39 protein-coding genes (1 of these 39 running past the window's edge) are annotated in these 57,671 nt (G+C 72.1%); 20 read left to right on the forward strand and 19 right to left on the reverse strand.

The window, feature by feature from the left end; genetic code table 11:
* Positions 1 to 1,076 (reverse strand): hypothetical protein (locus VMS22_11500; GenBank protein ID HXJ34646.1); only part of this gene is annotated, 1,076 nt, incomplete at its 3' end.
* 174 nt (positions 1,077 to 1,250) lie between these two features.
* Positions 1,251 to 2,738: a hypothetical protein gene (locus tag VMS22_11505; protein HXJ34647.1), complete on the reverse strand. Its 1,488-nt coding sequence runs from the start codon at positions 2,736 to 2,738 to the stop codon at positions 1,251 to 1,253.
* A 488-nt stretch (positions 2,739 to 3,226) separates the two neighbouring features.
* Here VMS22_11505 and VMS22_11510 point away from each other — a divergent pair, with 488 nt between their 5' ends.
* The 3 genes from VMS22_11510 (at position 3,227) to VMS22_11520 (ending at position 7,364) form a co-directional block, all read left to right on the forward strand.
* On the forward strand, positions 3,227 to 3,877 hold the full coding sequence (locus VMS22_11510) for an SUMF1/EgtB/PvdO family nonheme iron enzyme (protein ID HXJ34648.1): 651 nt from the start codon (positions 3,227 to 3,229) through the stop codon (positions 3,875 to 3,877).
* A gap of 65 nt (positions 3,878 to 3,942) precedes the next feature.
* Positions 3,943 to 5,682 (forward strand): ATP-grasp domain-containing protein, encoded by a 1,740-nt coding sequence (locus VMS22_11515; GenBank protein HXJ34649.1) that lies wholly within the window; start codon positions 3,943 to 3,945, stop codon positions 5,680 to 5,682.
* A gap of 32 nt (positions 5,683 to 5,714) precedes the next feature.
* On the forward strand, positions 5,715 to 7,364 hold the full coding sequence (locus VMS22_11520) for a hypothetical protein (GenBank protein ID HXJ34650.1): 1,650 nt from the start codon (positions 5,715 to 5,717) through the stop codon (positions 7,362 to 7,364).
* A gap of 20 nt (positions 7,365 to 7,384) precedes the next feature.
* On the opposite strand, the gene VMS22_11525 is transcribed toward VMS22_11520, so the two are convergent.
* From VMS22_11525 to VMS22_11535, 3 genes are read right to left on the reverse strand one after another with little or no spacing between them, the layout of a single operon-like run.
* Complete coding sequence (locus VMS22_11525; protein ID HXJ34651.1) at positions 7,385 to 9,196, reverse strand: NAD(P)/FAD-dependent oxidoreductase; 1,812 nt, start codon at positions 9,194 to 9,196, stop codon at positions 7,385 to 7,387.
* Positions 9,177 to 10,631, reverse strand: coding sequence for an FAD-binding oxidoreductase (locus VMS22_11530; protein ID HXJ34652.1), 1,455 nt, complete (start codon positions 10,629 to 10,631; stop codon positions 9,177 to 9,179). The genes VMS22_11525 and VMS22_11530 overlap by 20 nt, the downstream gene beginning before the upstream one ends.
* A gap of 2 nt (positions 10,632 to 10,633) precedes the next feature.
* Positions 10,634 to 11,410: an SDR family NAD(P)-dependent oxidoreductase gene (locus VMS22_11535; GenBank protein HXJ34653.1), complete on the reverse strand. Its 777-nt coding sequence runs from the start codon at positions 11,408 to 11,410 to the stop codon at positions 10,634 to 10,636.
* Positions 11,411 to 11,510: 100 nt separating this feature from the next.
* Between VMS22_11535 and VMS22_11540 the strand changes: the two genes are divergently transcribed.
* Both VMS22_11540 and VMS22_11545 read left to right on the forward strand, forming a co-directional pair.
* Positions 11,511 to 12,683, forward strand: coding sequence for an SGNH/GDSL hydrolase family protein (locus VMS22_11540; protein ID HXJ34654.1), 1,173 nt, complete (start codon positions 11,511 to 11,513; stop codon positions 12,681 to 12,683).
* On the forward strand, positions 12,680 to 13,864 hold the full coding sequence (locus VMS22_11545; GenBank protein HXJ34655.1) for an MBOAT family O-acyltransferase: 1,185 nt from the start codon (positions 12,680 to 12,682) through the stop codon (positions 13,862 to 13,864). Before VMS22_11540 ends, VMS22_11545 begins: the two co-directional genes overlap by 4 nt.
* A gap of 8 nt (positions 13,865 to 13,872) precedes the next feature.
* On the opposite strand, the gene VMS22_11550 is transcribed toward VMS22_11545, so the two are convergent.
* Positions 13,873 to 15,666 carry a hypothetical protein gene (locus tag VMS22_11550; GenBank protein HXJ34656.1) on the reverse strand — a complete coding sequence of 598 codons (1,794 nt, stop codon included), beginning with the start codon at positions 15,664 to 15,666 and terminating at the stop codon, positions 13,873 to 13,875.
* 4 nt (positions 15,667 to 15,670) lie between these two features.
* Positions 15,671 to 17,296, reverse strand: coding sequence for a glycosyltransferase family 39 protein (locus tag VMS22_11555; protein ID HXJ34657.1), 1,626 nt, complete (start codon positions 17,294 to 17,296; stop codon positions 15,671 to 15,673).
* An 83-nt stretch (positions 17,297 to 17,379) separates the two neighbouring features.
* On the opposite strand from VMS22_11555, the gene VMS22_11560 reads away from it, so the two are divergent.
* From VMS22_11560 to VMS22_11595, 8 genes are all read left to right on the forward strand, one after another.
* On the forward strand, positions 17,380 to 19,551 hold the full coding sequence (locus VMS22_11560) for a discoidin domain-containing protein (protein HXJ34658.1): 2,172 nt from the start codon (positions 17,380 to 17,382) through the stop codon (positions 19,549 to 19,551).
* 52 nt (positions 19,552 to 19,603) lie between these two features.
* Positions 19,604 to 20,326, forward strand: a complete 723-nt coding sequence (locus VMS22_11565; GenBank protein ID HXJ34659.1) for a polyprenol monophosphomannose synthase — start codon at positions 19,604 to 19,606, stop codon at positions 20,324 to 20,326.
* Positions 20,327 to 20,337: 11 nt separating this feature from the next.
* Positions 20,338 to 23,214, forward strand: coding sequence for a HEAT repeat domain-containing protein (locus VMS22_11570; GenBank protein HXJ34660.1), 2,877 nt, complete (start codon positions 20,338 to 20,340; stop codon positions 23,212 to 23,214).
* A complete protein-coding gene (locus VMS22_11575; GenBank protein ID HXJ34661.1) occupies positions 23,211 to 24,002 on the forward strand; it encodes a methyltransferase domain-containing protein in 792 nt (263 codons plus the stop codon). Before VMS22_11570 ends, VMS22_11575 begins: the two co-directional genes overlap by 4 nt.
* Complete coding sequence (locus VMS22_11580) at positions 23,999 to 26,062, forward strand: sulfatase-like hydrolase/transferase (GenBank protein HXJ34662.1); 2,064 nt, start codon at positions 23,999 to 24,001, stop codon at positions 26,060 to 26,062. Before VMS22_11575 ends, VMS22_11580 begins: the two co-directional genes overlap by 4 nt.
* Before the next feature lie 74 nt (positions 26,063 to 26,136).
* Positions 26,137 to 26,910 carry a class I SAM-dependent methyltransferase gene (locus VMS22_11585; GenBank protein ID HXJ34663.1) on the forward strand — a complete coding sequence of 258 codons (774 nt, stop codon included), beginning with the start codon at positions 26,137 to 26,139 and terminating at the stop codon, positions 26,908 to 26,910.
* Entirely contained in the window at positions 26,894 to 28,054 is a 1,161-nt protein-coding gene (locus VMS22_11590) for a DegT/DnrJ/EryC1/StrS aminotransferase family protein (GenBank protein HXJ34664.1), read from the forward strand. Before VMS22_11585 ends, VMS22_11590 begins: the two co-directional genes overlap by 17 nt.
* Complete coding sequence (locus VMS22_11595) at positions 28,051 to 29,373, forward strand: glycosyltransferase (GenBank protein HXJ34665.1); 1,323 nt, start codon at positions 28,051 to 28,053, stop codon at positions 29,371 to 29,373. Before VMS22_11590 ends, VMS22_11595 begins: the two co-directional genes overlap by 4 nt.
* 63 nt (positions 29,374 to 29,436) lie before the next feature.
* Here the strand turns inward: VMS22_11595 and VMS22_11600 are convergent, their stop codons facing one another.
* Entirely contained in the window at positions 29,437 to 31,848 is a 2,412-nt protein-coding gene (locus VMS22_11600; protein HXJ34666.1) for an MASE1 domain-containing protein, read from the reverse strand.
* A gap of 173 nt (positions 31,849 to 32,021) precedes the next feature.
* Here VMS22_11600 and VMS22_11605 point away from each other — a divergent pair, with 173 nt between their 5' ends.
* Positions 32,022 to 33,749 carry a hypothetical protein gene (locus VMS22_11605; protein ID HXJ34667.1) on the forward strand — a complete coding sequence of 576 codons (1,728 nt, stop codon included), beginning with the start codon at positions 32,022 to 32,024 and terminating at the stop codon, positions 33,747 to 33,749.
* The gene (locus tag VMS22_11610; protein ID HXJ34668.1) at positions 33,746 to 34,924 is read left to right on the forward strand and encodes an SGNH/GDSL hydrolase family protein; all 1,179 of its coding nucleotides are present in this window, start codon (positions 33,746 to 33,748) and stop codon (positions 34,922 to 34,924) included. Before VMS22_11605 ends, VMS22_11610 begins: the two co-directional genes overlap by 4 nt.
* Positions 34,925 to 36,712: 1,788 nt before the next feature.
* Here VMS22_11610 and VMS22_11615 read toward each other — a convergent pair.
* From VMS22_11615 to VMS22_11645, 7 genes are read right to left on the reverse strand one after another with little or no spacing between them, the layout of a single operon-like run.
* A complete protein-coding gene (locus VMS22_11615) occupies positions 36,713 to 38,017 on the reverse strand; it encodes an alkaline phosphatase family protein (protein HXJ34669.1) in 1,305 nt (434 codons plus the stop codon).
* A gap of 32 nt (positions 38,018 to 38,049) precedes the next feature.
* A complete protein-coding gene (locus VMS22_11620; GenBank protein HXJ34670.1) occupies positions 38,050 to 40,488 on the reverse strand; it encodes a hypothetical protein in 2,439 nt (812 codons plus the stop codon).
* A 15-nt stretch (positions 40,489 to 40,503) separates the two neighbouring features.
* Positions 40,504 to 41,586 carry an SGNH/GDSL hydrolase family protein gene (locus VMS22_11625; GenBank protein ID HXJ34671.1) on the reverse strand — a complete coding sequence of 361 codons (1,083 nt, stop codon included), beginning with the start codon at positions 41,584 to 41,586 and terminating at the stop codon, positions 40,504 to 40,506.
* Between the two features lies 1 nt (position 41,587).
* Positions 41,588 to 42,328, reverse strand: a complete 741-nt coding sequence (locus VMS22_11630; GenBank protein ID HXJ34672.1) for a class I SAM-dependent methyltransferase — start codon at positions 42,326 to 42,328, stop codon at positions 41,588 to 41,590.
* A complete protein-coding gene (locus tag VMS22_11635; GenBank protein HXJ34673.1) occupies positions 42,325 to 43,935 on the reverse strand; it encodes a glycosyltransferase family 39 protein in 1,611 nt (536 codons plus the stop codon). Before VMS22_11635 ends, VMS22_11630 begins: the two co-directional genes overlap by 4 nt.
* Entirely contained in the window at positions 43,932 to 44,540 is a 609-nt protein-coding gene (locus tag VMS22_11640) for an acyltransferase (protein HXJ34674.1), read from the reverse strand. Before VMS22_11640 ends, VMS22_11635 begins: the two co-directional genes overlap by 4 nt.
* A 57-nt stretch (positions 44,541 to 44,597) precedes the next feature.
* Positions 44,598 to 45,761 (reverse strand): di-heme oxidoredictase family protein, encoded by a 1,164-nt coding sequence (locus tag VMS22_11645; GenBank protein HXJ34675.1) that lies wholly within the window; start codon positions 45,759 to 45,761, stop codon positions 44,598 to 44,600.
* Between the two features lie 182 nt (positions 45,762 to 45,943).
* On the opposite strand from VMS22_11645, the gene VMS22_11650 reads away from it, so the two are divergent.
* Complete coding sequence (locus VMS22_11650; GenBank protein ID HXJ34676.1) at positions 45,944 to 47,377, forward strand: alpha/beta hydrolase; 1,434 nt, start codon at positions 45,944 to 45,946, stop codon at positions 47,375 to 47,377.
* A 140-nt stretch (positions 47,378 to 47,517) separates the two neighbouring features.
* Here VMS22_11650 and VMS22_11655 read toward each other — a convergent pair whose 3' ends face one another.
* Complete coding sequence (locus VMS22_11655) at positions 47,518 to 49,218, reverse strand: hypothetical protein (protein ID HXJ34677.1); 1,701 nt, start codon at positions 49,216 to 49,218, stop codon at positions 47,518 to 47,520.
* A gap of 97 nt (positions 49,219 to 49,315) precedes the next feature.
* On the opposite strand from VMS22_11655, the gene VMS22_11660 reads away from it, so the two are divergent.
* Both VMS22_11660 and VMS22_11665 read left to right on the forward strand, forming a co-directional pair.
* Positions 49,316 to 50,068 (forward strand): dolichyl-phosphate beta-glucosyltransferase, encoded by a 753-nt coding sequence (locus VMS22_11660; GenBank protein ID HXJ34678.1) that lies wholly within the window; start codon positions 49,316 to 49,318, stop codon positions 50,066 to 50,068.
* Positions 50,069 to 50,081: 13 nt separating this feature from the next.
* Positions 50,082 to 50,822 (forward strand): class I SAM-dependent methyltransferase, encoded by a 741-nt coding sequence (locus VMS22_11665; protein ID HXJ34679.1) that lies wholly within the window; start codon positions 50,082 to 50,084, stop codon positions 50,820 to 50,822.
* On the opposite strand, the gene VMS22_11670 is transcribed toward VMS22_11665, so the two are convergent.
* The 3 genes from VMS22_11670 to VMS22_11680 are packed head-to-tail and all read right to left on the reverse strand — an operon-like array spanning position 50,782 to position 55,579.
* Positions 50,782 to 53,058, reverse strand: coding sequence for a YfhO family protein (locus VMS22_11670; GenBank protein ID HXJ34680.1), 2,277 nt, complete (start codon positions 53,056 to 53,058; stop codon positions 50,782 to 50,784). The two genes, VMS22_11665 and VMS22_11670, sit on opposite strands and share 41 nt — an antisense overlap.
* Positions 53,055 to 55,319, reverse strand: a complete 2,265-nt coding sequence (locus VMS22_11675; protein ID HXJ34681.1) for a hypothetical protein — start codon at positions 55,317 to 55,319, stop codon at positions 53,055 to 53,057. Before VMS22_11675 ends, VMS22_11670 begins: the two co-directional genes overlap by 4 nt.
* Positions 55,316 to 55,579 carry a hypothetical protein gene (locus tag VMS22_11680; protein HXJ34682.1) on the reverse strand — a complete coding sequence of 88 codons (264 nt, stop codon included), beginning with the start codon at positions 55,577 to 55,579 and terminating at the stop codon, positions 55,316 to 55,318. The genes VMS22_11675 and VMS22_11680 overlap by 4 nt, the downstream gene beginning before the upstream one ends.
* Positions 55,580 to 55,620: 41 nt before the next feature.
* On the opposite strand from VMS22_11680, the gene VMS22_11685 reads away from it, so the two are divergent.
* Positions 55,621 to 57,150, forward strand: a complete 1,530-nt coding sequence (locus tag VMS22_11685; protein HXJ34683.1) for a radical SAM protein — start codon at positions 55,621 to 55,623, stop codon at positions 57,148 to 57,150.
* Positions 57,151 to 57,174: 24 nt separating this feature from the next.
* Positions 57,175 to 57,671, forward strand: partial view of a YfhO family protein gene (locus tag VMS22_11690; protein HXJ34684.1) — the 5' end (the start) only. The gene runs 1,537 nt beyond the window's last position; the window shows 497 of its 2,034 coding nt (coding positions 1–497); it begins with the start codon at positions 57,175 to 57,177; its stop codon lies off the right edge, out of view.

Consider the following 57,671-nt stretch of genomic DNA (forward strand, 5'->3'; position numbering starts at 1 on the left):
GTGGAGGACGAGGTGCTGGTCGTGGTGGTGGACTCGCACTGGCACTGGGAATTGCAGACCTGGCCCTCGGGGCACAGGAGCGCGCCCGACGGCGAGCTCGGATCACATTGCTCGCCCGAGTCGACGACGCCGTTGCCGCACTTGCCCTGGGTCGTGGTGGTCGAAGACGTCGAGGTCGAGCTCGAGGTCGAGCTGCTGGTCGTGTTGGTGGTGGAGGTGGTCGTGACGGTGGTGGTGCTGGTCGGGCTCACCTCGCACTCCGGCGCGCGCAGGAACACGCGATCGCTGTCGACGGTCTGGGCGAAGAACGCGCCCTCGAGATTCGCGCCCACCGTCAGCTCGAGCTCGCCCTTCGGGGCGCAGACGACGGCCTGCGCCTGCGCCTTGCGCGAGATGCGCACCTTGGGGCCGTCCGAGAAGATACGGACGTCGCACGGCGTGACCGAGCCGGACTCGGGGCCGACGAAGCTGCCGTTGTCAAACTTGATCATGCCCGTCACGTTGATATGCACGGGACCACGCGCGAGGAGCTGCGCGTTGCGACCGATCTTGATGTTGCAGAAGGTGTAGGAGCCGGGCTCGAGGATCACCGTGCCGGGGCCGTGCCCGCCGCCGGCGACCATCAGGTTGCCCCACTGGCTCGGCTGCGGGCTGAGCGTGCGCTGGCCACCGTGCGGGACCGTGACGGACTCGCTGCCGCAGGCGGGGAACGGCGACGGTGCGCCGCAGGCGGCGGCCAGGTCCGGAATGATCGGCGTCTGCACCGCGACGGCCGGGCCGCACGACGAGCCCGACTCCGCCGAGTTGGCGAGCAGCTCGTCACAGGTCGATTTGGGATGGAGCTGCACCGTGCCGGCGGCGATGGTCGACGCCGGCGCGCTCACCTGCTTGGTCGACTTGAAGCGATTGTTGGCGCCGAGATCGCCGGAGTTGACGACGAGCCCCTTGGCCTTGAGGGAGTCGCTCGCGAACAGCACGAAGTCGCCGAACGACGGTGCGGTTTGCGCCCAGGCCACCAGCGCCCACGCGACCACGGCCAAAGGAAGAGCCAGCCACGCATTTTTCGCTCGTCTCATGTCGGTCCCTCTCCCGGGGTGGATCCCCCAGGGCCCCCCTCGGCGGAGGCCCCCCTTCCGTAGCGCGTAACACGACATGGTGCGGATGTGGAAGGGAAAATCAGCGGGCTCGGGCAAAAAAAACCCCCGGGCCGGGTGGCCCGGGGGCTCGGTGCTACCGATCGAAGCTGCTGACTACTGAACGACCCCGAGGAGCGGGAGGGTGGTGGCACCCGGACCAGGGAGGTCCGCCGATCCGTCGATCAGCACGTTGCCGGTCGCCGGGATGCAGAACACCGACGCCAGGGTCAACGCGTGGGCCATGCTGGACAAGGACGTCGCTGGCGAGCCGTTCGCGACGATGCTCGTCGCAGCGGGCTGGCCGAACGCGCCGGCGTTCACCTGGCCGGGGCAGAAGAGACCCGACAGGGCGGTCGCCGACGAGCTGGCGGTGGTGATGCCGGCCAGGTTGACCGGGAACTGCGGCAGGCTCGGGCCCGCCGGCAGGCAGTCGTGCGATTGGAGCGTGGTCGAGTCGGCCGTGCAGGGTGCACCCGCGTTGGCCGCTGCGGAGTCGCAGAATCCGCCGACGCACATCGGGCAGGGCTCGGCCGCATTGGCCGTCACTGCCGTCGTCGACCCGAGCGGGATGTTGCCGGTGAAGCTACCCGATGCGGGCTGCGCAGCGCCGCTGGCGTTGCTCAGGAAGTCGTTGGTGACGCAGGTCGATAGCGGGCCGTTCGCGATCGGGAGCGGTGAGCCGAACTTGCATCCCGTCCGCGAGCAGGTGCGGGTCGACGCCGGCACCATGGAAGCTGGAGCGCCCGCGATGACGACGGTTGCCCCGGTGCCGAGAACCGAGAACCTCGTGGTGCTGCCCGGCGGGGTCGCGCCCGGAGGCACGGTGCCGGCGCCGCCGCCGATCGACAGGTCGCCGCAGATGAGGTTGAGGAGCGCGCCGCTGACGCTGCTGACGGTGCCGCAGTTTCCGGAGCCGGCCTGCGTGACGATCGTGAAGACCGCGTTCGGCATCATCTCGGCGCGGACGTCGTCGATGAACGCCTGCGACGTCACCTGCGTGGCGGCGCCCTGGCCGGACTGTCCGCTCGTGGTGCAAGCCTTGCCGGCGGCGTCGAGCTTCGACATGCAGCCCGTGAGCGGCGCCGAGAACTTGCCACTCACCTTGCTGAGGCAAAGCGGATCGACCGGGAGGCCGGTCTTCACGGCCTTCGACTCACAGCCGAGGATGCCCTTCACGTAGTTTGATACGCACTTCGTCTGGCCGGCGTAGCAGGCGTTGGCGCCCGTCGGAGCCGGGTTCGTGTACAGCGTGGTCTGGAGGCCCGCCACGAACGCATCGACCTTGGCGCCGATCGCGGTGCCGTCGGCCAGGGTGAGACAGGGAACCGTCGCGTTCTTCGCGTCGGCCTTCTCCATGCACGACTTGTTCAGCGGCAGGCCGGAGAACTTGTCGTTGACCTTCTGGGTACACAGCGAATCGATTGTGGTGCCGGCCTTGGCGGCCTTGGCCTGGCAACCGAGGTTGCCCTTGACCTTGTTGATGACGCACTTGACCTTGGCCACCTCACACTTCGCGGTGGGCGCGACCGCCGCATGCGCGATGCCGCTCGCCGTGACGGCGAATGCGCCGAGCACGAGCAGCGCCTTCATCTTGCTGACCATATCGATCTCCCTCCTAGCACTTGGCTCTGTTGGCCGGCGTCTTCCCATCGCGGCCTGTCCGCGTTGGCATTCATCGGCCTGTTTCGTGAGCGTCCTGCCACAGCGTGGTCGATGCCGACTTGCCAATCCATGTCCGCCGACGTGTCGCCGCCCGAAGTCGGCGGTCGCCGGTGCAAGAAGCGCTCGCACGAGACTGGGCGCGAGCCTGCCGGCGGCGGAGCATGCGATCGATCGTCTTGCCTCGAGTCCCCCCTATGGACCAGACGTTGTGCCACCCGAAGATGGCAGGATCGTCCCGAGGCATAACCGTCGCCAAAACGCGTTGTCAAGCAAATTCGGCCGCTCTTCCCGAGTGATTCTCCCTTGCGTTCCGGGCACGCGCTGCGTTAGACGGCCGGCGCGTGGCGCGACGGCTCGCTCTCTCTTGCGCCCTCCTGCTCGGGGTCGTGATCGGCTGCAAATCCAGCGCGCCGGAGTCCCGACCTGGCATGGTCTATATCCCCGCGGGAACGTTCCTGATGGGAAGCGCGACCGACGATCCCGCGGTGTATGATTGGGAGCGTTCGCACGAACAGCCCCAGCACGAGGTCTACGTCGACGCGTACTACCTCGACGCGCACGAGGTGACGAACCTCGACTTCGAACGGAAATATCCCAACAAGATCCGCAATCTCGTGTCGTCCCCGTGCGACGACTGTCCGGTTACCAACGTGCCCTGGTTGGCAGCTCAGGCGTACTGCGCCGCACAGGGAAAGCGTCTGCCGACCGAGGCCGAATGGGAGAAGGCCGCCAAGGGCGGGCTACCCAAGTGGACGCCCGAGCCGTTCGGCGACTACGTCTGGTTCGCGGGCAACACCATCAAGCAGGCGCAGCCGGTCGGGACGAAGAAGCCGAACCCGTACGGTCTCTACGACATGCTGGGCAACGTCCGCGAGTGGACGGCGGACTGGTACGGGCCCGAGTACTACCAACAGCGGGAGGGCAAGAATCCCAAAGGCCCGCCCGACGGCCAGCGTCGCGTGGAGCGAGGCGGCGCCTTCTTTCTGCCCGACCGCGGCGTGACCACGACGATCCGCTACAATCATCCGCCGCACTTCGAGCTCTACTTCCTCGGCTTCCGCTGCGCGCAGGATCCATAGCCACTCCAGCGGAGTTCGCGCTTTCGAGGCGGCGTCGGCGCGAGGTAGGCTGGCGGCGAAGCCACATGGCGGTCCGCGACAGACGACCCAAGGTCCTCGTCCTCGGGCAGGAGGATCGCGCCTTCCTCGCCGTCGTCCGTTCGCTCGGACGGCGCGGCATCGACGTGCACGTGGGCTGGTGCCCGGCCGACGCCGTCGCGCTGCGATCGCGCTACGTCGCACGCGTCCACGACCTGCCGGCGTACACCCAGGGCGACGACGCGTGGAAGGTGGCGCTCGTCGATCTCTTCCGGCGCGAAGCGTTCGACCTCGTCATCCCGACCAACGACACCACCATCATGCCGCTGCAGGCGCATCGCGCGGAGCTCGAGCCGCGTGCGCGCATCTACCTCATTTCGGACGAGGCCTACGCGATCTGCTTCGACAAGGGGCGCACGCACGATTTCGCTCAGGAGCACGGGGTGCCCGTCCCACGCCAGATGCGGCTCGCGCTGCCGGCGAGCCCCGGCACGATCCCGGCAGAGTCCTGGTATCCGCTGGTGTTGAAGCCGCTCGCGTCGTTCACTCTCGACGACCTCGAGCGCAAGCGGTTCGTCCGCCGCGTGATGCGACCCGGCGACCTCGCGCGCCAGCTCCAGCACTTCGCGGGCGCGCGCGAGGTGCTCGTGCAGGAATACTTCCCCGGGACCGGGGTCGGCGTCGAGGTGCTCGCGCACGAGGGCGAGGTGCTGCTCGCCTTCCAGCATCTGCGCGTGCACGAGCGCCCGAGCGGGGGCGCCGATTCGTATCGCGTGAGCCTGCCGTTGCGCGCGGACATGCGCGACGCGGCGGCGCGCATGGTGCGGGCGCTGCGCTACACCGGCGTCATCATGTTCGAGTTCCGGATGAACCTCGATACGGGCGCGTGGCTGCTGCTCGAGATCAACGGGCGCTTCTGGGCGTCGCTCCCGCTCTGCCTGCACGCCGGCGCGGACTTTCCGTGGTACCTCTATCGCCTGCTGGTCCATGGGGAGCGCGACGTCCCGCAGGAGTACCGGATCGGCGTGTACTGTCGGAACTGGCAGCGCGACGTCCTCTGGGCGCGGGAGAACCTGCGTGCGACCGGCGACGATCGCGTTTCGCTCGGGACGCTCGCGGGCGGGCTCGCGCACGCGCTCACCGGGCGCGAATCGAGCGACACGTTCGTGCTCGACGATCCGGCCCCGGGCGTCGAGGATCTGCGGCGGATGGCCGTGCGGGTCGGGCGCCGCATCTGGCGCAGCGGGCACACCGCCGTGTGGAGCCTGCCGCCGGTGCGCCGGCTGCTGGCGGGGAGGGCGCGCGCGGCGCTCCGCACCGCGCGCCAGCTCCTGTTCGTGTGCAAGGGCAACGTATGCCGGAGCCCGTTCGCGGAGGGCTACGCGCGCGCCGTCCTGAACCACGGCGTGGCGGTGCGCTCGGCCGGCCTCGCGCCGAAGCCGAGCCGCGGCTGCCCGGAGCTCGGCATCGAAGCGGCGCGCGCCCTCGGCGTCGATCTGCGCGAGCACCGCTCGGCGACGCTCACCGAGGCGATGGTGCGCGAAGCGGACGCGATCTTCGTGTTCGACTACGACGGCGTGCGGCGGCTCGGCGATCGCTATCCCTTCGCCCGCCCCAAGGTGTTCCCGGTCGGTCTTCTGATGACCGACGGGCCGGTCGAGATCCGCGATCCGTTCGGCGGCATCGCGGACGACTTCTCACGCACGTACGGGGCCATCCGGCGCGCGATCGACACGGTCGCGACGCCCGAGCCCGCGCGCGGCGACCTCTCGGCGCGCGCGGTTTGACGTTCGCGCCGCCGTAGGTCAAGCGAGGGCCCGTGCGCGGCCCAGGCGCGGTGGGGTGGGTGGCTCTGGTGCTCGGGGCCGGCGCGGCCGCCGCGGTCCTGCTCACGTGGCCGCTCGTGCGCGCGCCGGGCGCGACGATCCTCGACGATTCGACGCTCGACGGCTTCCAGTTCGTATGGAACTCGTGGTGGGTTCGCCGCGCCGTGCACGACGGCACGGATCCGTTCTACACCCGCCTCCTCTTCGCGCCGGATGGCATCGGGCTCTTCTGGCACACGCTCGGGCTCACGACCGGGCTGCTCTCGCTCGCCTTCGCCCGCGGCGACGATTTCACGCACGCGGTGTGGGCCCACAACGCGACCAACTTGGTCGCCGTCCCGGCCACCGTCGCGCTCGTGGCACTCCTCGTGCGCTGCTTCGTAGACCGCCCCGGGGTCGCCGCCGTCGCCGGGCTCGTCGCCGTCGCGAGCCCGTTCTACGCGCGGCAGCTCCACGGCCCGCATCTGGGCGCGCTGTGGGCGGTCGCGCTCGTGCTGCTGGCATGGCAGGCGCTGCCCGCGCGCCGCACGTGGCCGGCGGCCGTCGCCGCCGTCGCGGCGTTCGCCGTCCTGTTCGGCGCCTCGCAGGACTACGCGGCCATGGCCCTCGTCGTCTGCGGTGTCGACCTCGTCGTCCGGGCGCTGTCGCGCGGCGCCCGGCGTTGGGTCCTCGGCGAGGCGGTCGTGCTCGCCTGCGTCGTCGCGGTGATCATGCTCGCGGCGCGCGTCCTGGGCAGCGAGCTGCCCGAGCGTCCGCCCTTTCGATGGATCGTCTGGAACTCGGCGTACCTCTCCGGCTTCGTCACGCCGCCGTGGCTCGGCAGGGAGCGGCCGTGGCTCTATTTCGAGTCGTCGATCTACCTCGGGCTCGTGCCACTCGCGGGAGCTCTCCTGGCGCAGGTCGTGGCGCCGCGCGAGGCGACGCGGTGGAATCTCGCGGCGCTCGCCTGCCTCGCGATCGCGCTCGGCCCCATGTTGCAGCTGGGGCCGCCTTCGCTCGAGCTCTATCGCCAACCGGGCGAGGTGCCGCCGGTGTGGCCGGGATGGCCGACGCCGTATCGCCTCCTCTACGAGCTGGTGCCTGGCTTCGCGATGAGCCGTGGGCCGTGGCGCTGGGTGGGTGGCGCGCGGCTGTGCCTCGTCGTCGCGACGGCGTGCGGGCTCGGCGTCCTTGCACGCCGCGCCTCGTGGCGCACCGCCGCCGGCGTCGGGATCGCGCTCGTCGTACTGTCGTTCGCAGAGACGCTGCCGCACCGCCTGCACGCCGTGCCGGCGCTCATGCCGGCCGGCTACCGCGTGCTCGAGAGCGATCCCGGCGACTACGTCGTGGTCGATCTGCCGTCGGGTCTTCGCCGCGGCTCGTTCGCGCTCTTCTCGAGCTACTACATGGCGTATCAGACGGGACACCACCGCCCGCTCGTCGACGGCACGGTCGCGCGCCTTCCGGGTGCGCGCCGTCACCTCTTCGAGCGCCCCGACTTCCGCCTCGCCGACCATCCGGAGGTGCGCTACGTCGTCCTGCACCGCATGCTCTTCCGGCAGGTGTACCCGCGCGGACCGTCGGTTCGGCTCGCGAAGGAAGCGCGTGCCAGCGGACGACTCGTCTATCGCGATCGCTCGACGCGCGTCTACCGGATGGGGTGAGCCGCGCGTGCCCGCGGGCCTCAGGCTCGCAGCTCGAGGCCCGCGAGGTCTCCGGCGGCGCGCCACTCCTGCAGCAGGCGGAAGAACTCGACCGACCCGCCGCCGTAGAAGCCGTCCTGACCGCGGCGCGCGCCGGGCTTGCCCTCGTTGTTGTAGTAGCCCGGCGTGCAGTCCTCGAGGAACTGCTGCGCCAGCACCGCCAGGCGGATGATGGTCGCCACCCACTCCGCCTCGGCCTCCTCGGAGACCTCGATCGTGCGTACGCCGCGCCCGGCGGCGCACCCGACGACGTACGCGATGTGCTTGCTCTGCTCGTTCAGCATGTGCGGAAAGTTCACCGTGAAGCCGGTCTGCTGCGGCCCCATGATGAAGCAGTTCGGGAAGCCGCGGGTGAACATGCCGTGCAGCGTCGCGACGCCGCCGGCCCACTTCTCGGTGAGCGTCGTGCCGCCGCGCCCGACGATCGGGTACCCGGCGCGCCGCGAGTAGTCCGTGCCCACCTCGAAGCCGGTGGCGTAGACGAGACAGTCGAGCGCGTACTCGACGCCGCCGGCGACGACGCCCGCGGGCGTGACGCGCTCGACGCCTTTGCCCTGGGTGTCGACCAGGGTGACGTTCGGCCGGTTGAAGGTGGCCAGGTACTCGTCGTGGAAGCACGGGCGCTTGCAGAACTGGCGGTAGTAGGGCTTGAGCGCGGCCGCCGTACGCGGGTCGCGCACGACCCCGTCGACGCGGGCGCGGATCTGCTCCATCTTCTGGAAGTCCGCCAGCTCCATCGTCTTGGCGATGCCGTCCCGCGAGACGGCGCCGCCCTCGTCGGTCTGCACCATCACGAGGAGCTTCCGGATGATGTCCGTCCAGCCGTCGCTGACGAGGTCTTCCTCCTGGAAGCCGCCCGTCACCAGGATGTTGAAGTTGTCCATCCGCCGCTGGTGCCATCCCGGCTCGAGACTCTTCGCCCACTCGGGGTCGGTGGGCCGGTTCGCGCGCACGTCGATGGACGAGGGCGTGCGCTGGAAGACGTAGAGATGCCCGGCGGCGGCGCCGAGGTGCGGCACGCACTGCACCGCCGTCGCGCCGGTACCGATGATGCCGACCCGCTTGCCGCGCAGCCCGGCGAGGTTGCCGCTCGAATCGCCGCCCGTGTACGCATAGTCCCAGCGGCTGGTGTGGAAGGCGTGTCCCCGGAACGACTCGATGCCGGGGATGCCGGGCAGCTTCGGGCGGTTGAGCGGCCCGTTCGCCATCACCACGTAGCGGGCCCGGAGGCGATCGCCGCGGTTGGTCGAGACGATCCAGCGCGCCGCGCCCTCGTCCCAGCGCATCTCGGTGACTTCGGTCTGGAACAGGGCGCCGCGGTAGAGATCGTACTTGCGGCCGATCGCCCGGCTGTGGGCGAGGATCTCGGGGGCGTGGGCGTACTTCTCGGTCGGGACGTAGGCCAGCTCCTCGAGCAGCGGCAGGTAGATGTACGCCTCGACGTCGCACTGCGCGCCGGGGTAGCGGTTCCAGTACCAGGTGCCGCCGAAGTCGCCGCCCTTCTCGACGATGCGGACGTTTGCGATGCCGGCCTCGTGCAGGCGCGCGGCGGCCAGCAGCCCGCCGAAGCCGCCGCCGATCACCAGCGCCTCGACGTCGTCCGACAGCGGCGCGCGCGTGAACCCCGGCTCCACGTAGGGGTCGTCCACGAAGTGGGCGAACGCGCCCGTCACCTCGACGTACTGGTCGTTGCCGTCGGGGCGAAGGCGCTTGTCGCGCTCCTCGCGATACTTCGCGCGCAGCGCGTCCGGATCGAACCCGGGCGCAGTGGATTCAGGGGCTGATCCGGCCATCGCGGGCTTCTTTATCCATCGCGTCGGGCCCACGGAAGATGCGGCGATAGAGGTCCGTCACGAGGAGGCCTTCGGGGTCGAGCCGGCGCTTCAGGGCCAGGAAGCGCTGCACGCGCTCTTCGGCGAGGTAGGTCTCGAGCTGCGAGGCGGTGAGGGTCGAGTCCTTGGCGAAGTAGAAGCGTCCGCCGGCGTCGAGCACGACGCGCGTCAGGTCCGCGGCGTGCTCCCACAGGCGGCGGCGGTTGCGCGCCGTCACCTTGAAGTCGAGCGCGAGCGAGTAGCCGTCGACGGCGTGGGTCATGAGGAAGGGATCCATCCGGTGGCGCTTGAAGACGCCGAGGTAGGGCGTGAGCCCGGCACGGTGCGAGCGCTCGAGGATCTCGCGATAGACGTCGCGCGCCGTCGCCGCGGGCAGGAAGGTCTGGTACTGGATCAGGCCGCCGCCGCCGTAGCTGCGCTTCCAGTCCGGGACGTAGTCGAGCAGGAACGCGAAGCCGACGTGCGACTGGCGGTAGCGGCGGCGGCCCTCCAGGGCGGAGAGACCGTACTTGGTCGCGTTCACGAGACGGACCCCGGGATCGTTCGTGAACGGCCGCATGGCGAGCCACATGAGCGATTTCGGGACGACGCCCATGAGCGTCGGCGGCAGCTCCTGGCTCGCGACCCGCAGCGTCTGCGCCGCCATCGGGTCCTCGCCGTCGCGCAGGTAGGTCGCGTGATGGACGAGGCCGCGGCCGAGCCCGCGCCCGCGACCGAACGTGTCGACCCACCCGACGAGGTAGTCGGCGGCGTCCATGCGCTCCTCGACCACGTCGAACATCTCGCCGAGGCTGCGGATCGGGATCGGCTCGACCTCGAGCAGCCCCGAGTGGATGCGCTTCAGGCGCAGCGTGAGGCTCGTGAAGCACCCGAGCATGCCGAAGCCGCCGATCGCCGCGTGGAAGAGGTCGGACCGCTCCTCGCGCGAGCAGCGCACGATCTCGCCGGACGGCAGCAGCAGCTCGAACGCCTCGACGTGCTCGCCGATGGTTCCCACCTTCCAGTTGTTCTTGCCGTGGATGTTCATGGCGGCCGCGCCGCCGAGCGAGGTGAACATCGTCCCCGAGACGACCGGCGGCCACCAGCCGTCCTCGATCGTGTAGCGCCAGAGCTGGCCGATGGTGACGCCGGGCTCGACGCGGATGCGGCCGCTCGCCGGATCCCACTCGAGGATGCGGTTCATGCGCGACGTGTCGAGGCACAGGTTCTCGGCGTTGGTCGCCGCGTCGCCGTAGCTCTGCCCGGCGCCACGCAGCCCGATCGTGCGCCCCTCGGCACGCGCGAGGGCGAGCACCTCGTGCAGGCCGCCGATCGTCGTGGGCCGGTAGACCCAGCTCATGGCGCTCGTGGCGCCGCCCCAGGACCAGACGCGTTCGAGACGATCGGCGGGCAGCATGCTCAGATGTCGAGGTGGCGGAAGACGAACGACGGGATGTGCCGGATGACGAACATGATGGGACGCCACTTGGCCGGCACGTAGACGACGCGGCGGCCGCGCGCCGCGCCGGCGAGCAGCTCCGTGGCCGCGGCCTCGGCCGAGACGAGGAGCGGCAGGCGGTCCATGCCCTTCGTCATCGGCGTGTCGACGGGGCCGGGCTTCACGGTGACGACCCGCACCCCGAGCCGCGCGACGCGATTGCGCACCGCCTCGAGGTAGGTGTCGAGTGCCGCCTTCGACGCGGTGTAGGCGGGGTTCCCGCGCCGGCCGCGGTCGCCCGCGACCGACGAGATGCCGACCAGCGTGCCCGAGCCGGCGCGCGCGAAGCGCTCGGCGGCCGGGTTGCACCACGCCATCGCGCCCACGACGTTCACCTCGACGATGCTCCGGTCCTTGGCGAGATCGTACTCGTCGGCGCCCACGCGCGGCATGACACCGGCGGCATAGACGAGGAGATCGAGCCCACCCAGCTCGTGACAGATGCGCTGGAAGAGCGCCGGCACCTCGTCGCCGTGCGTGACGTCGTGCGGGAAGGCGAGGGCGCGCGCGGGGTCGCCGGTCGCCGCGCCGATGTCGCGCGCGAGCGCCGCGAGCTCGCCGGCGCGGCGCGCGACGAGCGCCACCCGGCAGCCACCGGCCGCGAGCTGGCGCGCCACGGCCGCGCCGAGGCCGGACGATGCGCCGACCACGATGGCGTGGCGCCAGGGAAGCGGGGCGGTCACTCGAACGACGTTCACCCGTGCCCGCGTCGAGGTCAAGCTCGCGGCGCATTGGCGGGCCCGGGCGGGACCCGGTAAAGCCAGGGCCCGCAATGCCGTTCGCCCGAGGGGCGCGCTCGTGATGCGCGTCACGCCGCGCCGGCCTCTGTGGACGTGGGTGAAGGTGGTCCTGGCCCTGATCGGGATCGACCTCCTGCTCTTCCGCGCCGGCCTCTTCTTCGAGTGGGTGCCGCAGCTCCGCGGCGAGAACGCGACCACCTGGGGTCTCCTCTACACGGCCATCCGCCACCTGGAGATCGACCCGCAGTCGCCCGCGACGGCGTACGTCGTCGGCAGCTCGGTGCTGTTCCTCGGCGTCAACGAGGAGCGCCTGAACGAGGTGCTGGAGGAGGACCGCCTGCCGCCGCGGGCGACGCTGCTCACGACCTTCGGCGCGACCGCGACCGATTCGGCGCTGCTCGCCGCGCGCGCGCTCGAGGACCATCCCTGGCTCGTGGTCTACGCCGCGACGGCGCGCGACTTCAGCAAGACGGCGCCACTCGACACCCCGGTGTCGCGCATGCTGCTCGACTCGTCGACCGATCTGCCGGCGATGCCCGCCGTGACCGGCGAGGAGCGCCTGACGCTCATCGTGCGCCGCTACTGGCAGCTCTATCGCTATCGCACGTTCGTCCGCATCGGCGTCTGGGAGGGGACGACGGGGCTCCTCGCGCGTACGATCGCGGGACACGCGCCGCCCGTGCTGCCACCGCCGCCGGCCACGGCCGAGGATCGACTCCCGCCCGAGGCGCTCGAGCGCTTCCACTTCGCGCGCATCACCCCCGAGGCGTACCGTGCGTGGCAGACCTGGAACACCTCGCGGCGCTTCGACGACTTCGTCGCCTGGATGCGCGCGAACAAGAGCCAGGCCCTCGACGCCTACAAGACGCAGCGGCTCGCGAGCTTCGGGCCGCAGGACAACCCGCAGGTGACGTCGCTCGCCTGGATGCTGCGTCGCATTCGCGACCGTGGCGCGCGCGCCGTCGTGGTCTACTTCCCCGAGAACCCGGCGTTCCGCGACCCGGCCGCGGCCGAGTACTTCGACGCGAGCCTTTCCGACGCCTACGCCAAGCTGTTCGCCGACGAGACCGCCGCCACCGGCGCACGCTTCGTCGACCTGCGCGGGCTCCTTCCGGCCGAGGACTTCCACGACCTCATCCACCCGAACCTGGCCGGCATGCGCACGCTCTCGAGACGCCTCGCCGACATCGTCGCCGAGGAGTGGCGGGCGCGGGAGGGCGGCGCGCCGTGATATTCAACACGTGGGCGTTCGGCGTCTTCCTGGTGGTGACGCTCGCCCTCTACTGGAGCGTCCCGTCGCGCGTGCGTCCCACGGCGCTCACGCTCTTCGGGCTCTACTTCTACTGGTACTACTATCCGCCGCACGTCCTGCTGATCGTCGCCTCGATCCCGGCGGTTTGGGTGGTCTCGCAGCGCATCGTGCCGGGACGCGCCGGCCGCCGGCGCTGGCTCGCGCTCGGCGTCGCCGGCTGCCTGGGCGTGCTCGTCTACTACAAGTATCAGGGCTTCCTCGCGGGCACGCTGCGCGGCGGCCTCGCGTCGTTCGGGGTGCCGGTCTCGTGGGCGCCGCCCCGGCTGCAGCCGCCGCTCGGCATCTCGTTCTTCGTGTTCGAGTACGTCCACTACCTGATCGAGATCGGACGCGGCACGTTCGTCCCCGCCCCGCTGCGCGACCTCGGCCTCTTCATCCTCTTCTTCCCGACCCTCATCTGCGGTCCGATCAAGCGCTACCAGCTCTTCCGCCCCCAGGAGTATGCCGAGCGGCGCTTCACGGCCGTCGACCTGCACGCGGGGCTCCACCGCATCGTGATCGGTCTCGCCAAGAAGACGCTCATCGCCGACCAGATGGCGCCGTACTCGTTCTTCGTCTTCCTGCACCCGGAGCAGGCGTCGTGGGCGCGCCTCTGGCTCGCCGTCTACGCGTACGCGACGCAGATCTACTTCGACTTCGCGGGCTACTCCGACATTGCGATCGGGACGGCGCGGCTGTTCGGCTACACCGTGCCCGAGAACTTCGACCGCCCGTATCGCCAGGCGAACATCGCCGCCTTCTGGCGCACCTGGCACATGTCGCTCACCTCGTGGATCACCGACTACGTCTACATCCCGCTCGGCGGCAACCGCCGCGGGCCGAGGCGCGCGGCGTGGAACCGGCTCGTCTCGATGACCCTCTGCGGTCTGTGGCACGGGGCGGCGTGGCACTTCGCCGTCTGGGGGCTCTACCACGGCGTCATGCTGAACCTCTATCGCCTGTGGGCCGCGCGCCGGCCGGCGTGGCGCCTGCCGCTCGGGCTCGGACGCGTCGCCGGCACGCTCGTCACCTTCCACGTGGTGTGCCTCGGCTGGGTGCTCTTCGTGTGCGACCTGCCGCGCGCGGCGTTCGTCGTCCGCCGGCTGTTGGGGATTCCATGATGCGACGGCTACTCCGTGACAACGCGCTCGTGCTCTTCTACGTCGTCCTGATCGTGCTCTCGGTCGTCTACGCGCCCGAGCGCCCGCTCAAGTTCATCTACACCGAGTTCTGAGGCGCGCGGCGCGACCGCGAACAGGAGATCGGCTCCCGCCCGCGCCACGAGGCGGAGGGCGCCGGACGGCCGCGCCGCCAGATCGCCCCACACGGTCCGCGCCGGCGAAAAGCCCATGTCACCCGTGCGCACGACGACCCAGGCGAGTTGCGTGTCGCGCACGAGGGCGCCCAACGCTGCGGCGTCGGGGAGGCGCGCCGCGAGCGCCATGCGCTCCGGGAACGCCGCCGGAAAGTAGCCGGAGTAGCCGTTCACGAGCGGCCACCATCCGCCGATCGATCGCCACATCGCCGGCGTCTGCTGGAAAGGGATCGCCGCCGGAAGCTCGAGCGTGGGTGCGGGCGCCGCCCGCAGCACGTCGGCGATCGCGGGCGCCATCGCCGGCGGCGCCGCCAGTGGGTATGCCGCCGGAATCGGCGGCCGCCATCCACCCGGCAGGCCCCACCGGTACTCGGCGACGAGGGTCGTCGCGACGGCGGCGAACGCGAGCGCGCGCAGCGCGCCCGGTCGCGCCGCCCGCGCGATCGTGGCCGCGCAGGTGGCGAACGCGAGCGCCGCGAGCAGCGCCGCACCCATGAGGGCGCCGAGCCCGAGACGGAGCGGCGCGCGCAGGACGAGCTGCAGGCCGAGCCGGTCGAGCAGCACCGTGAACGGCATGCGCACCACCGCACCGCTCGGCGTGTAGAAGGCGCTGATCGCGAAGAAGCTGCCGGCGATCGTCCACAGCGCGGCGTGATGCCAGGCCGCATCCGGCGTCGCCTCGCGGCCTCGCCCGGTCCATCGCAGGGCGGCGCCCGCGATGATCAGGACGAGCGAGGCGAGCGGTACGCCCGTGGGCGCGTTCTCGTCCATGAGGCCGCCCGGAAGACGGACCGGCATGGGCGGAATGGTCCACACCGTCTGCTCCTCGATCGCCGGGTTGCGCCGGCGGACGTCGAAGTGGACGGCGAAGATGGGCGCGAGGAGCACGAGCCCGAGCGCAACGGCGACCGCCGTACGTGCGCCGGCCGCCCGCGTGCGCGGCAGTGCGAGGCGGAAGGCGGCGAGCACACCCAACGGGAGCACGATCGCGGCCGTCGTGTAGCGGACGTCCGTGAGACCCTGCGCGGCGACGAGCACGGCGAGCACGACCCCGTCGCGGGCGCCACGAAACGGGCGGCTCGCGACCAGGATGATGAAGGGGAAGAGCTCGAGCAGCGCGAACGGCGGCGCCGTCGGCAGCCACCACTGCAGCGTCCAGCGCGTGGTGAGGAAGACGAGGCCGGCGATCGCGCCGGCGAGATGCGACGCGGTCCATCGGTACGCGACCACGTGCAGCGCGGCCGCCGTCAGGACCAGGCCGACGAGGAAGCTCAGGTTGAGCGCCAGGACGGGATTGCCGGTCGCGAGGAACGCGGGCGCGAAGATCGGCAGCGCGGCCAGGAACGTCGGGCCATAGAGCAGGGCGTGCGGGTCGGGATGATAGATGTTGGCGTCGAGCACGCGCGACGGATCGGTCGCGAGCGCGTGCGTCTCCCAGGCGAGCGTCCAGCCGGCGAGGAGCGTATCGACGCGGCAGGCGAGGCGCGTGTTCGGGAGCTCGGCTCCGACGCGCGCGACGAGCGGCCAGGTGAGCCAGAGGACCAGCAGCGCGTGGATGACGAGCGCCGCCGGCGCCGCCCGCCACGTCGGAGCTCCCGGCCCGGCCACGCGGTCAGCCCCGGCCCGTCGCGGGCGGCAGACGCCAGATCGTGATCGTCGGTCCCGGCGCGTCGAGTGTGCACGCACCGCGGAGCGGGACGAAATTGGCGTCGATCGGCTCGAAGAGGGTCTGCTCGGCCGCCGCAGGATCGATGCCGGCGAAGCGCGCGACGACGGTGCCGCGCGCCGCGAGCAGGTCCTGCACCTCGGGCGGCGTGCGTGCCCATCGGTCGAGGACCGGATGGTCGGACGTCACGACGAAGCCGCCCTCCCGTCCGAGCGCCTCGAGGCTCCGCGCGCTCGCGTCGTAGGGCGCCACGCGACCCGCCGGGGCCGGGGGGCCCGCGGTGCGCTGGCGTGCGACGAGGCCAGGGACGAGGCTGCGATCGAGGCGCCACGCGATCGCGCCGAGGGTGAGCGGCAGCACGGGGATCGCGTAGCCCGTCGGGCTGTTGGGAATCCAGACGGCGGTCGCGTCGGGCACGTTGTCCCGCAGCCAGGCGCCGGCGGCCACGCGCGTGTCGGTGATGGCGAGCAGACGGACGAGCGTCACCGAACGCGCCGCGGGCTCGAAGAGGACCGCTCCGACCAGGACGACGGCGGCGGCGGGACGCGCGCGCGCCGGAACGAGTGCGAGCGTCGCGCGAAGCCCGACCGCGGCGAGCGCGCACAGCGCCGGCACGACCGCAAGCGTGTAGCGCGCGAAGATGCGGTGCGGCTGCGAGAGCACGCCGAGCACGAGCGCCGTCGTGACCAGCAGCGGGGCCGCCGCGCGCAGGCGGGTCGCCACCAGCACGGCGACGCCGAGCACGGCCGCCGCGAGCGGCAGCCATCCGAGCACGGCCGGCAGCAGGGTGCGCAGCGGCAGGCCGGGCGGCGCGAGGAACGCGGCCCGCGACCAGAAGAGCTGATTCGCCAGCCGCGCCCGCGCGCGCTCGAGGTCGAGCAGCGTGTACGGGGTCGCGACGAAGAAGATGGCGAGCGCCGCTGTGCCCGCCGCGCCGAGCGCCAGGGCACGCGTGCGGAGCGTGACGCCGGGGGCGACGATCGCCGCCGTCGCCACCCCGGCGAGCGCCATGGCCGCGGGGTAGCGAAAGCCGGCCGCGAACCCCGCGGCGAGCCCCGCGACGACGAGCGTGCCCGGGCGGGGCGTGCGCACGTACGCGACGGCCGCCACCAGCGCCGCCGTGACGAGCGCGGCGGCGGGCACGTCCCCCGTGCCGTAGTGCGATTCGCGGACGTGCAGGATGTTGGTGGCGAGCACGAGCGCGGCGAGCGCGCCGGTCCAGCGATCACCCAGCTCGCGGCCGAGCGCCGCGACGGCCGCGATGGTCGCGATCCCGAACGCGCAGGCGAGGACGCGGGCGACCAGCAGGAACGGGAAGGGATCACGCAGGTACGCGAGCACGACGTCCAGCGGGTCGCTCCCGGCGCCCATCGCGGCGTAGCTCGTGCGCAGCAGGTAGAGAAAGCCGCTCGGGTAGACGAGGTCCGGTGGGCGCCACGTACGGGCCGCGACCATCCCGAGCGCCTGGAGCGGGATGCTCTCCTGGTCCGGATGGATGAACGGCACGTGCAAGGGATAGACGCGCAGGAGGGCGCCGATCGCGAGGGCGGCGAGCAGGAGACCGCGCGGCACGCCGCCGTCTACCGCTCGCGGTCGCGCCCGAGCAAGCCGGCGCGAATTTGCGGGCGCCTGCGCCGCACGTGTAAGACCCGGCCGTGCTCGCGCGGCAACGCTCGCCGCTCCTCGTGCTCGCGCTCTTCGTCGCGGGCGCGATCTGGTGGACGTGGCCGCTCGCCACCGCGCTCGACGCGGGCTACCTCTTCCCGGGCACGAAGGTCCCGGCCGCCAGCCGCGCCGACGCGTATCTCGTCACGTGGATGATGGCGTGGACGGGACACGCGCTGCGCACGCAGCCGCTCCACCTGTTCGACGCCAACATCTGGTATCCGATCCGCGACGCCCTGGCGTTCTCGGAGCACATGATCGGGGCGGCGGTGCAGGTCCTGCCGCTCCAGGTGGCCTGGGTGGACCCGGTCGCGATCCACAACCTGTTCGTGATCGGATCGTACGTCGTCGCCGCGATCGGGGCCGCGCTCGTGGTGCGCGATCTCGGCGGCACGTGGACCGGCGGCTTCGTCGCGGGCGCGCTCTACGCCTTCGGGCCCCACCGCACCTGGCTCATGGGGCACGCGCATCTGCTCGGCTCGCACCTGGTGCCGTTCGTCTTCCTCTTCCTCCAGCGGCTGCTGCGCGAGGGGCGCTGGCGCGACGGCGGGCTCTTCGCCGCCGTCCTCCTCCTCCAGGTGCTGACGAGCGTCTACCACCTCTACTACTTCGGCATCGGGGTCGGCGTCTTCGTGCTCGCCTGGGCGCTCTGCCGCGTGCCGGCGGCGCCGGGCGCGTACCGGCGCGTCGCGCTCTGCCTCGCCGCGTGCGTCGCCGTCGTGGTGCCGACGATGCTCCCGTACGCCGACGTGCGGGCGCGCTTCGCGCTCGCCCGCGATCCGGTCCAGACGCTGTGGTTCTCGTCGGTCGGTCTCAACTTCCTGGGCGGGCTCGCAGCGCCGATCGCCCACTATCGCGCCCGCCTGCTCGGGCAGGGGCTGGCGCCCTCCGTGCTCGGGCTCGGCGCGTTCGCCGCCATCGTGTGCGGTAGCCTCTGCGGCGCCCCGGCGGGGCGTGGCGGGCGGCGCGTCGGCCTGGTCTACCTCCTGGTCGGGCTCGCGCTCTCCGTCCTGGCGCTCGGGCCGCGCATGCGGATGGGCGCGTTCACGGCCGAGATCGCCGGCCCGTACGAGCTGCTCCAGCGCGTGGTCCCCGGCTTCGATGGCCTGCGCGCCCCGGGCCGCGCCGCGATCGGCGCCTTCTGCGCGTTCGCCGTGCTGGCGGGCCTGTGCGTGAGCGCGTTCGGCCGGCGCGCGCACGGCCGTTGGGCGCGCGCCGCCGTCGTCGTGCTCGCTGCGGTGCTCGTCGGCAGCGAGCTCGGCCCGCCGCCCGCGACCCGCTTCGAGCCGCTGCCATGGGCCAGGCAATCGGCGGGAGTGAATCGCTGGCTCGCGAGCGTTCCGGGCGACCCGGCGGTGATCGAGCTGCCGATCGGGACGCCGGACGTCGACGCCGGCTACATGGTGCGATCGAGCGCGCACTGGAAGTGGCTGGTCAACGGCTACACCGGCTTCGCGCCGGCCGCGACGTACGTGCGCTCGATCTTCTCCGGGTTCCCGGATGCGGCGAGCCTGCGGCTGCTGAAGGATCTGGACGTGCGCTACGCGATCCTCCATCCGGCGAGCCTCCCGCCGGCGCGGCGGAACATCTGCGTGGAGATCGACCACGGCGACCACCCGGAGCTTGCCCTGCGCTACGCCGACGACGACGCGTGTGCGGTCGAGATCGTCTCCGCGCCGCCCGCGCCCGTCCGCCCCCCCGATCGGCCGATTGCGCGCGAGGCGCTCGCGCTCACGACCTCGAGCCATGGCGACGCGCGCGCGGCCGTCGACGGCGACGTCGCGACGCATTGGATCGACGACGTCGACGAGAAGGTGGACGCCTGGCTGCGCGTCGATCTTCCGGCACCGCGCCGCCTGCGGCGTCTCGTCATCGAGCTCGGCCCCCACTTCGGCGAGTTCCTCCGCCTCTACCGGATCGAGACGTCGGCCGACGGCGATACGTGGACGACGGTGACGGCGCCACCGTTCGGCGAAGCGCCGCTCGTCGGCATGCGGACCGACCCCGATCGCCTGGCCGTCGAGGTGGCGTTGCCCGACGTCACCACACAGCACCTGCGCATCGTCCGCCCCAAGCACACCGACGGAAGCCCCTTCGATCTCTGGAGCAACTGGACCCGCTGGGGCGTCCACGAGCTCCTTCTCTACGAGGCGACCGACTGACCCGCGCGCTCGGCTGGCGGGTCAGGCGGGCCTCGGTTATGGTGACCGGTCTGTGTCGACGCCCCCGAAGGCGGTCGTGGTCATCCCGACCTACAACGAGCGGGAGAACATCGGGCGCATCGTGCCGCTCGCGCTGGCGGCCACGCCGTGCGAGGTGGTCGTGGTCGACGACGAGTCGCCCGACGGCACGGCCGCCGTCGTGGCCGACATGGCGGCGCGCGACCCGCGCGTCCACCTGGTGAAGCACAGCCCGAAGCTCGGCATCGGTCCGGCCTACAAGGAAGGGTTCCGGGTCGCGATCGCGATGCAGCCCGAGCTCGTGATCCAGATGGACGCCGATCTCTCGCATCCGCCCGAGATGCTCGCCGAGATGGTGCGCCTGGCGGCCGATCACGACCTCGTCCTCGGCTCGCGCTACCTGAACGGCATCACGGTCGTGAACTGGCCGATCGAGCGGCTGCTCATCTCCTACTTCGGCAACGCCTACGTGCGCGGCGTCACCCGGATGCCGGTGCGCGACGCGACCGGGGGCTTCAAGTGCTGGCGGCGCGAGGCCCTGGTCGCGGTCGAGCCCGAGCGCGTGCGCTCGAACGGGTATGCATTCCAGATCGAGACGACCTTCCGCGCCTGGCGACACGGGTGCTCGATCAAGGAGGTGCCGATCCTGTTCGTCGACCGCGTCGAGGGCGAGTCGAAGATGAACCGTCGCATCGGGCTCGAGGCCCTCTGGATCGTGTGGTGGTTGAAGCTCGCCGACCGCCTGGGGCGGCTCTGAGGACGGCCGGCGTGCAGCGGCTCGGGCTCCTCGGCGTCGTCGTCGTGGCGGCGGCGTACTTCGCCACCTTCGTGCACTACGGCGTGAACCTGGAGGACGAGGGTCTGGTCCTGCTCCAGATCGCGCGCACCTTCCGCGGCGAGGTGCCGTATCTCGACTTCCACACCGGCTACACGCCCGGCGCGTTCTATCTGAACGCCGTCCTCTTCCGTGTCTTCGGCGAATCGGTGATCCCGCTGCGCTGGGCCCTGGTCCTCGTGAACACCGCCACCGTGGCGCTCATCTACGTGCTCGCGCGGCCGCTCGCGGGGGGCGTCCTCGCCGCGGTGGCGGCGCTCGGCTACGCGGCGTTCCTGCCGTGCTTCGTCGGCGAGTTCGCCTCGTTCAACGTGCCGTATCCGTCCTGGTACGCCGGGCTGTGCTTCCTCGTGGCGCAGCTCGCCATGGACCGCCATCTCGCGCGTCGCGCGCCGGCACCGCTCGTGTGGGCCGGGGTCGCGGTCGGGCTTGCGTTCACCTTCAAGCCGAACGCGGGCGTGCTCGCCGTGCTGGCGTGCGGGCTCGTGCTCGCGATCGAGCGCGCCGGCGACGGCGATCCGAACCGGCGCGGAAGCCGCGTCCTCATGGGGCTCGCGGGGGTGGTCCTCCTGCTCGCCTTCAACCTGCAGGTGGGCGGCGCGGAGTTCCCGCTCATCGTCGGGCCCATGCTGGTGCTGCTGTGGGTGCGGGCCCGGCGCGCGCGTGCGCCGCTCGCCACGCCGATCCGCCTGTGGCCCGCCGTCGCGCGTATCGCCGCAGGCGGCCTGGTCGTGACGCTGCCTTGGATCGCCTATTTCCTAGCGCGCCTCGGCGTCGGCGGCTTCCTGCGCGAGGTGCTCCTCATCGGCTCGGATGCCGACCGCATCTACGCGACGCCGTACCCGGTGCCGCTCGGCTTCCCGGCCGGCTGGCCCGCCGTGTTCGCCGTCCTGCTGGTCGTGGCCGGCGTGCTCGGCCTGCGCGCCGAGCGCGGAGCGCTGCGGGTCGGTCGCGCCATCGGGTGGGTGGCGGGCGGCGGGGCGCTCTTCGCGATCTCTCTCGTCGCCTGGGCGCAGATCCCCGAGGGCCTCGCGCGCTCGATCACGTGGCAGGCGCAGCACGTGGGCTTCTACGTCGTCCCGATGATGGGGCTCGGCGTCGGCTGGCACTGCCTCGGCAGGCTGCGCGGCGCGCAGGCGACGCTCGACGTCGCCGGACGGCGCCTCCTTGGCCATCTCGTCTTCGCGCTCTGCATGTTCGTCATGCTCTATCCGCGCATCGACACGATGCACCTCATCATCGCGCTGCCGTCGGCGCTCGTGCTGGCGGCGATCGTGACGGCGCGGATGGGGCGCGCGTGGGGCAGGGTGCTCGGCGTGTCGCCGGCGCTGGTGGGGAACGCCATGGCGGCGGCCGCGCTCGCGCTCGCGCTGATCTCGGCCGTGCCGAACCTCGAGGGGCCGCTCGGCGAGGCGCCGCTCGGGCTCGCGGCGCCCGACGTGGCCGTGCACGTCGAAGGCGAGCGCTCGGCCGACTTCCAGGCGATGAACGCGACGCTCGCGTACCTGCGGGAGCGTCTCGAGCCGAACGAGGCCCTGTTCGCGTTCCCCGCCGTCGCCCTCGTGCCGTACGCGCTCGGTCATCCCACGCCGACGCCGCACGACTACTACTTCCCCGGCCGGCCCGACCATCTGGCCGAGGCGGAGGTCGTCCGTACGCTCGCCGCCGAGCCCCCGCGCTTCGTCGTGACCCTGTCGCGGCGGCTCGGATTCTTCGCGCAGGCGCCGGCGTACTACTTCATCCTGCGCGAGCACCTGGAGCGCCACTACGAGGTCGCGGCACGCTTCGGGCGCTATGCGGTCCTGCGCCGCTCGGACCTCCCGCCCGAGCCGCTGGTGGCGATGGAGTTCACGACCGCGCCCCCGCGCGATCGCTGGGTGGCCGAGCTCGCCGATCCCGACCGCGAGCTGCGCCGCAAGGCGGTCCTCGCCATCCTCGACGCGGCCGGATCGCCCGCCGGCGTCGACGCCGTCGTGCGCTCGATCGCGCCCGACGAGCCGACCATGCTGCTCGTGCTGCGCAACTTCGCCGAGACGGGCGACGTGCGCGCCGTCGACTTCGCCTACGACGTCTTCGAGAGCACGACGGGTCGCGTGCGCGGCGAGGCTGCGGGCGCCCTCAACTTCATCGCGCTCGCCGAGACGGTGCGCCGCTGGGCGCTCGTGCCCGAGCCGGGCTGGCATGCGGAGGACGCCGTCCAGGCGCTCGCGGGCATCGACGTGGAGAAGGTCCGGCACTGGATGGACGACTACAAGATCCGCCGTCAGGTGGGCGTGTTCGCCGCCTGGGCGCTGACGGAGCGGCGCGACGCCGGCGCGGCGCCGTTCTTCACCCAGACCCTGCGCCAGGAGACCAAGCGGCCCTACCTGCAGGTGGTGTCGGCCGAAGGGCTCGTGACGCTCGGCTTCCCGCACGTGCTCTGCGATCTCGTGGGGATGCTCGGGCAGCAGAAGCACGACGTGCAGGACATGATGCCGGACTTCCTGATCGCGTCGGCGGCGACGTCGCCGAACGAGCTCGCACACTGCCTCGAGCAGGGGCTCACGCAACCCGACACGCTCGGGCGCGAGGTCGCCGCCTGGGTGGCGGGCGCGGCGCGGCTCGGGCCGGCGGGTCCGGCGCTCCGCAAGGCGACGGGCGACCGCGAGGCCGGGGTGCGCGTGGCGGCGGTCTGGGCGCTGGGCGCGATCGGCGACGCCGCGGCGCGCCCCGAGCTGGTGGCGCTCGCGGCGGACTCGGACGCCACGACGCGTGCCTTCGCCGGCGAGGCGCTGGCACGCCTCGAGCGTGCCCATGGAGTCGTGCAATGAGCGCCTTCACCGGCGAGCGGCTGCCCGGCGGCGGCGACGCCGAGTTCGGCGTCGACATGGCGCGCCACATGGCCGCCTACGACTTCGCGGCGACGCGCGCGCCCGGCAAGAGCGTGCTCGACGCTGGCTGCGGCGAGGGGTACGGCGCGGCCCGGCTCGCCGACGCCGCGCGCGAGGTCGTGGGCGTCGACCGCATCGAGCCCATCACGGTCGCGCGCGCCCGCCATCGGCATCCGCGCCTGCGCTTCGAGGTGGCGGACCTCGAGCACCTGGAGGCGCTCGGCCGCCAGTTCGACCTCGTGGTGAGCTTCCAGGTGATCGAGCACCTGCCCGATCCGGTCGGCTACCTGCGCGCGCTCGCGGCGCGCATCGCGCCGGGCGGCGAGATGATCGTGACGACGCCGAATCGCCTCATGTCCGTGTCCGAGAACCCGTACCACCTGCGGGAGTGGACGGCGCCCGAGCTGCTCGCCCTGGCGGCGCCGGTGCTGCCCGGGGTTCGCGTCGAGGGCATGAACGGCTCCGCGCGCGTGCTCGCCTACGAGCGGGCGCGCGGCGAGCAGGTGCGGCGCATCCTGCGCCTGGATCCCCTCGGGCTTCGCAACCTCGTGCCCGGCTTCATCGTACGCGGCGTCTTCCCGCGCCTCGCGCGCCTCGTGCGCCGGCGGATCGGCGCCGGCGCCGCGATGCCCGACGTCGGACCGGCGGACTTCAGCGTGCACGGGCGCGACCTCGAGCACGCGCTCGACCTCGTGCTCCTCGCGCGCCCGGGTGGGTCGTCAGGATGACGCGCGTCCTCGCCGCGGTGGCGTTCCTCGTCGCCGCCCACGCGGCGCGTGCCGGGGAGATCGCGATCACGCGGCTCGGCGGCGGCCTGGGCTGGACCCACTGTGCGGTGGAGCACCTGGGCGAGACGCGTCCGGCGACCGCGTGCGCGCAGATCCATCGCGCCGCGAGCGGCAAGGACGTGGTCGTTCCGCCCGGCCGCACGATCGAGGTGGCGCTCGATCCCGCCGCGGCCAAGGGAGCCGTGCGCCTGGTGACCGAGGCGTTCACGTACGCCGACGCTCCGACGGAGCCGATCGCGGCGGCGACCCTCAAGGACTTCGACCGGGTCGTGACCCAGGGCAACAACGATCGCTTCCTCGAGCGCGGCTTCATGCACGAGCCCGCCATGCGCGCGGCGCTGCAGCCGCCGCTCGCCGCCGCGTCGCTGCCCACGAAGCTCACGCTGCGCTTCGGCGCCGACGACGTCGGCCGCAAGGTCGCCTATGGCGTCTGGGCCTGGCCGGCGACGGCGCCCCCCGATCTGCACGTCGAGACGGAGCCCATCGTCGTGACGGCGGGCGACGGCCTGCGCATCGGCTTCGGCGTGCAGGACCCGGGCTGGGGCCCGGGGGCGCCGCCGGTCACCTTCATCGTCAGCGAGACGACGAAGGGGGATCCGCCGACGCCGCTCTGGAGCCGCCGGCTCGATCCCGCGCGCCGCGCCGGCGACCGCGGCTGGATCGACGCCGAGGTCGAGCTGCAGCCGGCGATGGAAGGTCCGGTCACGATCGGGCTCGACGCGCACGTCGAAGGGGAGGGCGCGACCTTTCCCGTCTGGGCGCGGCCGATCCTCGTGCGTACGGCGCCGCCGGCGCCCGCGCGCACGAACCTGCTCCTCATCTCCCTCGACACCGTGCGCGCGGACCACCTCTCGGGCGCCGGCTACAAGCGCGCGACGTCACCCGTGCTCGACGCCTTCGCCGGCGAGGGCGTGCGCTTCGACCAGGCGATCGCCCCCTTCCCGTCGACGACGGCGTCGCACATGTCGATGCTGACGGGTCTCTATCCGTGCGCGCACCGTGTGATCGCACCCAGCGTCACGCTGGCGGCGAGCGTCACCACGCTCGCCGAGGTGCTGGCGCGCGCCGGCTACTCGACGGGCGCCGTCACCGAGGACGGCCTCATCAAGGGCGACATCGGGTTCAACCGCGGCTTCGACGCCTACCGCGATCAGGTGTGGACCGGCGACGAGCCGGTCGGCCTCTTTCCCGACACGACCGAGGTCGCGCGCGGCTGGATCGCACGGCACGCGACCGACCCGTTCTTCTTCTTCCTCCACACCTATCAGCCGCACACCCCGTTCAAGGTGCCCGCGTACTACAAGGGGCTGTTCGTCGTTCCGCCCGCGTCGCCCGAGGCGCTCGTGCAGGAGGCGGCCTACGACGAGGGGCTGCGCTACACCGACGACCTCCTCGCGAGCATCCTCGGGTGGCTCCGGCGCACGGGCCTCGCCGAGCGCACGCTCGTCGTCGTGACCTCGGATCACGGCACCGAGTTCGGCGAGCACGGCGGCATCGGCCACGCGCGGGGCGTCTACGACGAGCAGGTGCACGTGCCGCTCGTGCTCCACCATCCGACGCTCGCGGCCGGCGGGCGTCGGGTTCCGACGGCGGTGTCGATCATCGACCTCACGCCGACGGTGCTGGAGCTCCTCGGGCAGGGCGTCCCCGACGGCCTGCAGGGCCGGAGCCTCGCGCCGCTCGTGCGGGGCGAGCCGCTCGCGCGCGGCGACGTGTTCGCCGAGCAGCTCTGGGGGCCGCGACAGACGCTGCTGCGCACCGACGATCGCGCATGGATCGTGAAGCCGAGCGGCACCGAGCTGTACGACGTCGCGACCGATCCGCGCGAGCAGCACGACCTGGCGCCCGAGCACAAGGACGAGGCGGCCGCGGGCGCCGCGCGCATCACGGCGTTCCGCGACGGCTGCGCCGAGGTCGCCAAGCGCATCCAGACGACGGCCGCCGCACCGCTCGACGCCGATCGCACGCGGGCGCTGAAGGCGCTCGGCTATCTGCAGTGAGCATGGCGCTTGCCGCGGCGAGCCTTCCGATTGACGCTCGCGCGGGGGGTGCCCTACAACCGCCCCCGGCCGGCATGCTCCGCGAAGGCTACGAGGTCACGGCCACCTACGAGGCCACGCACTGGTGGTTTCGCTCCCGGCGCGATCTCGTGCTGCGCCAGGTGACGCGCGCGGCGGCGGCGGTCGGCGCGCCGGGGCGGCGCCTGCGCCTGCTCGACTACGGCTGCGGCACGGGCTTCAACCTGCCGTGGCTCGCCCGCTTCGGCGAGGTCGCGGGCGCCGACGTCGCCGACGAAGCGCTGCGGGAGTTCCAGAAGACGACCGGCTATCCGCTCCTCGACCTGCGCGACGACCTCGGCGCACACCACGGCCGCTACGACATCGTGCTCGCGCTCGACGTGCTCGAGCATTGCGACGACGACGTCGAGGGGCTCCGCGCGATGGAGCGCTTCGTCGCGCCGGGAGGACAGCTCGTCCTGACCGTGCCCGCGTATCGCTGGCTGTGGAGCGGCGAGGACGTGATCAGCCGCCACCGCCGGCGCTACACGCGCCGCATGCTGGTCGGAGCGTGCGAGCGGGCGGGGCTCCAAGTGCTCTACGCGAGCTACTTCAACCTCGCGATCCTCCCCGCCGTGGCGGCGGTCGTCTGGACCCGGCGCCTGCTCGATCCGGCGGCGCGCGAGCACTCGAACCTGCGGCCGACGGCGCCGTGGCTCAACGAGACGCTCTATCGGGTCACGTCGAGCGAGGCCCGCTGGGTCGGCGACGAGCGGCTCGCGATGCCGGCGGGCGCCAGCCTCGTCGCCCGCCTCGCCCGCGCGAAGAGCGAGCATGCAGCCGTGGCGTGACCGCTACCTCGTCTTCGGTGCCCCGTACATCGGGCCCGAGGAACGCGCCGAGGTGCTCGCCTGCATCGACTCGGGCTGGCTCGGCACCGGGCCGCGCGTGGCGCGCCTGCAGCGCGACTTCCAGGCCTACGTGGGCGGGGGGCCTGCCGTCGGCGTCGGCTCGTGCACGGCGGCCCTGCACCTCGCGCTGCGCGCGCTCGGCCTCGAGCCGGGCGCCGAGGTCGTCACCTCGCCGATGACCTTCTGCGCGACGGTGAACGCGATCATCCACGCCGGCTTGACGCCCGTCTTCGCCGACTGCGATCGCGCGACCATGAACCTCGATCCGGCGGCGGTCGCGGCCAGGATCGGCCCGCGCACGCGCGCGATCGTGCCGGTGCACTTCGCGGGACGTCCCTGCGACATGCCGGCGCTCATGGCGCTCGCGGAGCGCCACGGCCTCCGCGTGGTCGAGGACGCCGCCCACGCCATCGAGAGCACGATCGACGGCCGGCACTGCGGCACGTTCGGCGATTTCGGTTGCTTCAGCTTCTACGTCACCAAGAACGTCATGACGGTCGAGGGCGGCATGGTCGTGTGCCGCGATCCGGCGCTCGCCGAGCGGATCACCGTCGCGGCCCTCCACGGCATGAGCAAGGACGCATGGATGCGCTACGGCGACGACGGCTTCGTGCACTACGACGTGGTCGAAGCCGGCTTCAAGTACAACCTCACCGACCTCGCGGCGGCGTTCGGCATCCACCAGCTCGCGCGCGTCGAGCGCCTGTGGCACCGCCGTCGCGAGCTGTGGGACTTCTACCTGCGCGAGCTACGCGATCTCCCGCTCGTGCTGCCGGCGCCGTGGCCGGCGAACATCCGTCACGCGCTCCACCTCTTCACGTGCCTGGTCGACGATGGGCGCACGCGCGTCACGCGCGACCAGGTGCTGTCGCGCCTGCACGCGCTGCGAATCGGCACCGGCGTCCACTACCGCGCCGTCCATCTGCTCGACTATTACCGCCGTACCTACGGGCATCGCGAGGGGGACTTCCCGAACGCCGAGTGGATCGGCGCGCGCACGTTCTCGATCCCGCTCTCGGTCGCCGTGACCGACGAGGACGCGGCCGACGTCGTGCGGGCGCTCCGGGTCGTGCTCGGCGGATGACGGACCTCGACCTCTCGGTCGTGGTGCCGTGCTACGACGAGGCGCCGCACCTCGCGGCCAGCACGGCACGTCTGGTGGAGGTGCTCGACCAGACGCGGCTCGCCTACGAGATCCTCTTCGTCGACGACTGCTCGCGCGACGACACGCGACGCGTGATCCAGGAGATCTGCCGCACGACGCCGCGCTGTCGCTTCGTCTTCCACGAGAGGAATCGCGGCCGGGGCGGGGCGTTCAAGACGGGCTACGCGGCGACGACCGGACGCGTCACCGGGTTTCTGGACATCGACCTCGAGGTGGACGCGATCTACGTGCCGGCGCTCGTGACGCTCGTCGCGCGCCATGGCGTCGACGTCGCGACGGGGTTCCGGCACTACCTCCTGCGCCAGACGGGCGGCGTCCATCGCCACGTGCTCTCGATGGTCTATCGCGGGCTCCTGAAGGTGCTGCTCGACTGCGGCGTGCGCGACACCGAGACGGGCTGCAAGTTCTTCAATCGCGCCACCGCGACCGACGTCGTCCTGGGCTCCGAGTGCGACGGCTGGTTCTGGGACACTGAGGTGATGGCGCGCGCCGCGCTCGCGAACCTCCGCATCGTCGAGATGCCCGTCCTCTTCCTGCGGCGCATGGACAAGCGCTCGACGGTGCGCCTGCTGCCCGACACCTGGCAGTACCTGGTCGAGCTGTCGAAGTTCCGGCCGAAGGTGGGTCTCTCGCTCGCGAACAAGTCGCCGATCTACTGGACCTGCATCGGTTACGACGCCCTCATGCGGATGCTCTACGGGCGCCAGTACCTCGCGACCTACCGGGCGGTCGCCGACCGCATCCGGCCCGGCGCGAGCGTCGTCGACGTGTGCTGCGGCACCGGCCGGCTCTACCGCGACGCCTTGAAGGACCGTGGCGGCAGCTACCTCGGCCTCGACTTCAACGGCCACTTCGTCATGGGGGCGCGCAAGCGCGGCGTGCCGGTCCGGTCCTTCAACGTGCTGGCCGACCCGATTCCGCCCGCCGACTACGTCGTCATGTGCTCGAGCTTCTACCACGTGCGCTCGCAGGCCGACGCCGTCCTCGGGCGGATGCGGGCTGCGGCGCGCGAGGCGGTGATCCTCTCGGAGCCCGTCCACAACCTGTCGACGGCGGTCCCCGGCGTGATCGGGCGCCTGGTGGCGGCGGCGACGAACCCCGGCGTCGGGACCGAGCACATGGAACGCTACGACCTCGAAACCTTCCGCGCCTTCGCGGAGCGGCACGGCGCCTCGGCGTTCGTGCATGCACCCGGCGATCGCAACGCGATCGCGATCTTTCCGGGCGCGGGCGGCTGACGCGCCGGCGTCTCTCGCGGCACGTCGCGTCTAAGACCAACGGGCGGGACGCGCGATGAGGCCTCAGCTGAGCGCGCGCGAGACGCCCTCGGCGCCGGCGGCCGCGGGACGACCCAGCAATGCGGCGAGCGCGTCGATGTCGGGTGGCTTCACGAAGTGGTGGTCGAAGCCCGCCTCCATGGCGAGCTGCCTGTCCTCGTCCCTGCCGTAGCCCGACAGCGCGATGAACATGGTTCGATCGAGCGTCTTGCGCTCGCGAAGTGCACGCACGAGCTGGTAGCCGTCCATGCCGGGAAGGCCGATGTCGGAGACGACGACATCGGGGGTCCACTCGCCGACGACCTCGAGCGCGGCCCCGGCCGTCGCCGCGACGCGCACCTCGTGGCCGAGCGACTCGAACAGCTCCGAGAGGCTCTCGGCCGAGTCCTCGTTGTCCTCGACGATGAGCACGCGGGCGGGCGCGACCGGCCGGGCCGGTCGGACCGCGGGTTCCGCCTTCGGGACGAGCGCCGACGGAAGCCGCGGCAGGTCGACGACGATCTCGCACCCCGTTCCACCGGGGCTTCGTGCTTCCACCCGTCCCCCGTGCAGCTCGACCAGACGGCGCACGATGGTGAGCCCCAGGCCGAGGCCGCCGTGCGAGCGATCGAGCGAGCGCTCGCCCTGCACGAACAGGTCGAACACACGCGGGAGCAGATCGGCGGGGATTCCGACGCCCGTATCGCGGACGCGGATCCCGACCCCGTCCCCCGTGGTGTCCACGACGAGCGAGATCGAGCCGTTCGCCGGCGTGTACTTGACGGCGTTGCCGAGGAGGTTCGCGAATACCTGGGTCAGTCGCGCCGGGTCGCCGTCGACCCAGATGCGCTCTGCGGGGAGCCTCAGGTCGAACGCGTGGCCGCGCTCGTCGAGCAGCGGGCGAACCGAGTCGACGGCCCGTGCGACGACGTCGTCGAGCGCCGTCGGCTCCTTGCGGAGCACGATCTTGCCTTGCGTGATGCGCGACACGTCGAGGAGGTCGTCCACGAGCCGGACGAGCTGCTTCAACTGCCGCTCCGCGATGTCGAGGGCGCGCGCGCCGACCCCGCGGCGCAGCAGCTCGAGCGCGGTATGGAGCGGCGCCAACGGGTTGCGCAGCTCGTGGGACAGCATGGCGAGAAACTCGTCCTTGCGGCGGGCGGCGTCCGCGAGGTCGCGGGCGTGTGCGGCCAGCTCCGCCGTCATCCGATGTCGTTCCGTGGCGTCCATGGCCACGCCGATCATGCGCTCGGGGCGGTCATGCGCATCGCTCAGAACGTGCCCGATCCCGTTGATCCATCCGACGGTGCCGTCCGAGCGGAGATTGCGGTAATCGATTTCGTAGTCCGTTCCCTCCTCAACGGCGCGGGCGATGGCGGCGTCCACCTTGGCGTGGTCGTCCGGGTGTACGAGTCTTCGAAAGCCTTCGAACGTCCCCGGGAACGATCCCGGCGTGAGCCCGTGGATCGCCTCGAGGTTGTCCGACCACTTCACCTCGCCGGACGTGATGTTCCAGTCCCACACCCCCATCCGGCCGGCGGCGAGCGCGAATCGCAGGCGCTGCTCGCTCGCCTGCAGGCGGTCGTACTCGCGATTCACCTGGCGGCGAGCGACGTCTCGTTCGGTGATGGCGGCGCCGAGGAGGAGCCCGGTCACGGAAACGATGGCCATGAAGAGCTGCAGCAGGAAGAGGCTCTCCTCCACCGGCTCGCCCGTGAAGGGCCCCGAACCACGCACGGTGTTCGAGATCGCCAGTGCCGCCGTGACGAAGGTCACGGTCGCCGTTCCACGCTGTCCGAACCGCAGCGCCGCCCACACGACGAGGGGGAAGACGGCATAGTGGAACGGGTAGCCCGCGAGCGGGCCCACGTGACGCCCGGCAAACACCACGGCGCCGACGGCGAAGGTGGCGAGGAGGAGCGTCGCCGCCTCGCCGCGGCGCTCCGACGGGAGGAGAGCGGGCTGCGCCGTCGCCCACACGAGCAGCAGCGGCGCCGTGACGAGGTCGCCCAGGGCGTCGCCGATCCACCACGTCCACCACAATGTCGCGGACGCGCTCCACGGCTGCACGCCGCCGAGGCAGAGGCTCACGACGCCGATCGTGGCGGAAGCCATCGTGCTGCAGGCCGCGGCCAGAGCGACGAGGGCCAGCACGTCGCGCAGTCGGTCGAGCGCGGGACGCGTGTGCGCGCGCTCGAGCAGCCAGGCACCGATCAGGGCCTCCAGCGTGTTGCCGACGGCGATGCCGGCGGCCGTCCCCAGCGGCTCGTTCGCGGTCGCGTTCGCCAGGAAGGCGCCGAGAGCGATTCCGGGCACGACCCATCGACGTCCGAGCAGCACCACGCTCGCGAGCGCGATGCCGCTGGGTGGCCACACGAGCGTCACCTGCTCGGCCGAGAAGGCCATCGTGAGGCCGAGCTTCGCGGCGGCGAAGTACACCAGGGCCGTCGCGAGCATGATCACCACGCCCGGCGCACCGGCCCTGGATGGCCGTCCGTCTGTGCCGACCGCCTGGATCATTGATCGTCGCCCGCCTGCCGAACCGTACCCGTCCAGGCCCGAGCTGCGCAACGCCCGACGTCGATCCATCGGTTGACCCGGCGTCGGGTCGCATGTGACAGTGCGCCGCGATGATCCTGCGGGCGACGGCGCCGGTCGTCGTGCTCGCGGGCTACATCGCGGTGCTCGTCTGGCTCACGTGGCCGCTCGGCGCCCACCTGGGGACCCACCTCGCGAACACGCTCATCGTGTGTCGCACCGACATCCCGTACATCGCGTGGACGCTCGCCTGGCAGAGCCACGCCCTGGCGGCCGATCCCGCACACTACCTCGACGCCAACATCTACTGGCCGGCCCCGCACGCGCTCCTGTTCGGCGACCCCGGGCTCTCGGCGCTCCCGTTCTTCGCGCCCGTCTTCCTCGCGACCGGCAACCCGGCGCTCGCGATCAACGTCGTCTTCCTGCTCTGCCTCGCGCTCACGGCGACGTGCTTCCACGCGGTCGTGCGGCGGTGGACGGGATCGCACGCGGCCGGGATCGTCGCGGGCGCCGTCTTCCTGGTCGACCCGTGGGGCGTCTGGCGCTTCTTTCCCTGGGCCCCGAGCTACACCGTGCTGCTCGGTTTCCCGCTGCTCGTGTACCTCACGAGCCGCCCGAACCCGTCCTGGCGCCGGGCGCTGGTGCTCGTTCCCCTGATCGTCTTCCAGGCGCTCGCGAACCTGGTCTACCTCGCCGCGACCGTGTTTCCGCCGCTCGTCGTCCTCGCGGTGGCGCGCCTGGCGCGTCCGGCGACGCGCACGGCGGGCGTGCGGCTCGCGGCGGCACTCGGCCTGGCGCTCGTCGTGATGGCGCCGATCTACGTCGCGTACTTCGCGGTCCGCAGCGCCAACCCGGCCCTGCACGACCAGAGCATGTGGACCGCACGTCCCGACTCGCCGGCGCTGGCGGGCATACCGGTCGCGCCGATCGGCGGTATCCCGCGCATCGCGACGCGCGTGCCCGAGGACCTCGTGCGGCGCAGCGCGCCCACGTGGATCGCGGTGACGACGCTCGCCGTGGTCGTTCTCGGCATCTTCGCTCGCCTCGCGCGGCGCAGGGAGCCCGGTGCACCCGGGCAGGCGTGGCGGCACGCATGGCTCTGGACGGCGATGGGGTTTGCGATGGCGACGCCCGTCGTGACGCTGTTCGGGAGCGCACCGCTTCGCCTGCCGTACTTCGTCGCGCTCGAGCACCTGGTTCCGTTCGTGCCCGACACGATCCGCGACTTCTCGCGGCTCGGCATCGCGGCGATGATCGGTCTCGCGCTGGTCGCGGGGCTCGCGTTCGCCGAGATCGCGGCGTGGCTCGTCGCGCGGGGCCGTGGCCGGCTCGTTCCCATCGCCGCCGCGCTCGTGGTCGTACTCCTCGCCGTCGAATACGACGTCCCCGAGCGGCACCGGTTCGAGATCGCGCCGGCGATCGACGGCAGGTCCACGGTGATGGAGGCGCTCCGCGCCGGCCGGGGGCCCGTCCTCGAGCTCCCGGTCGGATGGCAGGGTACGCAGGCGTGGCCGCACGCACGCGCGATGTACCGGTCGATCTTCTACTGGCGGCCGCTGCTGAACGGCTACTCGAGCTACTGGCCGACCGGGTGGCCCGCCCGCATGCAGCTCGCGATGCGGCTCCCGGAGCGCGACGCGCTCGCGACCCTGCGACGGGAGACGGGCCTCGCCTCGCTGATCGTCGACACGGCGTACGTCGACGCGGGCACGCGCGCCGCCTGGCTCGCGCTCGCGACCGCGGGCGGGCGCGACGGCCTGCGGCTCGTCGTGCGCGACGGCGATCTCCTGCTGTTCGCGGTCGGGGACGCGCCCTCGTGAAGCGATCGGGCTGGGGCTCCTCCGGCGCTCTCGAGCTGGGCCTGCGGGTCGCCGGCTTCGAGTACCACGCGCCCGAAGTCGTGGTCGGCGCCGGGCAGGGTCTCAACCGCTTCGACCCGCGCTGGCTCTGGGAGCCGCGTCCAGGGGCGACGGCCGACCGCTGCGGCAACACGATCAACGCCGACGGCTACCGCGGCGCACCGCATCCCCGCACGCCGCCGCCAGGGGTGCTGCGCATCGCGACGATCGGGGACTCGAGCACGTTCGGTCTCGGCGTGTGCACGCCCCAGACGTATGCCATGCAGCTCGAGCGACACCTCCCGCGCAGCAAGGTCCTGAACTTCGGCGTGATCGGCTTCACGGCGCTGCAGGGATCGCGGCTGCTGGAGGGGCGGGTGCTCGCCTACCAGCCGCGGGTCCTCGTGGCAGCGTTCGGCGCCGTCAACGAGGCGATCCCCGCGCTCGACATGGACGTGGAGACGCGCCTCGCGCGTGCGGCCAGCGTCCAACCGTGGGCGATGCGCCTGCGCGACCTGCGCATCATGCAGCTCGCCGAGCGATGGATCCTGCCGCCCTTGCCGCTTCCGGGGCCGGAGGACGTCGTCCCGAAGGGCGTCGACTCGGCGCCGAACGAGACCGTCGACAGCTTCGCCCGCGCCCTGCGGGCGATCGTCGAGACGAGCCGCGCCCACGGCGCGGAAGCCGTGCTCGTGGTTCCGCCGCGCCGCGGCGACTACGAGGCGAAGTGGGCCACGTTCCCGGCCTACGATGCAGCCGTGCGCGGCGCGGCCGCCGCCACGGGCGCACCGCTTGCCGACGTCCACGACGCCTTCCGGAGCGACCCGCGCGGCGACGATGTCCTGTTCGTCGACGCCGTGCATCCGAGCGCGGCCGGGCACGAGCTCTATGCGCGGGTGGTGGCCGATGCGGTCCGGAAGGCGCTGCTCGCCGTAGCGGGTGGTACGCGACGAGGCGCCGTCGCGAGCGCGAGCAGCGCCGGCAGGATCGCGAGCGCGAGCAGCGCGACCACGGCGCCCTCGCGCAGCCCCTGGATCTCGTACGCGACCACGATCTCGTGGTTGCCGGGCGGAACGAGGAGCGCCTGGAAGAAGCCGCCTGCGGGGACGAGCGCGGCGGGGCGACCATCGAGCGTGGCTTCCCAGCCGCCCCGATGAGCGTCGCGCGCGACGAGCCAGGTCGGGCGATCGACGCGCACGCGCATGCGGGCGAGCTCCGGGGTCTGGCGCAGCACGAGGAGCGTGCCGCGCGGGTCGCCGCTCCAGGTCGTGCCCGTGGGCGTCGTTTCGACGTCGGCGTGATCCGACGTGAGCGCCTCGCCGCGCCGCGCGCGCGCGATCATGTCGTCGGGACCGAGGGCGGTGGCCTCGGCGGCCAGCTGGAAGCGCGGCGCGGCGGCGAACGGGGGACGCAGCGCCCGCAGACCGGATCGCACCGGCGGCCCGGCGAACTTCGCCTCCAGCAGCGTGGCTTCGACACGGCTCCCCGCCTGCACGACGACCGCGTCGGCTCCGACCTGACGCACGAGCGCAACGGCGGCGTTCGGGTCGGCCGACTCCATCACGGCGAGCTGCCGCCACGCCGGCAGGGGTCCGACACCGTTGAGCGACCCCACGTCCCACAGCGATCCGTAGTTGAGGCCGACCTGGCGTAGCGGCGGGCCGTCCGCGAGCGCGAGCCAGCGCGCCGCGCGCAGGCCGCCGGCGATCGCTTCGGGGCCCTCGCGCAGGAGCGGCGCAAAGGCGCCGCCGGAGAAGGGAGCAGGCGCGACGAGGGCGCGCGTCCCGGCGAGGAACCACGTGCTCGTCACGAGGGCGACGGCCGCCACGACCAGCGTGACGGCGGGTTGCCATTGCCGGCTCGACCGCGCGAGGCGCTCGACCCCGACGCCGGCCAGGACCGGCACGAGGAACGCGGTCACGTAGAAGAGCTTCACCGGTCCCGCGAAGAAGCTGAAGGGTGGCACGGAGTGGAGGAGATGGAAGAGCGTGGTGGGGCGGGTCGCGAGCACGGCCGTCGTGAGCGCGGCACCGGCGAGCACGCGCGCGGTCGGGCGCGGCGTGGTCGCGCCGAGGACCGCCAGCGCGACGGCGACGGGCGCGAGCTTGCAGGGTAGGAGTGGCGAGATGGGGGACCTACGGACGACGTCGAGCCACCCGCCGGGCGCGAGCGCGAACGTGTCGAGCGCAGCGAGCGCCGCGGTGTGCTCGGGACCGAGCCGCGTCGAGTCGCGCGCCATCGCGAGGCCCGAGAGCAGGGGCGGCGAGGCCAACGCGACGCCGGCCGCACCGACGACGGCGGCGATCGCGAGCCGCCGCGCGAGCGGCACCCTCGCGCCGGTGACGATCAGCATGAGCGCCACGACGCCGCTGTAGAGGGCGAACTGTGGATAGCCGGCGTATACCTGCGCCGCCAGCGCCGCCGCGGCGAGCGCGCCGTAGCGCGGCGACGGCGCCGCGGCGAGGCGGACCGCGGCGCCGAGGAGCCAGGGCCACCAGGCGAGCGCAGCCCAGTACTCGATCCACGTGCGAGCGATCTGCACGAGCGTCGGGTTGGTGGCGACGAGTCCCGTGGCCACGAGGGTCCCTGCGGGGCCGACGCCGAGGCCGGTCATCAGCCACACGACGCCGGCGAGGAGCACGCCCAGGTGGACGCACGCGATGACATCGATCGCACGGAGGTGCGGAAAGGGCACCAACCCGTAGCCGAGATAGTACGGCGGATAGAGCGCCCCGATGACCGCATCCGATGCGAGCGGCGAGCCGCCCCAGCGTCCGATCGACCAGCGAGGCAGGTGGCCTGCGCGCACTTGACGATAGGCATCGGCGAGCACCGGGTGCTCGAGCATCGCGTTGTCGCCCCCCAGTGCCAGCGGCTCGGGGCGCGTCAGCACCCAGGCGCTCGCCGCCACGACCAGGGCGAGCACGATCGCGTACGCGCGGCCGTTACTGGAGGTAGCCAAGCGCCTTCAGCTGGTCGCGGATCTCCTCGTCGATGGGCGACGTGATCGGAGCTTCGGGCTTCTTGGCGCCGCCGTGCTCGTAGGAGCCGATGCGCTCGATGGGACGCGGCAGCGGCGTCTCGAAGAACGCCTCGATGACGCGACCGTCCATGTCGTCGGCGACCGGGAGGCCGAGGAGGTAGAGGATCGTCGGCGTCACGTCGACGATGCTGGCGCCGTCGACCCGGACGCCCTTCTTCACGTGATCGCCGGCGACCACGATGATGCCTTCCTTGCGGTGATCGCCGGAGAGCGGCATGCCCTCGGCCGTCTTCCCCGTGGCGGGGCCGAAGCCGTGATCCGAGACGATGACCGTGATCGCGTCGGGCCCCGCGGCCGCCGTGAGCTCGCCCAGGTACCGATCGACCTTCTTGTAGTAGCTCGGGATCTTGTCCTTGTTCGCCGCCATCGCGTCGTCGGGGATGGGCGTGCCCGTCCACGTCCACGGCTCGAAGAAGCGCCAGAAGAGGTGCGACATGGGATCGATGCCCCAGATGAACACCATCGTGACGTCCCAGTCGGACTTCTGCATCAGGTACTTCGCGATCCGCACGCGCGTCTCGTCCACGCGGTGCGGCTCGAACAGGCGCGCCAGCTTCTCGATCTCGGGTGTGCCGTCGGGCTTGAACTTGAGCTCGAGGCCGTCGATCTTCGCGACCTCCTGCATGCTCGGCACGATCGGCAGCAGCTCCTTCAGGAGCTCGCGCGGATAGGTGCGTCCGCCGAGCTTTTCCTCGTCCTGCTCGGAGACCGGCCAGAAGGCGCTCTGATGGCGCGGCAGGAAGTGGTCGGTCACGACGTAGCCGTTGACCGTCTCCGCCGGCCAGCTCGCGTACCAGCCGACCACGTTCACGCGAAGCTTCTTCTGCGACAGGATGGTCCACAGCGCCTCGCGGGTGCGCAGGTTGCTCGAGACCGGCGTCTGCTTGCCGCTCGCCGGATCGGTCTCCGTGAAGCCGTGGACGCCGTGGCGCTCGGGGAAGGTGCCGGTGGCGATCGTCGTCCAGAGGGCGGGCGACACCATCGGGTCCATGGAGATGAGGTCGCCGTGCACGCCGCGGTCGACGAGCGCCTTCAGGTTCGGCAGCTCGCCCTTCTCCATCATCGGCTCCGCGACGTGCCAGGTGGCGGCGTCGACGCCGATGAGGATCACCTTGGGACGCGGCCCGGGCGGTGGCGCCTCCGAGCATCCGCCGGCGAGGAGCGCGACGATGCCCGCGAGCATCGCGGCGCGGCAGGCGCGTGGCATTGGGGGTGAGCTACCATCGACCCCCCGGGGTTTCAATTCGTCGCCGCCGCCGGAATGCGGGCGAAGGCGAGCAGGCCGAGCGCATAGACGCCGAGGGCGACGAACATGACGGCGCCGAAGCCGATCGTCATCGACAGCACCGTCGCGGCGACCGAGCTCACGACCGAGCAGAAGCCGTTCACGGCCCACGCCCACGCGACGTAGCCCTGCGGATCGTTCGAGACGGCGGCCACGCGGCGCAGCCCGAGCGGCATGAAGACGCCGAGGCAGAGGCCGAGCGGCACGAGCACGACGACGGCGAGGGCGACGCGCGCGGCGAACGGCCACGGCACGGCGAGCGCCACGAGCGGCGTCAGGCCGGCCTCGTAGAACACGACGAGCCCGGTCAGCACCGCAAACAGGCGCGCGAGGACGCGCGTCGACACCACCTGCAGGCGTTCGCTCGCGAGGCTGCCGATCCCGGTCGCGACCAGCAGCGAGAAGAGCGTCACCGTGAGCGAGTAGGTGGGGAACCCGAGCAGCAGCGTCAGGCGCTGGATCAGCGAGACCTCGAGGAACATGAAGCCGACGCCGAGCGCGGCGAAGTACACGACGGCGAAGCGCTTGTACGGCACGGCGGCCCAGCGCCGGCGCTGCGCCAGCAACGGCAGGAGGAGGAAGACCGCGGCGAACACCACGACGACGGCGAGGAGGAGCACGAGGAGCCGCTCGCCGAGGCCGTCCTCGAGCACGACGGCGGAGGTCGGGTCGGGGTTCGCGCGCAACGCCTCGCGGAACGGCACGAAGTGCCAGAAGAACGGGGCGTCGTCGGTGACCGGACGGACGTCGAACGGATAGGTGCGATACCACTCGCGCAGCTCGTCCGGCGGGCGCGTCAGCACCTGCTCGATCGAGGGGCTGTCGGCGGGCGAGCCGGGGGCCCAGCGCACGCGGCCGCCGTCGATCTCCGCCGTCGCGTCGACGAAGCGCTTCACCTCCTCGTCGCTGAACGGCGTGAGCTTCACCAGGATCGTCGAGGTGAGGAACCCGAAGCCCTTGGTCGTCGCGACCAGCACGTGACGGCGCGGGTCCGCCACGCCGAGGCGCGCCAGCGCCGCGCGCACGGTGCCGACGTAGCGGGTCGTGCGGTTCGGCTTGCGCTCGAAGCTGCCCTCGCCGAACTGCGTGCAGATGATGCCGCCCTCGGCGAGCGCGCGCAGGCTGTCGACGATCATCTCGGCCGTGTAGAGGTAGCTCTCCGAGAGCACGTACGCGCCCGCCGTCGCGGCGTTCATGGCGGCGTAGCTGTCCGGCGCCACGAACCAGACGAGGTCGAACTGGTGCGGGCGCGCCATCAGGAACGAGCGGCCCTCGGCGTTCACGAGCGTCACCTTCGGATGCTCGGCCATGCGGCCCGTGTAGTCGCGGAAGTAGGTCGTGAGGAGCGAGACCGTGACCGGGTTCAGCTCGACCGCGGTCACGTGCTGGGCCTCGAAGTAGAGCGAGGCCAGGATCTCGTTGCCGCCCGCCGCGCCGATGATCGCGACGCGCGGCGCGCGTCCCAGCACCTTGAACGGATAGGAGCGCGTCGCCGTGTCGTAGCGCGTGAGCGTCGCCGGGTCGCCGTTCCATTCGGGGAGCACCGACCCCCACGTGCCGTCGTGCATGATCATGCGCTGGCTCGACGGCGCGCCCGGTACGCCGAACGTGTTGCGCACGTCGACGCGGAAGATGGGGCTCCAGCGCGTGAACATGGGCCGCGGTCCGTTCTGGGGGCTCATGGTCTTCACGCGATCGGTGACCGGATCGGGCAGCCGGTCGGCGCCGAGCGCCGCAGCGAGGAGGACGACCGCGAGCGCGCCGAGCGCGAGGCGCCCGGTCGACCCGGCGAGCCGCAGGCCCGCCACCGCGAGGATCGCCCCGCCGAGCAGCACCGCGCCGGGCGGCGAGAGCACGACCAGCAGGGGAACGCAGACGGCGCAGCCGAGGCCGGCGCCCACGAGATCGGCGAAATAGAGGCGGTTCGCGCGCGACGCGTCGTCGGAGAGGATGGCGGCGACCGCGATGCCGGCGGCGAGGAAGGGCACGAAGAGGGCGAAGCACACGCCCAGCAGGGCGGCGCTCTCGCCGAGGACGACCGACCAGTCGCCCTTCGAGACGGCCGCGACCAGGTCGAGCGCGTTCACCTGCACCAGCGCGACGGCGAAATACCCGGCGAAGACCCCGGCGCTCCCGGCGAGACAGCACGCCGGGAGCAGGCGCGCGAGCGGCCAGCGCCGGGAACCCTCGCGCATGGCGACCAGGACGCCGCCCGACCCGATGCCGAGGAGCGCGATCCCGATGATGACGTACGTGAAGTAGTAGACGAGCTTGAAGGAGAAGATGCGCGTGTAGCTCACCTCGAGCAGGATGAGCGCGAGCGAGACGAGGAAGATCTCGGCGTACGGCGCACGAGCGTCCGCCGGGGCGCGATCGGGGTGCAGGTCGGGCATGGGCGTCCCGGCCTTCTACTGGAGACGGACGGCGCCGCGAAATGCGCCCCGGCATCCCTCGAGCGCCGCCGCGCGCACCACGTCGCCCGCGAGCAGCGCCATGTGGTCGGCTCCCGCCTGCGTGAAGTGGCCCGCCGTGTCCGAGAACTCCGCCGCGCCGAGCGCCTCGTGGAGGTCCACGAACGTGCCGCCGTTCTCCTCGACCACTCGGCGCAGCACGGCGAAGCGGCGCGCGTAGCGTTCGGCGTCGTAGCCGACGGTGTGCGCCATGGTCTCGTGGGGCAGGGGCGTCCCGATCACGACGACGCAGGCCCCGCGCCGGACGGCATGGCGGACGGCGGCTCCCATCATGCGGACGATCGGCTGTGCGGGCGTGACCTCGACGTCGGACTCGGCAAGGGCGACGCGCACCGCGGCGACCTTGGTCATCAGCGATCCGCCGGGCTGCGGCGGCCCGAGGATCGCGAACGCGACGGCGCGGTTGGCGAGCACGCGGCCTCCCTCCCACCAGCGAAAGAGCTGCTCCACGCGCGCCGAGCGCAGGGCCTGCGCGAGCGCGAGCCGCGGCGGCGTGAGACCCCGCTCGGCGAGCGGCAGCCCCGGCGTCTCCACGAGGGCGGCGGGCTCCAGGACCGACGCCAGGTCGCTGAAGGTCGGGCGCTCGACGAACGGTCCCTCGATCTCGAGCGTCCGGCGCGGCGCGAAGAGGCGCAGGTGCGCGATCAACACCAGCACGTCGGGATGCAGGCGTTCCATCACCGCGGTGGTGAGGAAGTAGTAGCCGTAGAAGTCCATGCCGAGCCACCCGAGGATGCGCGAGCGGACGCCCTGGGGCCGCAGCGTCTGCGAGAGGGCGTTCGCGTACGACGGCCCCTTGAAGCCGAGGATCGTCGAGTCGCCGAGCCAGACGAGGCTCCGTTGCGTCGCGCCCTGGTCGAACGCGCTCCACGGCGCGAGCTGCTTGTGCACGAACGGCCGGTGCGCGTAGCGACCGCCGCCCTCCTCGTCGGCCGCGGCGCCGAAGTACCGCACGCCGGCCCAGGCCACGAGGCCGAGGGTCGCGAGATAGACGACGACGATCGTGACGACGCGGTGCACGCTACCGGCGCCGGGCCCGCACGACGGTGTACGACCAGCGGTCGCGTGGCAGGAGGCCGGCGGCGAGCCGCTCGGTGCCCTCGAAGAGCCTCGTCGCGGCTCGCACCCGCCCGAGCGCGGGCACGCCGAAGCGGTGGTGGAGGACGAGCCGGCGCAGCGGGAATCCCTGCGCCATCTCGGTACGTACCTCGCCGAGCGGAAGGCCGGCCAGGAGCGCCGACACGGTCGCCGGCGTGAACTCGCGCAGGCGCGCCTCGGCCGCGACCAGGCGCGCCTGCAGCGCGATGAGTGGATTGCGTCCGTTCGGCTCGACCACCACGAGCGTGCCGCCCGCGCGCAGCACGCGCGCGGCCTCGGCTGCCGCACGTCGAGGATCGGGCAGGTGGTGGAGGACGTCGCGCACCAGCACGCTGGCGAAAGCGCCGTCGCGAAACGGCAGCGCGCCGGCGTCGGCGACGGCGAGCCGCGCCGCCGGCACCGCCCCGGCGGCGAAGCGGGCCTTCTGGTGGTAGCGGTCGATTCCAACCGGATGGCCACCGCCGCGCGCCAGGCGCGCGAGGTTCGTCCCCTCGCCGCAGCCGATCTCGAGGCACGGAGGGGCGAGCGACGGCAGGAGCGGCGCCAGGAGCTCGTCCTCGACCGGCGCGAAACCGGGATCCTCGGTCGTCCAGCGGTAGTGCGCGACGTCGGCCTCGGCGAAGTGCCGGTCCTGCGTCGCCTGGAAGGCGCCCGGCGCGCTCACGGCGCCGGCTCGACGGCCCACACGCGCACGAGCGGGCCGGGTCGCACGACCGCGGCGCCGTCCCACATCGGCACGTAGTAGGCGTCCTCGCGCTCGAAGCCGCCGCCGGGGCGGCCGAGGTAGGGGCTGAACTCGGCGAGCAGGCGCAGGCGCGGCGCGATCGCGTTCCACTGCTGCGGGACGAGCTGCGAGAACGGCAGGAGGTGCTGGTGCGTCACGACGTGCGTGACGCCGTGGCCGTCGAGGTTCGTGTCGCCCCACGGCAGCGCCGCCGCCGTCGCGCCGGCCGGAAGATCGGGATCGGCGATCGGGAAGATGAAGCTCCCGAGGCGCGCCACCACCGCCCCGGGTGGAAGGTTCGCTTCCATCCAGCGCGTGGCGAGGACGCGCGTGTCGGTCTCGGCGGCGATCCTGTCGTAGAAGACCGACGCCCGCGCGGGCTCGCCGACGAGGAGCAGCGTGGCGGTGAGCGTCGCCGCGGCCCGCAACGCCGGCGTGTGGATGCGCCCGAGCAAATCGACCACGAGCCAGGCGACGAGGATCGCGAGCAGCGGCACGATCGGCGTGAGGTAGCGCGCCAGCATCACCGGCGACGCGCCGATGGCGAGGTAGTGGACGACGACGTAGGCGGCCGCCGTCCACAGGACCGGGGTGCCGCGGCGGAGCGCCGTCACGACCGCGAACGGGACCAGCACCGTCAGCACGAGCCCACAGCCGCGGCGGAGCGACACGGCCACGTGATACCCGAACGCCCGCGTGCGAAGCCATTCGGCGGCGGAGAGGATCGTCGACGGGGCAGGCCCGTGCGCATGCGGGCGACTCTCGTAGACAGCGCGCGCATACAGGCGTCCTTCGGCGACGACGTTCGGATAGTCGAGGACGAGGAACGGCGACGCGGCCAGGAAGGTCCCGAGCGCCGTGGCGCAGAGCCCGGCCAGCATGCCGCTCGGCATGGCCCGGCGGAGGAGGGAGCCCGAGCGCGCGCGCAGGTCGAGGAGCCAGGCCGGCACCAGGAGCAGGATCGCGGTGTACTTGAACGCCGTCGTGACGCCGATCGCGGCGCCTGCGACGAACGCATCGCGGCCCGTCCGCGAGGTCGACCACCTGCCGAGCAGTGCGACACACGCGAGCGTGCCGAGCGCCAGGAACGACTCGCTCTTCATGGCGTGGGTGTCGCGCACGTGCAGGACGTTGGTGGCGACGACGAGCGCGGCGATGGCGCCCGCCGTGCGGCCGGCGGCGCGCGCCGCGACGGCGTAGGTGAGGGCGACGGTCGCCGTGCCCGCGAGCGCCGAGAGGATGCGCCCGTAGAGGATCAGGCGGGGCAGGTCGCTCCCGAGCAGCGTCGCGAAGTCGGCAGCCGGCGCCCACAGGCGCGTCACGGCGAGCACGGCCTCGTCCCACAGCCAGATCGTCCAGAAGAAGAGGTTCGGGTAGACGAACCAGTGCGGGTTGAGGTCACCGCTCGGGAAGCCCGCCATGCGCGCGAGCGCCTCGCGCTCGTCGGGGCGCCCGTTCACGAACGGCAGGCTCTGCTCGATCCCCCACAGGCGCAGCGCCGCGGCGAGCGCGACGATAGAGAGCGGAAGCCAGGCGCGACGGATCACTGCGGAGGCCGCGGCCGCGTGCCGATCTGCCGTGCCGGGGCGCCGGCGACGATCGTGTAGGGCGCGGTGTCGGCCGTGACGCCCGCGCCCGCGCCGACGACGGTGCCGGGCGCGATCGTGACCCCCGGCATGATCGAGACGTTGGCGCCGATCCACACGTCGTCGCCGATCGTGACCGGCTCGACGACGTGCCCCTGCAGGACGATGGGGACGGAGGGGTCCGTCCAATGGTGACGCGAGGTCACGATGACCGCGTTCGGGCCCACCAGCACGTTCGAGCCGATCGTGAGCCCACCGCGCGCATCGACGAAGACGCCGGCGTTCACGTGCAGGTTGCGCCCGGCGGCGATCCCGTAGGCGTGCATGATGCGCGCGCCCGGGTACAGGAAGCAGAACCCGTCGAGCCGAGCGAAGAGCGCGCGATAGAGAAGGTAGCGGAGGCCGAAGCCCGTGAGGCCCGGGATCGAGCGCAGGAGCCACCCGATCCATTCCTCCGCCCACACCGAGGCGAGCCGGCGCAGTCCGTACGTGCGCACGAAGCCGCGGATCTGGCCGACGGCCGACGCGGGTCGCGGCGCCAGCGCGCGGTCGGCCTCGGCTCGCATCCGCCCCATGGTAGGGCGTCGGGGCGAAGATGGGAAGCAACGCCCCTCGCCGCCGGGTCAGAGTCGGCGGAGGAAGCGCAGGAGAAGGCGCTGATCGCTCGGCTCGAGCGCCGCGAACGCCGCGCTCGCCGCCGCGCCCTGCCCGTCGTGCTGCAGGATCGCATCGGCGATGGACGTCGCCCGCCCGTCGTGGAGCAGCCGGTGCTGCCGGCGGATGCCCCACAGCGGCGCGGTGCGCATCTCGCCCTCGCGCGCGTCGCCCTGCGCGATGCCGTCGCCGAGGGACCCCATGTCGTGGAGGAGGAAGTCCGAGTACGGCTGGAACGTCACGTGATCGAGCGCCGCGACGTCGCTGGTCCCGGTCTGCAGCTCCGGCCGGTGGCAGTCGTCGCAGCCGATGCGCGCGAACACCGTCGCGCCGTCCGCTGCGCGGCCCTCGATCGGTCGCGAGGGCGGCGGCGCCAGCAGGCGCATGAAGGCGAGGAACTTCTCGACGTCGCCGTCCTCGTCCTCGGGATCGTCGGCGGGATCGCACGCGAGCGCCGCGCAGTCGCCCTGCGGGCACTGCTCTTCGGGGAAGAACTCGCTCGTGATCCCCATCTCCATCAAGTAGGCCTCGCCCGAGAAGTGGTGGAGCGTCGCCACCTGCGCCTTCCACCCGAAGCGGCCGACCCGGGTGGACGCGGTCGGCGCGTCGGCGACCATGTGCACGCGTCCCGCCGTTTGCGGCGAGCGCTGGCGCTCGCTCGCGGCGAGCTGCACGAGCGTCGCGTCGGGAACCGCGTCGACGAGACCCAGACCGAAGAGCGGCGTCGTGCGACGACCCGCCGTGACGTTGGCGATCGCGGGCACGACTTCGCCGGCGTAGTCGCACGTATCGACCGTGCCGATGCCCTTCACCTGAATGAGCGAGCCGCCGAGCGCGTCGAGCGGATCGAATCCCGACAGGCGCGCGCGACCGAATCGCGTCTCGACGACGCGGCTCGCGCCGCCGACCGCCGGAACGCGGTGGCAGGCGCCGCACGACGAGTCGTTGAAGACGGGGCCGAGCCCTTCGTCTGCATCCTCGGTGGTTCGGAACGCGTTCCTTCCCTCTTCGAAGCTCGCCAGGTCGCCCTCGCCGAGGTCGGGAAGCGGCCCCCCGAAGCGCGCGTGCGCCGCGTCGGGCGCGAGCACCGCGAGCGCGAGCGTTCCGACGAGCACGCCGACGTCGAATCGCATGACGGTGCCGTAGCAACGCACGTGCGCCGCCGTCAACGAAAAATTCGTACAAGGCCTCTGCGCTCCGACGAAGGACCTAGAGGACCGATCGGTCCGTCCCGTGCGCCGTTGACGTCGTTCGCCGGACCGGACGCGCCGCCCATCGTTGACCCCGCCTTCGGCCGCGATGGTAGGGTCCCTACATGGGGTGCCGGCTCCCGCTCGTCGCGTTCGTCGTCCTGTCCGTCGTCCCCGCGGCGCCTTCCGCGGACCAGACCATCCTCGGGAGCGCCTTCACCGTGAAGGATCCCGGCACGGCCGCCAAACGGAAGATCACCGTCACGGCCAAGGAGTCCGCGAGCCCCGACTCGCTGGTCGGCGATCCGACGGCTGGCGGCGCCAGCGTGACGATCACGGCCAACGGCGCGACGTCGAGCGCCGAGACGTACGCCCTGCCTGCCGGCACGAGCCCGACGACGCTGAAGCCCTTCTGGACCGGCGACGCGCTGAAGGGCTTCAAGTATCGCGACGCGAAGGGCGAGAACGGGCCCGTCAAGCTCGCACAGATCAAGGTGTCGAACGGAACCTTCCGCTTGAAGGTCGGGCTCGACGGGAAGCTGGGCCCGATCGGCGTCGTGCCCCCGAACCCGGGCTCCGACGGCTGCGTGCTGCTGACGATCGTGGGCGGCGATTCGTACAGCGTCCGGTTTGCGGACGGCAAGCTGACGAACAATGGCCCCGAGCTCTTCAAGGTCGCGAAGCCGACGACCGAAGGGTCGTGCGTCACGACCACCACGACGACGACCAGCACGTCGAGCTCGACGACCACGTCGAGCAGCACGAGCACGACGCTGCCGTCGCTGCCCTTCTTGACGCCGCCGGGACCGGCCCCGCTGCGCTATCGCGATCTCGTGTTCGACACCGTGGATACGACCACCGACATCGTCTACGGCAGCGCCACCAACATCGCCGGCCAGACGATCACGCTGACGCTCGATCTCTACGAGCCCGCGCTCGACACGGCGACCGCCCGTCCCGCCATCGTGTGGGTGCACGGCGGCTCGTTCGCCGCCGGCGACAAGACGTCGCCGGAGCTGGTCGACGAGGCGAACACCTTCTCCCGCAAGGGCTACGTGAACGTGTCGATCAACTACCGGCTCGAGCCCCCCGGCTGCACGGCGGCGGTGCCGACGCTCACCTGCGTCATCGCGATCGGCGAGGCGCTGCAGGACGCGCAGACGGCGGTGCGCTTCCTGCGCACGAACGCCGCCACCTACGGCGTCGACGAGAGCCGGATCGCCATCGGCGGCTCGTCGGCCGGCGCGATCACCGCCCTCAACGTGGGCTTCAGCTCCGGCGAGGACGCGACGGCGGCCGTGGCTGCCGCGGTGTCGCTCTCGGGAGGCCGTCTGCTGGGTACCGTCGGACCCGGCGATGCGCCGAGCCTGCTGTTCCACGGCACGGCCGATCCGATCGTGCCGTACCAGTGGGCCGTCGACACGCTGAACGCGGCGACCGCCGCCGGCCTCGACTCGTTCCTCACGACCTGGGAGGGCGCCGGCCACGTGCCGTACGTGCAGCACCGCACCGAGATCCTCGATCAGACGACCAACTTCCTCTACTGGGAGCTCCAGTAGTTCCGGCCCGAGACTACGTCTCGGGTCGGGGGCGAGAGTGTAGCGTCGGTGGCACGCGCGACCGGTATGCCGCGGCCGGCGAAGCCGGCGCGGCAAATCGGGTACGCGCGGCACGGCTGAGCTCGGCGATGTGTTCGGAGCTAGCTCGGTCGTTCGTAGAGCACGGCGTCGCCGAAGTCCTCGACCCTTCGTAGACGAGTCCCCAGCAGCGATTCCCATTCGGCACGGTGGTCGGGTGTGATGGCGTCGCGGTGGAAGAGGACCCAGCGCGGGGCGTTCGCGAGCACGGCGTCGAGGGCTTCGGGTGCCGGGAGCCGGAGCGCGGCGTCGGCGAGCGCGCGCCACGACGCCGGCGGATACGAGGAGTAGCCGTTCAGGAGCGGCAGCCAGTGGTACGTGCTGTAGTACATGTAGGTGCTCTCCCGATGCAGGTCGACGGGGAAGATCGGCAGCTCGAGGAGCGGGCCGCCGTCGCCGTGCGCGGCGAGCCACTGATAGGCGCGCGGCACCGTCGGGCCGACGAAGATCCGCCGCGCGGCGAGCGCGCCCGGTCGCGCTTCGAGGACGAGCGCCGCCGCGACGACCAGCGGGAGCAGCGACGCGAGGCCCGCGCGGCCGCGCGCCCGCAACGTCGTGCAGAGCCATGCGAGACCGAGCGCGGCGAGGGCGACGATCGCGACCGTGGCGAGCACGCCCATGCGCTGCGGGGCGCGCATCGCGGAGAAGCCGGGGACCACGATCTGCAGCAGCCGATACGGTAGCGGGATCACGCCGCCGGGGAGCGCCGGCAGGAGCGCGATGGGTCCGCGGCTCAACACGACCCCGGCGACGAGGACGGCGACGAGCGCGCCGCGCGGCGCGCCGCGGTGGCGTGCGAGCGCGACGATTGCGAGCCCGCACGCCGTCCACCCGAGGAACTGCGGGATGCCGTCGCGCCGCGGCATCACGAACCACCCCAGCATTCCCTGCACGCCGAACTTCAGCATCGCGAGCAGCGCGAGGCTCGTCTGCTGTCCGGGGTCGCCGTAGCGCGGGAGCACACCGCTTTGCTGGAGCCACAGGTACGGCAGCGACAACGGCGCGGTGACCGCGACGGCGAGGAGCGCCGCCGTGGCGAGGGGCGCGACGGCGTGCCACGCCCGCGCGCCGAGGACGCGCGTGCCCGCGTAGACGGCGGCGAGCAGGAAGGCGGCGTAGCCCACGTAGTAGGAGCAGCCGGCGGCGAGCGCGAGCGCGATGCCGAGGAGCCCGGCGGCGCCCCAGCGCGCGCGCCGATCGACCAGCGCGTCGATCGCCAGGAGCACGATCGGATAGTACTGCGTCGAGACGATGTGCAGGTTGCCCATCTGCCACAGGCGCGCGGGCGCGACGGCGAAGGCGAGGCCGGCCACCAGCGCGACCGCGCGGTCGCGCGTCCACGAGAACGCCCACGCCGCCATGGCGAGACCCGACAGGACGAAGGTCGCGAACAGCGTCGCCTGGTGGGCCAGGACGGGGTTCCCGGTCGCGAGGTAGACGGGCCCGAAGAACGGCAGGTTGCCGAGCATGTGCTCGGAGAGAGCGAGGCTCCAGGGCGCCGGGTAGAACGCGTTGGCGTGGAAGAGCCGCGCCGGATCGGTCGTGAGCGCGTGGACGTCCCACGCGAGGATCCACATCGTGAGATTGATGTCGCGCTGCACGAGGACGCCCGACTTGCCGTAGAGCGATCGCGTCTCGAGGACGCTCGTCGCCGGATGCCGGAAGAGCGGCCAGGTGATCGCGATCGTGACGACGGCGTACAGGATGGCGGCGATCGCGACGTCACGCGGGCGCAGCGGGTGGCTCGGGCCGCCGGACGACACCGGTCGGCGGGTAGATGGAACGGCCCGCGCGGTCAAGCGGGGCGCACTGCTTGCAACCGGTGGGCACGGTCGCGGAGAATCCGCTTCCGGCCGCGGCATGGCGTCCCCCACCTCCGAGCTGACCATCGTCATCCCCGCCTACGACGAGTCGCGGCGGATCGAGGCGCGCCTGCGCGAGATCGACGCGTACGTCGCGAGCGAGCGCTGGGCCGCCGACGTGCTCGTGGTCGACGACGGCAGCACCGACGACACGGCGGGCGTCGTCGAGCGGCTGGCGCGCGATCTGGCCGTGCCCGTCGCCGTCGTGAGGTCGCAGCCGAACCAGGGCAAGGGATATGCCGTTCGCACGGGCGTGCTGCGCGCCGAAGGCCGGCTCGTCCTCGTGACCGACGCCGATCTCTCGACGCCGATGACGGAGCTCTCGAAGCTCGCGCCCGCGGCCCGTGACGGCGTGCCGGTCGTCATCGGATCGCGGCACATGGAGGGCTCGGCGGTCGAGGTCCACCAGCCGCGCCTGCGCGAGGCGATGGGCGAGGTGTTCACCACCCTCACGAGCCTCCTCGTCGTGCGCGTCAGCGACGTCACCTGCGGCTTCAAGGTCTTCACGCGCGAGGCCGCGCGCGACATCTTCTCCCGCGTGACGCTCTCCGATTGGAGCTACGACGCCGAGGCGCTCTTCCTGGCGCGGCGGCTCGGCTACGAGATCCGCGAGGTCCCGGTCCGCTGGCGCGACGCGCCGGGAACCAAGGTGCGACGGACGCGCGACGCCGTGGCGTCGCTGGTGGGCCTGGGACGCATCCTCGTGAACGCCGCCACCGGGCGCTACGACCGCGCCCCCGCGGAACGCTGAACCGGACTGCGCGATGGACGCCGCCGCCATCGAGGAGATGTCCGCCCTCGAGGACCACCACTGGTGGTTCGTCGGCAAGCGGCTCCTGGTCGCAGCGCTGCTCGGCGAGCGGCTCGCGCGCCCCGGCGTGCGCGTCCTCGACGTCGGATGCGGTACGGGCGGGGTTCTCGCCTCGCTTCCCGGACGTGCGCGCGCGGCCGGCGTCGACCGCTCGCTCCCGGCGCTCGCGCACTGCCGCCGGCGGGGGCTCGGCGCCGTCGCGGTCGCCGAGGGCGACCGCCTCCCGTTCGCGGCGGCGAGCTTCGACGTCGTCCTCATGCTCGACGTGCTCGAGCACTTCCGCGACGAAGGCGCGCTCCTGGCGGGCGTCGCACGCGTCCTCGCACCCGGCGGCGCGCTGCTCGTGAGCGTTCCCGCCTACCAGGCGCTGTGGAGCGCCCACGACGAGGTGATGCACCACGTGCGGCGCTACACGAGCGGTCGCCTGCGTGCGGCGCTCACCGCGGGCGGCTTCGCGATCGATCGCCTGACGTACACGAACCTCGCGCCGCTCGCGCCGGCGCTGGTCGTGCGCGGACTCCTGCCGCGGCTGGGCATCGGGGGCGGCGGCGGGAGCGATTTCCGGACGCATGCCGAGTGGGTCAATCGCGCGCTCGTCGCCACGTATCGCGCCGAGGCGTGGGCGGTGCGACGCCTGAGCCTCCCATGCGGCCTCAGCGTGGCGGCGGTGGCACACGTCGCCGGCGCCCGCTGACCGCGAGCCCGGCGAGCAGGACGAGCCCGACGGCGCTCGCCGCGAGTCCGCGCCGCACCGACGCCGGATGGTACTCGAAGCGGACGCGATGGCGACCGGCCGGCGCCGCCACGCCGCGGAAGAGATGGTTCACCGCCACGATGCGCGCGGGCTCGCCGTCGACCGTCGCCTGCCAGCCCGGATAGAACGTGTCCGCGAGCACGACCAGCCCCGGCGCGTCGAGCACGGCGTCGACCTCGACCGCGCGCTCCTCGTCGGCGACGATGTCGGCCGCGGCTCCGCGCGCCGGCGCGTTCGCCGCCGGTAGAACGGGAGGGTTCTCCGCGTAGCTCGCGGCCAGGGGATCGAAGTCGGGCCGGCTCACGGCCTCGAGGAGCGCGGTGGTGCTGGGCGCCGGCAGCACGCGATAGGTGACGTAGGCGCGCGGGACGCGGCGCGGGTTGTCGAACGCCACCAGATCGCCGATGGGAGCGCGCGGCACGAGCCCAGCCTTCGTGACGAAGCGCACGACGTCCGGCCGGGTCGCCACGTGGGGCGGCAGCAGGATCAGACGGACGGCGGCGAGGTCGACGAGGCGACGCCGCTCGGCCGGGTCGGGGCGCCCGCGCGGCGGATCGAGGGTGTTCATATAGCCGGCGAACATGTACGGCGGCCGGCTCGGCTCGGTCGCGCCGTCCCAGAGGTAGGTCATGTACTCGCCGTGGCGGCGCGTGACGAGCGGCTCGTAGTCGTCGAACGAGCGCACGCCGAACAGGGTCGGCAGCTTGGGGTTGAGGTCGACCGGCGGCAGGCCGGTGAAGAGCCACACCCGATCGTGTCCGAGCAGGCCACGCAGCTCGTCGTAGATGGCGCGCCGGTCGTGGATCAGGGTGGCCGCGCCCTGGTCGAACGGGAAGCGCAGGCGGCGTCGCGGCGCCGCGGCGAGATCGACGGCGACGACCGTCACCAGGACGAGGGCCGCGACGCCGCGGACGGTGGCGCTCGCCGGTCGCAGCGCGACGAACCCGAGCGTCGCCGCCGCGACCACGACCGCGCCGACGCCCGCGTTGGCCGTCGCCTTCCCCCCGATGACGAGCGCGAGCATCGCGCAGGCGAGCGTCGCCGCGCCGACGGCGCGGCCCCGCGATCCCGCCGCTCCGAGCACGGCTTCGAGACCGGCGGCGGCGAGCATCGCGTAGCAGAAGTCGACGACGAAGAGCGCCCGGGTCGGAATGCGGAACCAGGCGAGGCCCGGCAGATGGAGGAGGAGGTGGAAGATCGGCGTCAGCGGCCCGAGTGCGAACAGCAGCGCGGTCGCGCCGAACCCGGCCGCCCACAGCGCGACCGGGCGCTGCGGCCCACGGGCGAACGCGAGCGGCAGCAGCAGGAGCGCCGGCACGCCGAAGGCGAGCGGATGACGCGCCAGCGACAGATGCGTCAGGAAATCCCACGCGACGTTGCCGATGATGCCGCCGCCCATCGGAAAGATCTGTCGGAGCGGCAGCGCGCGCGTGCTGCGGACGCTGTCGGCCGTCAGCTCCATGGTGGGCGCGAGCTGCGCTCCGGCAAGGAGCGCGCCCAGCGCGAGCGCGGCGCCGAAGGCGACGGCGCGGCCGAGCGCGGGCGCCGGGCCGGGACGCTCTGCGGCGAGCAGCACGAGGAAGAGCGTCGCCCACGCGTACAGGAGATAGAGCGTGTTCTGCGGGTAGCCGGCGAGCAGGCTCGAGCCCGCCGAGATCGCGAGGAGGAGGGCGCCACGCCGGGGGCTCCCGCGCGCGAGGTCGACGGTGGCGAACGCGCCGAGCGGAAGCCACGCGGCCGACTCGATCGCCGCCGGCCAGTAGAGGAGGTAGACCATGTGACCGCGGCACGCGAAGAGCAGCGCGGCGAGCGCCGCCGGCGCGAGCCCGAGCCCGATCCGCCGCGCGAAGAGCGCCGTGGTGAGCGCGATGAAGAGGAGGTGGCCGATGCTCGAGATCGCCATCCCCGTGTGCACCGGCAGGAGGAGGTAGACGAGGTGGGGCGGATAGAAGAGGCCGGTCTGGAGCGTCGCGAGCCACGGCAGCCCGCAGAGCTGATACGGGTTCCACAGCGGCAGCGTGCCGGCGCCGAGGCGCCCGTAGGCGCCCTCGTAGGCGGGATAGAAGTAGCCGAAGAGATCGCCGTTCGCGAGGTAGATGTCGTCACCCGGGACGACCCGCACGGCCCAGAAGAGCGCAACGAAAGCCGCGAGCGCGAGCAAAACGGCGCGCGTCACGACGGCGTGGCCCCGCGCCGCAGCAGCACGACGAGCACAACCGTGCCCGCGAGGCTCGCGACGACACCGATCGGCAGCGACGCGGGCCGGTACTCGAAGCGCACGCGGTGGCGCCCCGCCGGGGCGGCGACGCCGCGGAAGAGGTGGTTCGTCGCGACGATCGGCGCGGGGGCGCCGTCGACCGTGGCGCGCCAGCCGGGATAGAACGTGTCGGCGAGCACGACGAGCCCCGGCGCGGCGAGCGTCGCCTCGAGCTCGACGACGGTCGTGTCGTCGATCGTGATGGTGGCCGCGTCGCCCCGCGGCGGCGCGCTCGGGTCGGCGACGAACGGCGCGTCGCCCTCGACGTAGCTCGACACGAGCGGATCGAAGTTGGGCCGGCTCATCGCGTCGAGCAGGGCGTCGACGTCGGGCGCGGGCGCCGTCCGATAGGTGACGTAGGCGCGCGGGAGGCTCCACGGGTTCGTGAGCGCGGGGACGTCGAAGAGCCGTCCGCGCGAGACGAGCGGGATCCGCTCGACAAACGGCTCGATGTCCGTGCGCTTCAGCGTCGGCGTCGGGAAGAGGACCAGCTTCACGGCGGCGAGGTCGAGCAGGCGGCGCCGCGTGGCGGGCGCCGGGCGGCCGTGCGGCGCCGTCAGCGTGTTCAGGTAGCCGTCGAACGTGTAGGTCGCTCTGGCCGACGTCGCCGAGCCCTCCCAGAGGTACGTGAAGTACTCGGACTGGCGGCGGGTCACGAGCGGCTCGTAGTCGTCGAAGGAGCGGACGCGGTACAGCGTCGGGATCTTGGGGCCGATCTCGACCGCGGGCATTTCGGTCGTGAACAGCCAGAAGCGATCCGGGCCGACGAGCTTCCCGATCTCCTCGTAGAGCGGTGCGCTGCCGGCCACGCGCCGGGCGACGTCGGCGCCGTACGGAAAGGCGAGCCCGCGCGTCGGCGCGAGGACGACGTCGAGCGCGGCGAGCACGACGAGCGCCGGGATCGCGGCCGATCGAGCGCGATCCGGCGCGACGGCCGCTGCGCCGAGCGTCGCGACGGCCGCCCACGCGAGCCAGGCGGGCGCGTTGGTCGCGATGGCGCCGCGGGCTGCGAGGATCGCGAGCATCGCCGCACATGCGGTAGCGACGACCGCGGGTCCGCGACGCGTCGTCCGTGCCACCGCGTCGAGCCCGATCGCGGCCAGGATCGCGAAGCCGAAGTCGACGACGAAGAGGGCGTAGGGCGGCACGCGGAACCAGCCGAGGCCCGGCAGCCGGCGCAGGACGTCGAACGCGGGCGTCACCGGGCCGAGGGCGTAGCCGAGCGCGGCGAGGCCGAGGACGAACGCGCCCCAGGCGAGGGCGCGCGGCGCGCCCCACGCGAGCGCCGGCGCCACGAGCGCCGCCCCGACCACACCGAGCGCGAGCGGGCTCCGGCCGAAGGCGGCGTTGCGCAGGAACGCGACCGTCGGGTTCGCGAGCACGGCGCCTCCCATCGGGAACATCTGTGCCACCGTGAGCGTACGCGCGCCGCGGCTTCCCTGGCTTCCGAGCTCCATGCCCGGCGCGAGATGGACACCGGCGACGAGCACGCCGACGGCGAGCGCGACCGCGAAGCCGAGCGCGACCGTTCCCCACCTGCGAGCCGGCGGGCGCGCTGCCACCAGGAAGGCCGCGCAGAGCACCGCCCACGCGTAGGCGGTATACACCGTCATCTGCGGGTTGCCCGCGAGCAGGCTCGCGCCGGTGGCGAGCGCGAGGAGCCCCACGGCGCGCCATCCACCGCCGCGCGCGAGGTCGACGGCCGCGATCGCACCGACCGGAAGCCACGCTGCCGCCTCGAAGCTCGGCGGCCAGTAGACGAGATCGGTCACATGCCCGCGGCACGCGAACAGGAGCGCGGCGAGCGCCGCCGGCACGACGCCGAGCCCGATGCGGCGCGCGAAGGCCGCCGTGCCGAGCGCGAAGAGGACGAGATGCGCCGCCGCGGAGACCGCCATCGCGCTGTGTGTCGGCAGGAGGAGGTAGACCAGGTGCGGCGGATAGAAGACGGCGGTCTGCAGCGTCGCCAGCCATGGCTCGCCGCAGAGCTGATAGGGGTTCCAGCGCGGCAGCTCACCGGACGCGAGGCGCGCGAACGTCGCCGCGTAGGCGGGATAGTAGTAGCCGTAGAGATCCGCGTTCTTGAGGACGATGCGATCACCGGGAACGATGCGCGTCGCCCAGAAGACGACGACCAGGAACGCCAGGACGCCGGCGAATGCGAGACGGCGCGCGCTCACCGGACGAGCGCCACGACGAGACCCGCGAGGACGAGGGCCGTTCCGACGAGCCAGCCGGGGTCGCGCTGCAGGCGGGGGCGCACCGAGCTGTCGCGTACCCACTCCGCATGGCCTCCGACACCTCCGACGCTCGCGCGCACGAGCCGTACGAGGAGCGCCATGTGGATCGCGAGGCCGGCGGCCATGCATGCGAGTGCGACCCACGGTGCCCCGCGCCACACGGCCCAAACGAGCAGTGCGAGCGTGACGGCGACGATCATACGGTCGGGTTTTTCCTTGACAATTCCGCAGTCTCCGGCCCATGGTACGGTCAGTGCGGGTGTTGTTCTACTACCGGGGGATCGAGAACCTCGGGGTCGGATACCTCATGTCCATGTTGAAGCACCATGGGCACGAGATCGACCTCATCTTCGACCCCGGCCTCGACGACAATCTCTTCATCAAGGCGCCGCACCTCGCCTGGATGAACCGCCACGAGGCGCTGCTCGAGCGCGCCAAGACCTTCAGGCCGGACCTGGTCGCGATCGGATCGCCGACCAACATCTGGCCCTTCGCCTCGACGATGGCCGAGAAGCTGAAGCAAGCGCTCGGCGTGCCGATCGTCGTCGGCGGCCACCACGCGCAGGCGCTGCCCGGCTACGTGCTCGAGAACCCGAACGTCGACATGGTGTGCACCGGCGAGGGCGAGATCGCGCTGCTCGAGGTCGTCGACCGCATGGCGCGGGGCGAGAGCTACACCGACGTCCCCACCATGTGGGTGAAGAAGGACGGGATGATCCATCGCAACGAGATGGGCGAGCTCGAGAACGAGCTCGACAACTTCCCGTTCCCGGAGAAGCAGCTCTGGTGGGACTACGGCTGCTTCAGGGACAACCTCGAGATCTTCACGGGACGCGGCTGCCCGTTCAAGTGCACGTTCTGCAACATCCACTACCAGCGCGAGATCTTCGCCGGGAAGGGCGACTTCCTGCGCAAGCGGTCGATCCCGAACGTGATGGCGGAGTTCAAGCAGAACCTCGCCAAGTACGACGTCAAGTTCGTCTCCATCCACGACGACAACTTCACCACCAACCCGCACTGGGTGGAGGAGTTCTGCGAAGCGTACCGCAGGGAGGTGAACCTCCCCTGGTACTGCTTCGGCTACCCGACCACGATCAAGCCGAAGCTCCTGAAGGCCATGAAGAGCGCCAACTGCGCCACGATCTTCATGGGCGTCGACTCCGGCGACGCCGACATCCGCCGCCAGATCATGGAGCGGCCGATGACGGACGAGCTGATCGTGAAGGCCGCGCAGGCGATCAAGGACCACGGCATCGGCATCCAGGCGTCCTGCATCTACGGCAATCCGGGCGAGACGCCCGAGCAGATGTTCAAGACCCTCGCGATGGTGGACCGGATCCAGCCGACGCAGAGCTCGGCGTACATCTTCTACCCGTTCCCGAAGACGAAGATGTACGACATCGCCGTGAAGATGGGCTACCTCGACGCCGAAGGCGAGCAGAAGGTGCGGCTCGGCATCTCGGGCTACCACCACGAATCGATCCTGCGGCACCCGCACAAGGAGCTCGCCGAGACGTTCGCGAAGATGACGCCCATCTACGCGCGCGCGCCCGAGTTCGCGAAGCCGTTCCTGCGCTGGATGATCAGGCGGCGCATGAAGCGGCTGGCGCTCTTCCTGTACGTGTGCCTCATCCCGCTCACCTTCCCCTTCCTCGGCATGGAAGGCATCAAGGTGACGCTCCGCATGGCGTGGAAGGCCGTTCGCAATCAGCGCCCGCCGCGCCCCCAGACGAAGTCGTTGCCGGCTCCGCCGGCCACTCAAGCTGCGTAGCGCTGCGGGAGTCGCGCGAGCGACGTGACGCAGCCCCGCGAATCGGCCCGCGGACGCCGGTGGAGCTGTCTCGTGGCGCTCGCCGCCGCCGCGGTGGTGATCGTGTGTCTCGAGTGGGGTGGCGGCGTATGGAGCCGCGTCGGCAGCTTCGATCTCCACACGCTCTACATCCCCAAGTACGAGGCCGTCGTGCACGCGCTGTTCCGCGAGGGCCGGCTGCCGCTCTGGAACCCGTACGAGTTCTGCGGCCTGCCGCTCCTCGGCATCCCGCACGCTGCCGCGTTGTACGTCCCGATGTGGCTCACCTTCGGGCTCCTGCCGCCGTATCTCGCGCTGCAGGCGTTCTACGCCCTGCACGTCGTGATCCTCGCCCTGGGGGCGCTCGTGTACCTCCGCCGCCACGCGACGCCGCCCTGGGCCGCTGCGGTCGTTCCCGCCGTCGCGACCGCTGGCCTCATCAGCGACTTCGGGTACAACGGGTACGACCACCCGAGCTTCATCGCGAGCGTCGCCTGGCTCCC

Source organism: Candidatus Eisenbacteria bacterium (assembly GCA_035577985.1).
Lineage (GTDB): Bacteria > Desulfobacterota > Binatia > DP-6 > DP-6 > DATJZY01.

Excerpts from the sequence above, each read along its gene's own strand:
- VMS22_11505 (HXJ34647.1), bottom strand. The coding sequence starts at position 2,738 with ATGGTCAGCAAGATGAAGGCGCTGCTCGTGCTCGGCGCATTCGCCGTC.
- VMS22_11510 (HXJ34648.1), top strand. The coding sequence starts at position 3,227 with ATGGTCTATATCCCCGCGGGAACGTTCCTGATGGGAAGCGCGACCGAC.
- VMS22_11515 (HXJ34649.1), top strand. The coding sequence starts at position 3,943 with ATGGCGGTCCGCGACAGACGACCCAAGGTCCTCGTCCTCGGGCAGGAG.
- VMS22_11525 (HXJ34651.1), bottom strand. The coding sequence starts at position 9,196 with ATGGCCGGATCAGCCCCTGAATCCACTGCGCCCGGGTTCGATCCGGAC.
- VMS22_11530 (HXJ34652.1), bottom strand. The coding sequence starts at position 10,631 with ATGCTGCCCGCCGATCGTCTCGAACGCGTCTGGTCCTGGGGCGGCGCC.
- VMS22_11575 (HXJ34661.1), top strand. The coding sequence starts at position 23,211 with ATGAGCGCCTTCACCGGCGAGCGGCTGCCCGGCGGCGGCGACGCCGAG.
- VMS22_11580 (HXJ34662.1), top strand. The coding sequence starts at position 23,999 with ATGACGCGCGTCCTCGCCGCGGTGGCGTTCCTCGTCGCCGCCCACGCG.
- VMS22_11585 (HXJ34663.1), top strand. The coding sequence starts at position 26,137 with ATGCTCCGCGAAGGCTACGAGGTCACGGCCACCTACGAGGCCACGCAC.
- VMS22_11590 (HXJ34664.1), top strand. The coding sequence starts at position 26,894 with ATGCAGCCGTGGCGTGACCGCTACCTCGTCTTCGGTGCCCCGTACATC.
- VMS22_11595 (HXJ34665.1), top strand. The coding sequence starts at position 28,051 with ATGACGGACCTCGACCTCTCGGTCGTGGTGCCGTGCTACGACGAGGCG.
- VMS22_11600 (HXJ34666.1), bottom strand. The coding sequence starts at position 31,848 with ATGCTCGCGACGGCCCTGGTGTACTTCGCCGCCGCGAAGCTCGGCCTC.
- VMS22_11605 (HXJ34667.1), top strand. The coding sequence starts at position 32,022 with ATGATCCTGCGGGCGACGGCGCCGGTCGTCGTGCTCGCGGGCTACATC.
- VMS22_11615 (HXJ34669.1), bottom strand. The coding sequence starts at position 38,017 with ATGCCACGCGCCTGCCGCGCCGCGATGCTCGCGGGCATCGTCGCGCTC.
- VMS22_11620 (HXJ34670.1), bottom strand. The coding sequence starts at position 40,488 with ATGCCCGACCTGCACCCCGATCGCGCCCCGGCGGACGCTCGTGCGCCG.
- VMS22_11640 (HXJ34674.1), bottom strand. The coding sequence starts at position 44,540 with ATGCGAGCCGAGGCCGACCGCGCGCTGGCGCCGCGACCCGCGTCGGCC.
- VMS22_11645 (HXJ34675.1), bottom strand. The coding sequence starts at position 45,761 with ATGCGATTCGACGTCGGCGTGCTCGTCGGAACGCTCGCGCTCGCGGTG.
- VMS22_11650 (HXJ34676.1), top strand. The coding sequence starts at position 45,944 with ATGGGGTGCCGGCTCCCGCTCGTCGCGTTCGTCGTCCTGTCCGTCGTC.
- VMS22_11660 (HXJ34678.1), top strand. The coding sequence starts at position 49,316 with ATGGCGTCCCCCACCTCCGAGCTGACCATCGTCATCCCCGCCTACGAC.
- VMS22_11665 (HXJ34679.1), top strand. The coding sequence starts at position 50,082 with ATGGACGCCGCCGCCATCGAGGAGATGTCCGCCCTCGAGGACCACCAC.
- VMS22_11680 (HXJ34682.1), bottom strand. The coding sequence starts at position 55,579 with ATGATCGTCGCCGTCACGCTCGCACTGCTCGTTTGGGCCGTGTGGCGC.
- VMS22_11685 (HXJ34683.1), top strand. The coding sequence starts at position 55,621 with ATGGTACGGTCAGTGCGGGTGTTGTTCTACTACCGGGGGATCGAGAAC.